The organism is Streptomyces luteogriseus (assembly GCF_014205055.1).
GTDB lineage: Bacteria > Actinomycetota > Actinomycetes > Streptomycetales > Streptomycetaceae > Streptomyces > Streptomyces luteogriseus.
In genome coordinates this window covers 229,022-284,853 of sequence record NZ_JACHMS010000001.1, presented here as the reverse complement: position 1 = coordinate 284,853, position 55,832 = coordinate 229,022, and the positions used below count along the sequence as shown (strand labels likewise).

Here is a 55,832-nt window from a genome sequence, read left to right as displayed (position 1 = left end):
TCCAGGTCGGTCTCGAGGTGGCTGGTGACCGTGCCGCTGCTCGTGGTGCGGTTGGTGATGTCGACGGTGACGGAATTCAGCATCCGCATCCTGGAGTTGGCCTCGTCGAGGATGTCGCCGGCGGATCTGTCCTCGCCGGTGCCGCCGCCCCCGCACCCGGCCAGGGCCGCGCTCGCCAGCAGACAGAGCGCGGTCGTCGTCACGGTGGCCATGGTCCGCACGGAGCCCCCTGTTGATCGTGTCGGCCGATGATCAGCAGGGGAGCTTACCCGTCCGCCTCGGTACCAGTGGTTCGTCACGCAACCTTGGCCGGGTAATCGCCCCGCGGCTCGGCGGCCATCAGACTGTCTCCAGACGGGCTGCGGTTCACCGCGCCGGTGACCTTTTCTGGTCGGTGAGAACGGCTCAGGGAAGTCGACCCTGGTGGAGGCGCTGACGGAAGACTTCGGCCTGGACTCCTGTGGCGGCTCCCACGACTGGCGCTACGCCTCCCCGCGTGGCAAGTCGGAGCTCGGCGAGCGTATGAGGTTCGACGCGGCCTCGCGCGGGCGCCATACGGCCACCAGATGGTCGACCCGCAAGGGCTTCTTCCTGCGGCGCTCTCCTTTGATGCTCGGATCCGCCAGTGAAGCGCTCACCCGCCCCCTGCGCTGCTCAGCTTCTTCTTCATGGTCTTGTGCTTATAGACGTTGACGGTGTTGTTGAAGTCGCTGACAGAGAAGTTGATCAGCCCGTTGCAGAGAAGGAGACATCCGCCGGGGGTGGGGCCTGGCGGCGGGGCAGACGTGATCTGGACGGTCGTGGTGTTGCTGGAGGCATCGCACTCTGTGTTGCCGTTGTAGGCGGCGGTGATGCCGTGGGAACCGGTGGTGGTGAACGTGACGGTGTAGCTGGCCTGGCCGTTCGCATTGACCGGCACGGTGTCGAGCAGGGTGCTGCCGTCGAAGAACGTCACGCCGAGCCCGCCGGTGGGATCGGCGGGACAGTCGACCGTGGCTGTCAGTTGCACCGGAGCACCTACCTCAGCGGACTGTGGAACGGCAGTCACTGTGGTGCTGGACGCTACGGCCCAGGCGGGCGAGGCAAGGCCCAGTACGGCTGCCAAGGCTGTGGCGACGACCAATCGCCCTCTGCGTGGTGTGATCCTCACTGGTTCGGCTCCTTGTGTGCGCCGGCCCGCGGACTGCGGATGCCGTGGCAGCTTCACGCTAGGGGGATCTCTGTTGCCGTCCTGGAAGGAGCGCCCACTAGTAACCTGGTTGGATCAGTCGCATGAGCCGCTCGTCGGACCGGCGAGTGTGGGAGCGGTACAAAGGGCCGTGCGTACGCGGTGTGTGCGGCGGCTCCTTCGGCCCGGGGCAACTTGGTGTCAGATGCCGGGCGGGGCGTTGCGGGTGTAGGTCAGCCCTGGGCTGGTGCCGCCCGCTGTGGTGACGGTCACGGTGACCGAACCTGCCGCTCCTGCGGGTGCGACCGCCGTGATCTGCGTGTCCGACACGACGGTGAACGGGGCGGCCGTAACTCCGAAGACGACTGCCGAGGCTGTGGACAGGTTCGTGCCGATGAGGGTGACTACGGTGCCCGCGGATGTCGGACCGTTGGTGGGCGCCAGTGCTGTCAGGGTGGGGGCGGCGGCATAGGAGAAGGCGACGGGGTTGCTTGTGCCGCCCGGAGTGATCACCGTGATCGGTGAACTGCCCGAGCCGGGCGGGGCGACGGCTGCGATCTGGGTCGCTGATACCACGGTGAATGAGACGGCGTTGATGTTGCCGAATCGCACGTTACTGGCGTTGAGCAGGTTGCTCCCGGTCAGCGTGACCGTCGTGCCCCCGGCCGCCGGCCCCTGGGCGGGTTCAGCACTGCTGAGGACGGGAGGCGCCGCGTAGAAGAAGAAGGCGTCCGGGGCGCTGGTGCCTCCCGGTGTCGTGACGGTCACGACGGCGGCCCCGGCATTTCCGGCGGGTGTCACGGCGGTGATCTGGGTGGCCGAGTTCACGGTGAATGACATCGCCGGGGCTCCGGCGAAGCTGACCGTGGTGGCTCCGGTGAACCCGGTTCCAGTGAGGGTGACACTGGTGCCGCCCGACGTCGGGCCGTTGCCGGGCGTCACACCCGTGACCACCGGTACCTGCGCCATCACGTAGGTGAACGTCACCGGGTTGCTGTTGCCGGTTGGATTGACGACGGTCACCGCCGTCGCTCCTGCTGCGCGGGGCGGGCTCACTGCCGTGATCTGCGTGGCCGAGTTGATGGTGAAGGAGGTGGCGTTGGTGCTGCCGAACCGTACGGCTGTGGACCCGGTCATGCCGGTGCCGGTGAGGGTGACGGTAGTACCCCCAGTGGTAGGCCCCTGCGAGGGATTGATGGTATTGATCGTGGGCGGCATGAGGATGCTCCTATGGCAGCCGGGGCGAAGCCTGGTACGACGGGCATGCCGGTCGGGGCCCGCGGGGCGCCGTGTCTGGGACTTTGGCACATCAGAGCCGTCTGTCCGCTTGGGCTCATGCGGTCGGACGGCGTAGAGGGCGGGGAACCGCCGTTCGTGAAGTGATGGCCGAGGGAAGCTGCCGCCCGGTGAGGACCGGACGGCAGCGTGATCGAGGGTCAGATACCGGGACCGGCGACGTACGTGTACGCGCCGCCCGCTGTGTCGGAGCCGGCCGGGTTGGCCACCACCACGTCAACCGCGCCGACGGTGCCAGGCGGGGTCACCGCGGAGACCGTGGTGGAGTTCACCACGGAAAACGGTGCCGGGTTGCCGTCGAAGGTGACCGACTCGGTGGAGTCCAGGTTGGTGCCGGTGATGGTCACGCCGGTACCGCCGGACGCCGGCCCGGAGGCCGGCACGACGGCCGTCACGGTGGGGGCGTCCACGTAGGTGTAGGACAGACCGTTGTTCGTCCCGCCTGCGGTGGTCACGCTGACGCCGACCGGGCCGGCCGCCGCGCCCGCCGGCACAGTGACGGTCAGCTGGGTGTCGGAGACGACCGTCGGGGTGGCGGTGTTGGCGCCGAAGGACACACCCGTGGCCGTCGCCAGCCCAACACCGTTGATCGTGACCGTGTTGCCGCCCGCCAGAGTGCCGGACGTCGGCCCGAGTGAGGACTTGAACGGAGCACTGACGTAGAAGAACGGGATCGGGTTGCTCGTGCCGCCCGGAGTGGTCACGGTCACCCCGACGCTGCCGGCGCCTGACGGCGATAAGGCCGTGACCTGGGTCGGCGAGACGTTGGTGACGTTGGTGGCCGGCTTGCTGCCGAAGCGGACGGCGGTGGTGCCGGAGAGGTTGGTTCCAGTGATGGTCACCGGCGTGCCACCGCCGGTGGATCCCTGGTTCGGAGAGATGGGCATGGACGACTCCTCGCTCACATGACAAGGACAGAGACTCAACGAAGCCGGGGGATCACAGGGGCATCGTCCGCGGAAGACCCTCGCGGAGGACCGACATCTGAACTGCGGCACCGGGCCGAGGGAGTTCAGTCGTCGGTGCACAGAGAAAGAACCGGCAGACGCCGCCCCTTGATGTGATCCCCGGTTATGGGATGGGCGGCCCACCGGTTCGCTACTTCAAGTAGCCCACAAGAAGGAGACTCTGACAAGGGGTCAGTCACGGCAAAAATGGCTGGCTGAGCTTGGCCGTAGCGAGCGCTTGTGTACCACCGGCTTGCGCGCCCGTCGGCACCCAAAACACACCAGTCGGCGCCGAGCAAGCGGCGCCGACTGGCTATCCAACCCCTCCCGGGATGCCCATCGTGCCCCGGATGAGCTGCTCTCTCCCCACGTGTGAAGGGAACAGTCATGGCCGGCGTCACGCTTCCCGAGGGGTACGGGCTGCCCATTGGTTGGAATACGCCCAGTAACGCAGGACCCCGGCATATGCGACAAGGCCCAGAGCTCCCCATCACTCGATCGGAGCAGTCGGTCGAGTCGCCGATCGAATGACGCCGTCGCGATCGACACAGCAGTCGCCGCCGGCTCGAGAGCGGCGGCCCTGCCGGCAGCACCTCGTGTGGGTCGGTGAAGTCCAGGGCGCCGAAGACGCTGTAGAGCACGTCGTACGCGCCGGGCGTCGCCTGCTGGTGGGGCACCGCGCCGGACTGCACGATGCGCGGACGTGGCGCGAGGTGGGCGTAGAGGTCGGTTGTCATGGCGTGCCGGGCGGGCGAGACGTCGACGGCGACGACTTGGCGGTCTGGTGATGACAGCCGGGCATGTCTGCGGCGCTGATGGCGGCCCGGAGGTGATCCGGCGGCCAGAGGCGGCAACCGCCCGGCGATCGCTGTCCGGGAGTCAGGTCTAGGTTTTCCGGGCCAGTCCGGCGGCGATGAGGTGTTCCCAGACCGTGAGCTCTCGTCTTTCGCCGCCGTTCCACGGATTGTCGGTCTCATCGGGACGCCACAGGGACGCGGGGACGATCCCGGGTTCGAGGATCTGCAGGCCGTCCAGCAGGGAGGCGATCTCCGCGTCCGTGCGCCACCGGCCGCGGCCGAACGTCTGCTGGAGGACCTTCTCGGCCTCCATGGTCTCCGGGTTGTTGCCGGAGCGGAAATGGCTGATGAAGAAGCAGCTTCCGGACGGGACTTGGTCGCGCCAGTAGCGGACGATGCCCGCCGGGTTCTCGTCATCGTTGACGTGGTGAAGGATCGCGCTGAGGATGACGGCGACGGGGAGGGCGAAGTCGATGACTTCGAGCGTGGCGGGGTGAGAGCGGATGGCTTCAGGGTTGCGCACATCGACCGCGACGACGCGGGTCCGGTCGTTGTTCTCCAGCAGGGCGCGGCCGTGGACCAACACCTGGACGTCGATGTCGACGTAGACGACCCGGGACTCGGGAGCGTGCCGTTGCGCGACCTGGTGGACGTTGTCCGCGGTCGGCAGGCCACTGCCCAGGTCGATGAACTGCCGAATACCGGTGGTCTTCGCGATCTCCCTGACCGCCCGGGTCAGGACCGCGCGGTTGGCGAAGGCGATGGCCACCGAACCGGGCAGGTCGCGCTTGAACACGTCGCCGATCTCACGGTCCACGGCGTAGTTGTCCTTGCCGCCGAGCAGGTAGTCGTAGACGCGGGCGATGCTGGGCTTGGCCGGGTCGATGGAGGAGCCTTCGTACGTCATGGCGGTCATTCTTTCCGCAACGTCGCCTGAGTGCCCTCGTTTTGGTCCGCATGCTCTTGTCGCCGAAGCATGAGCGGGGTTCGAGAAGGAGAGGGGCGGAGTGCTGGTGGCGACCCCGGCAGCTGTATCGCCTGTTCGCCGCCGTGGGTGAGGACTATGATCACCAGCAAGGCGGGGTCGTAGCACAGAGGTAGTGCGCCGCGACAACATCTCGGAGGACGTCGGTTCGAATCCGACCGCCCCGCCCCTTCCAGTGGCTCGTCACACAGCCTTGGCCGGGTAATCGGTCCATGAACGGATCGGTGAGTTGGGCGCGTGGGTCGTCTTCGGCTCGGCACGGGCATTGCGCCAGCGGACGTAGGCGGCGATGGCCGCGTTCTGCTCGTCGTGGCTGCGATGGTCGGTGCCGTTGCGTGCGAAGTAGCGCAGGGCCGCGAACTCGGCTTCGATCCAGTTCAGCCAGGAGCCGTAGGTCGGCAGGAAGACCAGCTCGACGTCGTTGCCGGCCGCCCGGGCGCGGACTTTGGCGTGCTTGTGCGGGGAGAAGTTGTCCAAGGTCCCGGAGACAGTCTGATGGCCGCCGAGCAGCGGGGCGATTGCCGGCCAAGGTTGCGTGACGAGCCACTGGATTCGTGGACCGGCTCGATCGCCCTGCCCAGCGTGTCGAGCCGGTCGTCGGGGGGTCCTCCGGCCGGGTGGAGGCGGACCGTGTTCACCCCGGCGTCGCGCCAGACACGCAGGCGCCGCCGGACCATCTCCTCCGTGCCGATGAGCGTGGTGGCCAGCACCATCTCGTCGGTGACCAGACCTGCCGCACTGTCCCGTCGCCCGCCTGCCGGCGCCGCCGGACCTCCGCCGCGACCTCGGCCCAGCCCTGCCGGATGTGGGCCCGGTTGTAGAAGTTGGTCGACGCGGAACCCATGCTGCCCAGGCTGAAGGCGAGTTCCCTCTTCCGCCCGGCGACCATGGCGGCCAGTGCCTCCTCGTCCCGGGCGAAGGCGACCTCCGCGCCCTGGCAGACCTCGAACCCGGCAGGCGCACGGCCGGCGGCGGCCAGACCCCCGTCCAGGGGAGTGAAGCAGGCCTCCGCCGCGCCCTCGGGGACGAAGCTGGTGCCGAGCCAGCCGTCCGCGACCTGGCCGGTCAGCCGCAGCATGGCGGGGGACAACGCGGCCAGGTGGACGGGCACCGGGTGCTCGGCACGCATGGACAAGCGCATCGGCACGGCCTCCCCGCCGGGAAGCGGAATGTCGAACTCCGAGCCGCTGCAGGAGATCTTGCCGCCGTCGACGACCTGCCGCACGATCTCCACCGTCTCCCGCATCCGTGCCAGAGGACGGGCGAACGGCACCCCGTGCAGGCCGTCGATCACCTGCGGCCCGGACGGGCCGAGCCCCAGCAGGAACCGGTTGCCGGACAGATTGGACAGGGTGATCGCCGTCTGCGCCAGGGCGACCGGTGGGCGCGTGCCGACCTGCATGACTCCCGAGCCGAGCAGCATCCGCTCCGTGCGGGCGGCGTAGAAGCCCAGGGCGGACGCGGCGCCGGAACCCCAGGCCTCCGAACTCCCCCTCCGGATCGCACGCGACGACGATCGATGTCGTCTCCCACTCCCCGAACCGTTCGTGCCTGCTCCGGCCGACGAACCGGGCTCCCACGGTCGGCCCGGACGCACCCTCCGACCAGCGAGCCGACTGCAGCTCCTCGCTCATCTCCGGCATCCGCGTCACATCCGACATCAGCACCCACACCCTCCCCGGTGGGGCGGCGACCCACGTCGTCCCCTCGACCGTCGGTTGGTCCGCGTACCGCGCACCCGTCCACTCCATCGGCGCCGGCCTCCTCGTCGAAAGGAACGGTGATGCAAGAGTTGCGTCATGAGACTCAAGTGTTCAAGGACGCTTGGGGACGAGGGAGGTGAGAGGGTGCGCGGATGTACTCCGGTGCCCGGAACGGCGCCGGCCGGGCCGCGTACGCTACCGATGGCTCCGCCCCCAGGGATCTTCACCCTGTCGGGCCCGGCGGCGGGGGAGCCATCCAGGACGGCGGTGGCGGAGCCGACGCGTCGGCGGGCACCATGGGCACGGCGGGGCGCGGTCCCGGGAGTCCGCCCGCGCCGGCCTTCGAGCGGAGGACGAGATGGGAACGGCGATGGACGAGCGGTTTCACCGCCGGCAGAGATGGGCGGCCAGGGGCGCCCTGGCCGCGGCCGCGCTGGCGGCGCTGCTGCCGCTCGTCTCCGGCGGTCTGCGGGGGCTGCTCCTGCTCGTGGCGGGCCTCGCGGGACTCGCCCTGACCGCGGCCGCGCTCTGGTGGGTGCTGTCCCGGCGGGGAGCGGTCCGCATCGCATCGGCCGCGCTGGCCGTCGTCGCGCCCGTCGGCCTTGTCACCCTCTTCGCCGCCGCGAATCTGCTCTGGGTGGTCTTCCTCTCCCTGCTCCTGTGGTGCGGGGCGGTCTGGAGCGGCCGCTACGCCCTGCGCAGCACGGGCCTGCGGACGGTGCGGGTCAAGGAGTACCGCACACCGCCTCCGCTGCGTCCCTTCCTGCTGCTCAACCCGCGCTCCGGCGGTGGCAAGGTCGAGAAGTTCAACCTGCGGGAGAAGGCCGAGTCGCTGGGCGCCCGGGTCGTCCTGCTCGACGCGGACCAGCACCAGGACGTCACCGCCCTGGCCAAGGCAGCCGTTGCCGACGGAGCCGACCTCCTGGGCGTCGCGGGCGGCGACGGCACCCAGGCCCTGGTCGCCGCCGTGGCGGCGGAACACGGCCTGCCGTTCCTCGTCATCGCCGCCGGCACGCGCAACCACTTCGCCATGGATCTGGGCCTGGACCGGGACGACCCCGCCACCTGCCTCGACGCCCTCACCGACGGCGTCGAACTCCGTGTCGACCTCGGGTTCGCCGACGATCGCCCGTTCGTCAACAACGCCTCGTTCGGCGTCTACGGGGCCGTCGTCCAGAGCCCCGGCTATCGCGAGGACAAGGTGGGCGCGGCCCTGGAGCGCCTGCCCGACCTGCTCACCCGGCAGAGCGGCCCGCGTCTGACGGCCACCGCCGACGGCATCACCGTCACCGACCCGCAGGCGATCCTGGTCAGCAACAACGCCTACCGCATGGACGACCCCTTCGGTTTCGGCCGGCGCGAGCGGCTCAACTCCGGGCGGCTGGGTGTGCTCGCCGTCCGCGTGGACAGCGCCGTGGAAGCGGCTGAACTCCTGCTGTCTCCTCGCCCGGAGGGGCTCACCGTGCTCACCGCGCAGCACGTCGTCGTCGATGCCGACGAACCGCAGCTGGAAGTCGGCCTCGACGGGGAGGGGCTCACCATGCCGGCTCCCGTCCACTGCCGCGTCGCGCGCCGCGCCCTGCGGGTCCGGGTGCCCCGCAACCGCCCGGGAGTCCCGGAGGCGCCCCCGCGTCTCGACTGGCGCCGGCTGCGAAAGCTGGCCGCAGCGGTCGGCCGCACCGCCGTGCCCAGGCGTTCCCGGCACACCTGAGCGCCGGCAGGGCCGTCACACGCGAGGCCCCCCACGCCGCACGGCGTGGAGGACCTCGCGCCTCGCGCCGGTCAGGCCTCCTTCGGCCCGGCCTGCTGCACCACCTCGAAGGACCACAGTGTGGAGCCGCTGGCCGCGGGCTTCGGGCGCTCGCCGCCCTCGCCGTCGCCTTGGTGCGCGCTCTTCATCGGCCCCTCCATCCAGGCCTGGAACGACGCCTCGTCACGCCAGCGCGTGTAGACGAGGTAGGTGTCGGTGCCCTCCACCGGGCGGAGCAGCTCGAACCACTCGAACCCGTCGGAGTTCTCCACGGCGTGCGCACGGGAGGCGAACCGCTTCTCCAGCGTCTCCCGCTGCTCGGCGGGCACGGTCAGCACGTTGATCTTGACTACGCTCATGCGCCCCATCTTGCCCGATGGCGCATCTGCACAGGTCGAGTCCCCGCCTGCGTCATGTTTTGAACGTGTTCAAAAGTGAGTTAGAGTCGCTGTCACACGTCGAGGGGGAGACTTTCATGAAGTTCGTGATGCCCGGCGGCACCGGGCAGGTCGGTACGGTCCTGAAGCGCGCGCTGAGTGCGGCGGGACATGACGTCGTGGTGCTCAGCAGGCGCCCTGCAGGGCCCGGTGAAGTGCACTGGGACGGGGAGACCGTGGGGCCCTGGACGGCCGAGATCGAGGGCTGCGACGTCGTGGTCAACCTGGCCGGCCGGAGCGTCAACTGCCGCTACACGCCCGCCAACCTCCGGCAGATGATGGACTCGCGGGTCCACTCCGCGCGGGTCGTGGGCGAGGCGATCGCCGCGGCCGGCCGCCCGCCCCGGGTCTGGCTGCAGATGAGCACCGCGACCGTCTACGCCCACCGACTCGACGCGCCCAACGACGAATCCACCGGCGTGATCGGCGGCACCGAACCCGGCGTCCCCGGCTACTGGGGATACAGCGTCGACATCGCCAAGGCCTGGGAACGCGAACAGGAGAGCGCCGACACCCCCCGCACGCGGAAGGTGGCCCTGCGCGCCGCCATGGTGATGAGCCCGGACCGCGGCGGCGTCTTCGACGTCCTGCTGCGGCTGGCCCGGCTCGGCCTCGGGGGCCCGGTCGGCGGCGGCGCCCAGTACGTGTCCTGGATCCACGACCGGGACTTCGCCCGGGCCGTCGAGTTCCTCGTCGCCCGGGACGACATCGAGGGCCCGGTCAATCTCGCCGCACCGGAGCCCCTGCCACACCGCGCCTTCATGCGCGCGCTGCGCGCCGCGGCGGGTGTCCCGGTGGGCCTGCCCGCGACACGCTGGATGGCGGAGATCGGCGCGTTCGTCGTGCGCTCGGACACCGAACTGCTGCTGAAGAGCCGCCGCGTCGTCCCCGGCCGCCTGCTCGAAGCGGGCTTCGCCTTCGAGTGCCCCGAGTGGCCGCAGGCCGCGGACGACCTGGTGCGACGCCTCCGCGGCCGTGCGGTGCGGTGACCTCGGGTCAGCTCCGCCCCTTGTCCTGCTCCAGTGCCTTGCCGGTCATGTCGGTGACCTGCCCGGCCGGCGGCGCGTCCGCCTCCACCTCGGTACCGAAGTCGGTGAAGTCCATGACCGTGCGCACCGTGACCTTCTCGGGCGCGGACGAGGCGTCGGAGGAGGATCGCTGCGTCGCCTGGGGGGCCTTCACGGTCATGTCGATCTGCTGACGGCGCATCCGGCCCTCGTCGTCCAGCCATACGTCCATCGGCAGGGTCGGGCCGACCTGCTCGCGCAGGGTGTCGCCGTCGGGAAGCCCGGCGACGTCGACGGAGACGCGGTAGTGCGTGGTCTTCACCCCATTGACCGTCGCCGAACCCTTCTCGGTCACGTCCTTGTCGGTGATCGCCTTGGCGTACGCCGCGGACTGAGCCGGATCGCTCATGGACTGGTTGTCCGTGCCCTGTCGCGCGGCGACCTTCCCCAGGTCGATCTTGATCCAGGGCTTGCCGCCCGGCGCCTGCCCCTTGGGCATCTTCTGGTAGAGGACCCGGTCGATGACGCGCTGCTCGATCTGCTGCCCCTGCGCCGTGACGGTCATGACGCTGTCGCCGTCGTCCAGGTCCACCGCACCCTGCCCGTTCGCGGTCTGTGAGGCACCCCGGCCCGAGGTCTGCACCCGCAGCTTCACCTTGGCGGTGTCCTCCTCGGCCGTCCTGTCGTAGGCGGAGCGCACCGCCCGCGTGCCCTCCTCCCGGGTGCCGGCGCTCGCCTTCGCCGAGGTGCCCCGCGTACCGTCGTCCGAGCCGCCGTCGTCGCCGCAGCCGACCAGCACCGTCCCCGCCAGCACCCCGGCGACGCCTAAGGCACAGACCCGCCTGCCGTTGCCCGCCCTGTTCATCGAACCAGCTCCTCTCAGGTGTGTGGTGCGACCCAAGTGCCCAAACCGGACACGAACACACCTGTGCGGCGGAGGAGTTGGATACCGGGAGAAACGGGTGTCCCGGTCAGTGGCGGCCCCTGAGCTTGCCGAGCAGACGCTGGGCCTGGGCCCGCTTGCGGGGGTCGGCCGCGGCCCGCCGCGCCTGGTCCACGGCCCGCCGTCCCTGCGGGCTCCGGGCGAACTGCTTGATGCGATCCAGCATTCCGGCCATGACGCACCTTCCTTCCTGTCGTGATGTCGACTGTCTGTCATGCGCCTACCCCTTCGACGAGCCGCTCAGGCACGCCCTGGCCCGGTCGGCGCGCGACCGAATGTGTTTGCGGCCGGAGTCAGAGGCAAGTCGGTGTCCATGACTGAAGAGAACAAGCGCACGAATCAGAAGGCGACCACCGTAGGGACCGCGGAGTCCAAGGCCCGTCGCACGGCGGACAAGGCCACCGCGCCCGCCTCCCAGGCGGCGAAGGGCGCCGCGGGCAAGGCCGGTGAGGCCGCGTCAGCCGCCAAGTCCGGCGCGGAGCGCTCCGCCGAGACGGCGAAGACGGCCGCACAGACCGCGGCCAAGGGCGTCGAGGCCGGCCGCCAGGCGGTCGTCACGGCCTCGGGGCACGTGGCGACCACGGCGAAGACGGCCTGGACGGTCATCGCCCACCGCAAGTTCGTGGCCGCGGGCGTCGGAGCCGGTCTGACCGCCCTGAGCGCCGCGTCCTACGCCGTCGGACGCCGTGCCGAACGCGGCGCCCACGGTCCCCTCACCCGCCTGACCGGCGGTCGGATCTGACCACCGGCGGCGCGATGGACGTGCCGGCGCGAGGGGAGCAGGCGGCGCGGCGCGCCACCGGGCGTTCCGGTGGTCCGTAGCGCCGCCTTCCTCGTGCTCCGCGCCGCTCCCTGCCGCAGGGCCCGGCGCAGATCCGTCCCTCACCGGGGTGCCCCCCTCGCGCGTCACCGCCGTGACGAGGAAGGATGTGACCGCAACCGAAGGATCAACCCATGCGGAGGAGCGGGCCCATGCAGCACGAGCGAGCGGGAAGTCCGGCCGGACCCGAGGATCTCGTCGACGTCGCTCGGCTGGTCACCGCGTACTACGCGCGCCGGCCCGACCTGGACGACCCGGGGCAGCGCGTCACGTTCGGGACCTCCGGACACCGCGGATCGTCACTGGCATCCGCGTTCAACGACGACCACATCGCCGCGACCAGCCAGGCCATCTGCGAGTACCGTGCCGGCCAGGGCATCGACGGCCCCCTCTTCCTGGGCGCCGACACCCACGCCCTGTCGGAGCCCGCGCGCGTGACCGCCCTCGAGGTGTTCGCCGCGAACGAGGTGACCGTGCTGATCGACGACGCGGACGGCTACACGCCCACCCCGGCCGTCTCGCACGCCATCCTCGCCCACAACCGTGGCCGCGCCGCCGGCCTCGCGGACGGCGTCGTCGTCACGCCCTCCCACAACCCGCCCGCCGACGGCGGGTTCAAGTACAACCCGCCCAGCGGAGGCCCCGCCGCCTCCGACGCGACCTCCTGGATCCAGGACCGGGCGAACGAGATCATCCGGGGCGGCCTGAAGGACGTACGACGCGTCCCCCACGCCCGCGCCCTGGCCGCACCCACCACCGGCCGCTACGACTTCCTCGGCACCTACGTCGCCGACCTGCCCGACGTGCTCGACCTGGACGCGATCCGCTCGGCCGGCATCCGGATCGGCGCCGACCCGCTCGGCGGGGCGTCGGTGGCCTACTGGGGCCGCATCGCCGAACAGCACAACCTCGACCTGACCGTGGTCAACCCGCACACCGACCCCACCTGGCGCTTCATGACGCTGGACTGGGACGGCAAGATCCGCATGGACTGCTCGTCGCCGTACGCGATGGCCTCGCTCATCGAGCAGCGCGACCGCTTCCAGATCTCCACCGGCAACGACGCCGACGCCGACCGGCACGGCATCGTCACCCCGGACGCGGGCCTGATGAACCCCAACCACTATCTGGCCGTCGCCATCTCCTACCTGTACGCCCACCGCGACCGCTGGCCGGCCACCACCGGCATCGGCAAGACCCTGGTCTCCTCCGCCATGATCGACCGGGTCGCCGCCGACCTGGGCCGCGAACTGGTCGAGGTGCCCGTCGGCTTCAAGTGGTTCGTGGACGGACTGGCCGGCGGCACCATCGGCTTCGGCGGGGAGGAGTCCGCCGGGGCGTCCTTCCTGCGCCGGGACGGTTCCGTGTGGACCACCGACAAGGACGGCATCCTCCTGGCGCTGCTCGCCTCCGAGATCACGGCGGTCACCGGGAAGACCCCCTCCGAGCACTACGCGGCGCTGACCGCCCGCTTCGGCGAACCGGCCTATGCGCGCATCGACGCCCCCGCGACCCGCGAGGAGAAGGCGCTGCTCGCCAAGCTCTCCCCGGCCCAGGTCAGCGCGGACACCCTGGCCGGGGACGCGGTCACCGCGGTGCTCACCGAGGCCCCCGGGAACGGCGCGGCCATCGGCGGCATCAAGGTGACCACGGACAACGCCTGGTTCGCGGCCCGCCCCTCGGGCACCGAGGACGTCTACAAGATCTACGCCGAGTCGTTCCTCGGCCCCGACCACCTCGGCCGGGTCCAGGAGGAGGCCAAGTCCGTCGTGCTGGCGGCCCTGACCGGCTGACCACGAGCACACCACAGCCCGGGCCACCGCACGCGGCCCGGGCTGTCCTTGTCGCGCGTCAGCCGCGCAGGCTGCGGGCGGGCAGGACGACGTGCGCCGCCGAGGCCATCGCGGCCTCGTCCGAGGTGAAGGCGGCGAGCGCCTCGGCGTCACCGGGCTCGGCGCCCTCCGGCCACGGACGCGTGGCGAAGATGAGGTAGGCGAAGCCGAGCTCGCCCACCGTCTCCAGCCAGGTCTCCGGCGGGACGAACTGGGACTTCAGGTGCTGCACGGTGAGGACGGCCGACCCGGGCACGACGAGCAGGCTCACCGGCAGGCTGGGCCGCTGGGCCGCGTCGACGAGCCCCTCGCCCAAGGGGAGACCGGCGCTCAGCAGCAACTGCTCGACGGCCTTCGCAGTGCCCTCCGGACCGTTCGCACCGTCTCCGAGGGAGCAGGCCAGCAGATAGGGGACGTCGTTCCCGTCGGGGGTCGTGCCCCGCCAGGACTGGACGACGAGGGAACCCAGGTCGTCGGTGGGCACGGACTGCGTTTCGGGTGAGATCGAGGTCACCGCGGAACCGTATCGGCGCACCTGGCGGCACCCGGTCCGCCGTCACCCGAGTGGACCAGTCCCCGCCGGGCTCTCCACACGAACGAGGGGCCCGCGCGTCCGACATGGCCGCGATACAGGACACTGGGGGAAGATCCGACCGGAAGGACCGACACGTGATCATCTTCGGCACCAAGGGATACCTGTACCAGCTGGCGATACTGACGCTGGTGTGCGGTCAGTGCGGAAACCCCGCCGCGCACACGCTCAGGAAGCGCGTCACGAAGTTCACCCTGTTCTTCGTCCCGCTGTTCCCGATCTCGACGAAGTACCTGACGCAGTGCACCTTCTGCGGCGCGGAACAGAAGGTGACCAAGGAGCAGGCCGATCACCTGCAGACCCAGAGCACGAACGGCCCGAGCGGTCAGGCGGCCGGGCAGCCGCAGCAGCACGACCGGTTCTGACCGGGAAGCCCGGGCGCGGCCGGACCGCTTCCGGCCGGGCTCGACGCCGGTCCCCGGCCCACCTTCGCCGGTCCACGCTTCGGCGGGCGTCGAAGCGTCCCGCCCATAGCGTTCCGAGCCATGACACCCCGTACCCACCTCGTGATCCGGCCGAGCATCCTCTACTTCGGCACGCCCGTGGTCCTGCTGACCAGCGAGAACGCCGACGGCAGCTGCAACCTCGCCCCGATCTCCTCCGCGTGGGCCCTGGGGCAGCACCTCGTCCTGGGGCTCGGCAGCGAGAGCCACACCGTGCGCAACCTGGCGGAACGCCCGGAACTCGTGATCAACGTCGCCTCGCCCGAGCTGTGGGAACACGTGGAACGCCTCGCTCCGCTGACGGGGGCGGACCCCGTGCCGGAGGCCAAGCGGCCGGTCTACCGGCACGAGCGGGACAAGTTCGCCGCGGCCGGGCTCACTCCGGCCGCCGCCGACCTGGTGAGGCCTCCGCGGGTCGCCGAGTGCGCTCTGCAGCTGGAGGCCCGGGCCCGCGCGCTGACCCCGGGCGGCGCGGGCCTCTTCGTCACCGTCGAGTGCGAGGTCCTGCGCGTCCACGCCGCCGAGCGCATCGTCGTGCCCGGCACTCAGCACATCGACCCCGTCGGCTGGAGCCCGCTCATCTACAACTTCCGCCACTACCACGCACTGGCCCCCGGGCTCGGCCACGGCTTCCGCTCCGAGACGGCGACGACCACCGTCTGATCACATTCGATGTGGCAACCGGAGCTTCCCGGGTACTCGGCCACCGCGGGCCCGGACCTGTGTGGGCCGATGGGCCTCCTGCAGTCGATCAGTGAATACGGAGGCATTCAGATGAGCACCATCAAGGAAACCGTGGAAGTCGCCGTTCCCGTCCACACCGCCTACAACCAGTGGACGCAGTTCGAGGAGTTCCCGAACTTCATGGAGGGCGTCGAGGAGGTCAGGCAACTGGACGACCGCCACAACCACTGGACCACCAAGATCGCCGGGGTACGGCGCGAGTTCGACACCGAGATCGTCGACCAGCTGGCCGACGAGCGGGTCACGTGGCGCACGACCAGCGGAGACACCCACCAGCGGGGTTCCGTCCGCTTCGAGCGCCTGGACGACACCCACACCAGGGTGGAGCTCGTGCTGGATGTCGAGCCCAGCGGAGTCGTGGAGAAGGCCGGCGAGATGATGGGCACGATCGACCGCCGGGTCAAGGGCGACATGAAGCGCTTCAAGCAGTACATCGAGGAGCGCGGGATCGAGTCCGGCGCATGGCGCGGCCGCGTCCAGCCGGGCGACGGCCCCAGCGGCGCCGGCCCCATCCTCTGACAGCAGCCGCACGCCGAACCCGGCCTCCCCGTGAGGCCGGGTTCTTCTGTGTCCGCATGTCCCGCCCCGTCGCGGAGGAGGCGTGGACTTTCGGCCAACGTAATGACATGCACCTGTCCATCTTGGTCCTCCGGTGGCACGCTGCCCCCTGACTGTCCGCAGTGACACCCCTGCCTGACCGGGTGGCTGGGCTTCCCGCCATCCGGCCCCCACAGCAGAAGGAGACCGCGTGATGGGCCAACCCCGCAGCGCTCGCTCCACCGGCGGCACCACCCGCGTCCGCCGGTCCGTCCTCGGCGCGCTCGCCGGCGTGGCCGCGCTCCTGGCCACCGGCGTCACCGCCGCACCCGCGAGTGCAGCACCGGACCCCGGCGTGATGACCCCCTCGGCACAGGAACGCGCCCTGGCCTTCTGGACCCCGCAACGGATGCGCGAGGCCACCCCGCTCGACCTCCTGACCGTCGACCGCTCCGACGTACGCACACCGGCGCCCCGCAAGGGCAAGGCGTCGGTCGTGGCCCCCAGCGCGCCGACCTCCGCCACGGGCCCCCTGGCCTTTCCGCACGGCGGCGGGCCCTGGTCCGGCGGGGGAGCGGTCACCAAGACCGCGGGGCGGGTCTTCTTCAGCTACCAGGGCCGCACCGCGTCCTGCTCCGGCAACGCCGTCACCAGCGCCAACAAGAGCACCGTGATCACCGCGGGCCACTGCGTGAAGCTGGAGGGCGCCTGGCACACCAACTGGGTCTTCGTGCCCGGCTACCACGACGGGCAGCGCCCGTACGGCACCTGGACCGCGGCCAAGACCCTGTCCACGCCGCAGTGGACGGCCAGTGAGGACATCAACTACGACATCGGCGCGGCCGTCGTCGCCCCGCTGGACGGGCAGAAGCTGACCGACGTCGTCGGAGGCCAGGGCCTGGCCTTCAACACCGGCTACAACAAGGCGATGTACTCCTTCGGCTTCCCGGCCGCCGCCCCCTACGACGGCGAGAAGTTCATCTACTGCAGCGGCACCACCACCCGCGACTTCCTGCTGTCCAAGGACCACGGTCTGACCTGCAACATGACCGGCGGCTCCAGCGGAGGCCCCTGGTTCACCCAGTTCAGCGAGGCCACGGGGACCGGCTTGCAGTCCTCGGTGAACAGCTTCAAGTACAACTTCCTGCCGAACGCCATGTACGGCCCGTACTTCGGCGCGGACGCGCAGAACCTGTACCAGTCCGCCCAGTCGTCCTGATCCACCGCGCCACCCGGAGCCGGGTTCTCCACCACCACACCGTGGTGGAGAACCCGGCTCCGGGTCGTTGCAGGGCGGGTCGACCGGCGCGGAGGCCACCGGTTCACTGCCACCGGACAGCTGCGGAGGACTCGCGACCGGCTGACCGCCCTCACCGAGGTCGCCTCGCCCCGGCTGCGTCATGCCGCCACCCACCTGCTCGGCGTACCGGACTCCGGCCCGCGGTGGGCGGATCCGGCCGGAAGACACCCGCACCGGCGATTTTCGTCCACGTGCGGCCGTGCACCGTGTGTCCGCCGCCCGGCCGGTCCACACTGGGACCCATGCGCGTGGTGATCATGACGGCGGGTTCGCGCGGCGACGTCGCGCCGTACACCGGGCTGGGCGCCGGGCTGGCACGCAGCGGGCACGAGGTCACGCTGGCGACCCACGCCCTGTTCGAACCCCTGACCGCAGGCTCGGGGGTGCGTTTCCATCCGACCCCGGTCGACCCGCACGCCGTGTCGCACTCCGACCGGGGCCGTGACCTGCACGCCAGCACCACGGGCCTGGGCAAACTGCTGCGCGCGGCGTCGATGGCCCGCTCCGCGGCCGAGGAGATGACCGATGCCCTGGTACAGGCGGCCCGCGGCGCGGACATCGTCCTAGCCGCCGGAGCCGTGGCGCCACTGGGCCGCGCCATCGCGGAGGGGCTGAGCCTGCCCAGCCTGGGCCTTTTCCTCCAACCCCAGCATCCGACACGCGAGTTCGGCGCGCCCATGCTCGGCGGACGCTCGCTCGGTGCGGTGGGCAACCACCTGGGCGGACGGGCCGTCATCTCCGCCGTCGACCGGGTCTTCACGCAGGCCGTGCACCGACTGCGCACCCGGCACGGCATGACGCTGCGCGGCCCCTCCGCCAGCCGCCGGGCCCATGAGCGAGCGAACTGGCCCGTGCTGCACGGATTCAGCGAACAGGTGGTGTCCCGCCCCAAGGACTGGCGCCCCGGACTGGAGATCGCCGGGTACTGGTGGCCGCACGACACCCGGACACTGCCCGGCGAACTGGAGGAGTTCCTGGCCGCCGGGCCACCGCCGGTGTTCGTCGGACTGGGCAGTGCGACGGTGCCGGACCCCGGACACGTCAGCGCCGAGATCGTGCGTGCGCTGCGGACGGCGGGACTGCGCGGCGTCATCCAGCAGGGCTGGGCGGGCCTCGCCACCCGCGACGACGACGATGACGTGATCACCGTGGGCGACGTGCCGCACGCGTTGCTGTTCCCCCGCACGGCCGCCGTGGTCCACCACGCCGGAGCCGGTACCACCGCCGCCGTCCTGCGCGCGGGGATCCCCACGATTCCGGTGCCGGTGCAGTTCGACGGCTTCTTCTGGGCGGCGCGCCTGGTCGCCCTGGGGACGGCCCCGGAGGCCGTCCCCCTGCGGCGCCTCACCGCCGGCACCCTGGCCCCCGCCCTGCGCCGCGCCACGGGCGACCCTCACCACCGCAGCCGCGCCCGGGAGGTGGCTCGCGACCTGGCCGGGGAGGACGGTGTGGCCCCGGTCCTGGCCGCGCTGGACCGTCTCACTCCATGACCGCTCCGCCCTCCCGGGACGGCTTCCCGGGGCGGAAGCGCCGGTGCAGCAGGATCGCGACGGGAGACGCGGTGAACACCGAGGAGTAGGTCCCGACGGCGAGGCCGATGAGCAGGGCCAGGGCGAAGTCCGTGAGCGAGGAGCCGCCCAGCACGGCGAGCGCGGTGAGCATGAACGCCGCGCCCATGCCGGTGTTCACGGTGCGGGGCAGGGTCTGCAGGATCGCCTGGTTCACGGTGCCGGCGAACGGCGACCTGGGGCCCCGCCCGGTCAGTTCCCTGACGCGGTCGAAGAGGACGACGGAGTCGTTGACGGAGTAGCCGATGACGGTGAGCAGGGCTGCGAGGAAGACGCCGTCGACCGGCTTGCCGAGCCAGGCGAAGACCCCGAGCAGGACGACCACGTCGTGGAGGAGCGCGACGACCGCGGCGGAGCCCAGCATCCAGCGGAAACGGGCCGCGAGGTAGACGAACTGCGCGCCGAGGGCCACCGCCAGCGCGATCAGTGCACCTTGGCGCAGTTCCTCGCCGAGGCTGGGACCGATCAGTTCGTCGCGGACCTTGTCCGCCCGGCCGTCGAGGCCGCGCAGGGCGCCGGTGACCTCGGCCTCCTCGGCGTCGGTCAGCGGATCCGTACGCACCGTCAGGCCCGTGTCGCCGGAGGACTGCACGACCGCCCGGGGGAACCCGGCGTCGGCGAGCGCGGTACGGACCCGGCCCGGGTCGACGGGGGCGCTGGTGGTGTATTCGATGAGACGGCCCCCGGTGAACTCCACGCCGAGGTCGACGCCGCGCACCACGATGCCCGAGCCGGCCAGCGCGAGCACTGCCGCGGAGGTGACCAGCCAGCGGCGCGGGCGGCGCATCAGAAGCGGGTTGCGACGGGTGAGGCGCTCACGGACCGCACCGATGGTGGCGATGCCGGTGAGACGGGGGCGGCGGCGCACGGCCGGACGGCTCGCGGCGAACTCGGCGAGCACCCGGCTGATGACCAGGGCGCTGAACATGGAGGCCAGCACCCCGATGCCGAGGGTGATGCCGAAGCCCCGCACGGGCCCGGAGGCGAGGAAGAACAGCAGGGCGGCCGCGATCAGCGTGGTGATGTTGGAATCGGCGATCGCGCTGAAGGCGTTGCGGAAGCCCGCCGCGAGGGAGGAGCGGATGCTGGGCCGGCGGCGGCCGGCATACTCCTCGCGCGCCCGCTCGAAGACCAGCACGTTGGCATCGACGGCCATGCCGATGGCCAGGACGAACCCGGCCAGGCCCGGCAGCGTCAGGGTGGCGCCGAGGGCGGCCAGGGCGGCGTAGGAGAGCAGGCCGTAGCAGGCCAGGGCCAGGGCGGCCAAGCCGCCCATCAGCCGGTAGACGACGATGATGAACAGCGAGGTCAGCGCGGTGCCGATGGCCGCCGCCCAGGCACTTGCGGTGATGGCCTGCGCGCCGAGGGTGGGGCCGACGGTGCGCTGCTCGACGGTCTCGACGGGCACGGGCAGCGCACCGCCGTTGATGAGCAGCGAGAGTTCGCGGGCCTCCTCGGGGCTGAAGGAGCCGGTGATCCGGGTGGCGCCGTCGCGGATTCCGGTTCCGCAGGTGACGGACGGGTCGACCTGTGGGGAGGAGATGACCTTGTCGTCGAGGACGATGGCGACCCGCCGGGCCGGGTCGCCCGGCGCCCGGCAGGCTGCCTCACCGGTCAGGTCGGCCCAGCCGGCGCGGCCGGTGCCCTCGAAACCGACCGTGACGTGCCATCCGGCGCCGCCCTGCTGGTCGAACCGGGCGGCGGCCTCCTTGACGTCCTCGCCGGTCAGGGAGGTCGGCCCGAGGCGCAGCGGCGTGCCGGACTCGTCGGGCAGGACGCGTTCCCGGGGCCGCTTCGGCAGGGGCCGCGAGGTGTCGTCGGCCTCGTCCGCGGCGCCGAGAACGGGATGGAAGGTGAGCTGCGCGGTACGGCCCAGGACGTCGGCGGCCTTCTTCGGGTCCTGCACACCGGGCAGTTCGACGATGATCCGGTGGTCGCCGGAGCGCACCAGGGTGGGTTCGGCGACACCGAGCGCGTCGATACGGCCGCGCAGGACCTCCAGGGTGCGGTCGGTCGCCGCGCGGTCCGCGTCGGCGGTGGGGGTGGAGCGGGTTTCGAGCACGATCTGTGTCCCGCCGCGCAGGTCCAGTCCGAGCCGGATCGGCACGGTGACGGCGACGTACAGGGACAGGGCGAGCACGGCGAGGGCGAGCAGCGCCCTCACGCGCAGGGAACGGTTCAACGGGAGCCTCCGGAAGGCACACCACGGCGGCGGCCGTCGTGGGCCGCTGCGGGGCGGGTCGGGTGAAGGGAAGGGGCGTCAGGTGCCGGAGAACACCGGGGGCGCCCGCCCCTGGTCCTGCGCCGTACCCGGCTGCGAGGGGGCCACACGATCGGCCGGAGTCCCGTACGCGCCCGGAAGCCGGCACGGGGTGGTGTCCGCGCTCCGGCCGCAGGTGCCGAGGTGTCCGCGCGGGGCCGGGTGCTCGCCGTGCGGCTGCTCGTGGCGGGTGGCCGCCCGGACGGTGCAGGCGGCATCGCACCCGTCGTCCGCGCGCGTCCCGTCGTACCGGTGGTGGTCCGCTGCGACGGGGGCACCCGCCACCGCCGTGCCCGCTGTGCCGGGCGGCGGGGCGGCGATGCCCAGGGTGGCGAGCACCGCCAGGACGACGGCCGCCATGAGCGCGCCGACGGGGGAGCGGGGGCGGGTGCTGCCGATGACGAGCCCTGTACGCGCGCTGCGGAGCACCGTCCCCCCTCTCGTCGTGGCGTGCGGGCCGGGCCAGCCTCCCGGACGGGACGCGGGCAGCCGGTTCGTCAGGGCTCGATCAGTCCGGCGCGGATGGCGTAGCGGGTCAGGTCGAGGCGATCGCGCAGGCCGAGTTTCTGCAGCAGGTTGGCGCGGTGGCGCTGGACGGTCTTGATGCTGATGAACAGCAGGTCCGCGATCTCCTTGGAGGAGTGGCCCTCGGCGACCAGCTTGAGAACCTCTTCCTCACGGGGAGTGAGGATCTGATCGGGAGTCTCGTCCCCGTGGCGGGACCGGTCGAGGTAGTTGCGGATCAGGGCGGTCACCGCGCCGGGATACAGGAAGGGCTCGTCCCGCATCGCTGCCCGGCAGGCGGCGACCAGGTCCCGGTCGGCCACGGACTTCAGCACATACCCGCTCGCACCGGCCTTGAGAGCCTGGAAGAAGTACTGCTCGTTGTCGTGCATGGTCAGCATCAGGATCCGCAGCTCCGGCTTGAGGGCGGACAGTTCGCGCGCTGCCTGCAGCCCGGTCAGGCGTGGCATGGCGATGTCGAGCACGGCCAGGTCGACCTCGCTGGTGCGGGCCAGCTCGATGGCCTCGGCCCCGTCACCGGCCTCGGCGACCACTTCGAGGTCCGGTTGCTGGTCGAGGATGAGCCGCACACCGCGCCGGACCAGCGCGTGGTCGTCGGCGAGCAGGATGCGGATCGTGCTCGAGGGCGTCGGGGCGGGCGTGGACGAGTCGGACATGGTCAGGGCTGCTTCCTTGCAACGGGCGCGGTGAGCTGGACGCGGGTGCCGGCGTGGGGTGCCGGGGTGATCTCCAGCCTGCCCCCGACGAGCAGGGCCCGCTCGCGCATACCGCGGATGCCGGCGCCTTCGCGGGGTGCCCCGATACCGCTGCCGTCGTCGGTCACCGTCAGCACCACGCTGTCGTCGGCGCGGCGCAGGGCGACGGTGACCCGCCCGGCGTCCGCGTGGCGGGCGACGTTGGTCAGCGACTCCTGGGCGACCCGGTAGAGGACCAGTTCCGTCTCCGGCGCCAGAGCGGGCAGGTCGGTGCCGAAGCTGCGCGTCACCAACAGCCTCGTGTGCGTGGCGAAGTCCTCGCTGAGCGAGGTCAGCGCGCTCACCAGGCCCAGGTCGTCCAGCACACCCGGCCGCAGCCGGCGCACCAGCCGGCGGACCTCGTCGAGGCTCTCCCGGGTGATCTCCTGCAACTCCTGCAACTCCCCGCGCAGCGCCTCCGGCGCGTCGTCCGCGGACCGTTTGAGCCCGAGCAGGATCGCGGTCATGCTCTGGCCGACCTCGTCATGCAGTTCCTGGGCGATGCGCCGGCGTTCCGCCTCCTGGGCGAGCAGGGCCCGGGCGCTGCTCGCGACCCGCTCCTGCTCCAGCCGCTCCAGCATCGCGTTGAACGTGCGGATCACCTCGGCGACACCACCGCCGCCGGAAGCGGGCAGGCGCTGGCCGGGCCGCAGCAGGTCCACGGTGGTCATCAGCCTGGTGAGCCGGTCCAGCGGGGCCAGCCCGAACCGCAGCAGCGCGGCGTTCGCGACGAGCATGACGGCCAGACCGCCGACCAGGATGACCGCCTCGGTCAGCAGCACCGGCACGGAGACGGTCACCGGAGCCCACAGCAGCAGGGCCGTGGCCATGCCCAGCACCACGGCGTTGAGGGCGAAGATCCGCCAGAACAAGGACACCGTCCCCGCGCCTCCCCTTCTACAAGCTCGGTCTCACCTCCACTGTCGGGCATCGCGGAGCCCACCGCGTTCGCGGACCGGGCATCTGAGCAAGCCTGCGTTCAGGCTGCCCCTTCGCCGCACGCCCGTCCATGGGACCTGACCCCCATTTCCCCGGGCACGCACCACCCATGGCGCGTCCGCATGGGTCCCTCGACCCGGTGCAAATGGGGCCCGCGCCCGATGGGTATCCGCCGCGCGCCCGGCCAGGCTTGAGAACGACACACGACCACCCGACAGCGGACGGGCGGCCCGGCAACACCGCCGGGCCGCCCGCCGCGCATGACCGACCCGCACCACCGCGCACCCGCCGTACGCAGCCGAGAAAGGGACCGACCATGTCGCTCGATGTCACCCGGGCCGAACCCCACCCGCACGAGGCCCGCCGGCGCCTGGAACACGCCCGCACCTCCCGGCTGGCCCAACTGCGGGCCCTCGACGAGACCGAGCGCGGCGCGGACGACCACCTGCTGTCCGCGCAGAAGACCGCGATGGAGCGGGTCCTCAAGGAGATCGAGGACGCCTTCACCCGCATCGACGACGGCACCTACGGAATCTGCGTGGGCTGCGCGAAGCCCGTTCCCGCGGAGCGGCTCGAGATCCTGCCCTACACCCGCCACTGCGTCGCCTGCCAGCGCCGCACGGCCTGACCCCGCCCGTACCGGACCTCCAACGCCCTTCCGCAAAGGGGTGACGTGGTGAACCACCAGACCATCGACGAGAGCACGACGCACCTGTCGTCCGAGGACCTCGCGGCGCTGCGCGAGAACCTCCACGAGCAGCGCCTGTTCCGCCAGGAGCAACTGCGCCTGCTCGCCGGACCGGTCACCTCCCGGGCCGAGGACCGTATCCGGCAGCGGGCCGCCGCGCAGATCGAGGTCCGCGTCAAACTCGCCGCCTCGGCCCGCATGGTCCTCACCGACGTCGAAGCGGCCCTCACCCGCATGAACGAGGGCTCGTACGGCTCCTGCCACTTGTGCCGGCGCCCGGTCGAACGGGAACGGCTCATGATCGTGCCGCAGGCCCGCTACTGCGCCCGCTGCCAGCAGGTCAAGGAGGCACAGCCATGACCGACGCCCACGACCTGTCCGGTGACGCCGCCCGTCACCGGCCGTGGCCCCTGTGCCGGCGCTGCTGCGGCATCGCGCTGGACCTGGGCAGCGCCCGCACCCGCGTCTGGCTCGCCGGCAAGGGCACGGTCGTCGACGTGCCCACCGTCACCTTCCCCGGCACCGGAGCGGTCTACCCCGTGCAGCGCGGGACCATCATCGACACCCCGGGGTGTTCCCGGATGCTGAAGCGCCTGCTCGACCACCGGTTGCCCCGGTTCACCCGGCCCATGGTCATCGTCACCACCCCCGTCCTGGACGGCGTCGCCTACCGCAGCCGGGCCCGCGCCGCCGTCGAGGTGCTTCGGCCGCGCAGCGTCCTGACCGTGCCCAGTGCCCGGAGCATCGCCCTGGCCGCCGACGCGGACCTGTCCCGGCCGCTGTTGGTGGCGGACATCGGCGCCCACCTCACCGAGGTGGTCCTGCTGTGCGACGGCGCCGTCACCGACGCACACCGCACGGCGATCGGCACCAGCGACCTCGACGAGACGACTCCGCCCGGACAACTCGTCGAAGCGGTGGTGGCGATGCTGACGGCGATGCGCCGCCACGACCGCACCTCGCTCACCTCCGAAGCCCTGCGGCGCGGTCTCCTCCTGGCCGGCGGGGGAGCCCTGCGCCCCGACATCACCCACCCCCTCACCGCTCGGCTGAAGGCGCCGCTGCGTATCGTCCCGGCCCCGCACACGGCGGCCGTGCGCGGGGCCGCCAAGTTCCTGCAGGCCGCTCACACCCACCCCTCGGCCTCCGCGACCCTCCCGCCCGTCGCCCGCCCTCACTAGGGCCGTCGCGGACGTGGCGACGGCCGAGCGCCGGCGCCCGCCTCGCGACGAACCCCCGGGCCCACCCCCACCCGCGTGCGTCGTCGGCACCCGCACGCGCCGCGTCCACCGCCGGAAGGAGGAGCCATGCTCGGCCGCACACCCCCACCCTCACCGCTGCCGCCACGGGAACTGCCCCGGGTCATGTTCTGGCGGCTGCGGCGCAACCCCCTGCGCCGCCGCAGCGACCTGGCCCAGGCATGGATCGGCCTCGGCCTGACCCTGGCCGTGCTGGCGGCAACTCCCCTCGCCCTGTTCCTCGTCGGCGACGCCGCCCACCGCCATTACGCCCGCGCGGCCCAGCAACAGGCCGCCACCCGGCACCACACGACCGCGGTACTGATCGAGGACGCCCGCAGTCACCCCGAACCCGGGTCCGCCGAGGCGAGACAGACCCTCTACCCGACCAAGGTCCGCTTCACCGACCCCCACGGACGCACCCACACGGCCCACGCCGGTGCCCAGCCGGCCCTGCCCAGGGGCTCCACCCTCCGCGTCTGGGCCGACATGGACGGAGATCTCACCGACCCGCCCCTGAGCCCCGATCAGATCCGCAGCCGTGCGATGGGCTCCGCCCTGATCGCCGTCATGGGCGTCCACGTCGCGGCAGCCATCGTCTACGGGACGGCCGGCCGCGTCATCCAGCATCACAACCTCGTGGCCTGGGAGACCGCCTGGGCCGCGACAGCCCCTCGCTGGACGACATCCCCCTGACGGCCCAGCGCCGACTGCCAGTGGACGGCCAGAACAAGGCGCTGCCCTCCGGTCCGTCCACGGGGACCGACCTGACCCTCGGTGTGGGGGAAGTCTCGCCAGCCGGAAGATCCCCAGGTCAGCATCGGTGCCGTCGGCCCCGCCCCACCCTCGTACGGATGCTCCAAGTGGCGTTCCGAAGCGCCCAAATCTAGCGTCGTACTAAGATTTCCGGCTTGTTACCGAGCTGGAGCCGGACAACCCCAGGCATACCTGCGGGCCCGCCAGCGCCCCGGAGGCATCCGGGATCGAGACGCGAGGACCGGATGGCAGCCATACAGGGGAGCGACGCTCTCGGCCTGCTCGGGGATGAGCTCGGCGCGGAGATCCAGCAGGAGTTCGGTGACGCGGCCCGCTTCTCGGGACGCCCGGCGGCCTCGCCCCGCACCCTGGTCGACATCTTCGAGGCGTCCGTGCGGTCGTATCCGGAGGAACCCGCCCTGGACGACGGCACGACCAGCCTCACCTACCGGGAACTGGCCGTCGAGGTGGAGCTGCTGCGGCGACGGCTCGGCTCCGCCGGGGTGGGGCTCGGGGACCGGGTGGGGGTCCGGGTGCCGTCCGGCACCAACGAGCTCTACACCGCGATCCTCGCCGTGCTCGCGGCCGGCGCGGCCTACGTCCCCGTCGACGCCGAGGACCCCGACGAGCGGGCCGGGTTGGTGTTCGGCGAGGCGGACGTACGGGCCGTCATCGGCGCCGGGCACGAGATCACCCTGCACGGTTCCGGCCGGACCCCCGTCGCACGTCCCGGCGTCGGGAACGACGCGTGGATCATCTTCACGTCCGGCTCCACCGGGAAGCCCAAGGGCGTCGCCGTCTCGCACCGCAGCGCCGCCGCGTTCGTGGACGCCGAGGCCGCGCTGTTCCTCACCGAGGAGCCGATCGGCCCCGGCGACCGGGTCATGGCGGGACTGTCCGTGGCGTTCGACGCCTCCTGCGAGGAGATGTGGCTGGCCTGGCGGTACGGCGCCTGCCTGGTACCGGTGCCGCGTGCCCAGGTCAGGAGCGGCGCCGATCTCGGGCCCTGGCTGGTCGAGCAGGAGATCACCGTCGTGTCGACCGTGCCCACGCTGGCCGCCCTGTGGGAACCGGAGACCCTCAACGACGTACGGCTGCTGATCTTCGGCGGTGAGGCCTGCCCGCCCGAGCTGACCCAGCGGCTGGTGACCGAGGGGCGCGAGGTCTGGAACACGTACGGTCCGACCGAGGCGACCGTGGTGGCCTGCGCCTCCCTGATGAGCGGTCAGGAGCCGATCCGGATCGGGCTGCCCCTGGACGGCTGGGAGCTGGCCGTCGTCGACGAGGCCGGCGAGCCCGTGCCCATGGGCGGCAGCGGACAGCTGGTGATCGGCGGCGTCGGTCTCGCCCGGTACCTCGACGCCGAGAAGGACGCCGAGAAGTACGCGCCCCTGGAATCCCTGGGCTGGGAACGGGCCTACCGCAGCGGCGACCTCGTCAGGGCCGACCCCGAGGGGCTGGTCTTCCTCGGCCGGGCCGACGAGCAGATCAAGCTCGGCGGACGGCGGATCGAGCTCGGCGAGGTCGACGCCGCGCTCCAGGGCCTGCCCGGGGTCGCCGGAGCCGCGGCCGCCGTGCGCACCGCCCGTGGCGGCAACCAGCTCCTCGTCGGTTACGTCGTCACCCAGGACGGCTGGGACCACGCCGCCTCCGTCGGGAAACTGCGGGCCGAACTGCCCGCCGCGCTCGTGCCGTTGCTCGCCCCGGTCGAGGAGCTGCCCACCCGCACGTCGGGCAAGGTCGACCGCAACGCGCTGCCCTGGCCGCTGCAGGACCTGGAGACGGGCGGCCCCGCCGAGCAGCTCTACGGCACCGAGGCCTGGCTCGCCGAGCAGTGGACCGCAGTGCTCGGCATCCCGGTCACCAGCGCCGCCGACGATTTCTTCGCGATCGGCGGCGGCAGTCTGTCCGCCGCCCAGCTCACGACCCGGCTGCGCACCCGCTACCCGAGCGCCGCCGTCCTGGACATCTATCAGCAGCCCGTGCTGCGCAAGCTCGCCCGCCGGCTCGAGAAGTCGGCGCAGGACGAAGAGACCCGGCGCACGATCACCCCGGTCCCCAGGCGCGCCCAGCTCGTCCAACTGCTCCTCCTCGTGCCGCTCTTCACCCTCCTCGGCCTGCGCTGGACCGTGGCACTGGCCGCACTCGGCAACCTGCTGCCCGCCTACACGTGGCTGCCCACGGCCCCCTGGTGGCTCCTCGTGGTGGCGGCCGTCGTCCTGTTCAGCCCGCCGGGGCGGCTCGCCCTGGCAGCCGGCGGCGCGCGACTGCTGCTGCGCGGCGTGCAGCCCGGCCGGTACGCGCGCGGAGGCGGTGTCCACCTGCGGCTGTGGACCGCCGAACGGCTGGCCGAGTTCAGCGGCGCGACCTCGCTGACCGGCTCCTGGCTGGAGCGGTACGCGCGGGCACTGGGCGCCAAGGTCGGGCCGGACGCCGATCTGCACTCGCTGCCCCCGGTCACCGGCATGCTCAAGCTGGGGCGGGGTGCGGCCGTGGAGTCCGAAGTGGATCTGTCCGGCTACTGGCTGGACGGCGACCGGCTGGAGATCGGCACGGTCAAGGTGGGCGCACACGCCGTCGTCGGCACCCGCAGCGTCCTCTTCCCCGGCGCCCGGGTGGGCAAGCGCGCCGAGGTGGCCCCCGGTTCCGCGGTCACGGGGCAGATTCCCACCGGTCAGCGGTGGGCGGGCGCGCCCGCGGTCAAGCTGGGCAAGGCCAAGCGCAACTGGCCGAAGGAACGGCCGCGCAGGGGCGCGCACTGGAGCGTCATGTACGGCCTCACCGGCCTCGCACTCACCGCGCTCCCGGTGCTCGCCGGGCTCGCCGCGCTCCTCGTGGCCAGGGCCTTCGTCACTCCGGGCTCGGTCCTCACCGGCGCCGCCCTGGCCGTCGTACCGGCGACGCTCGCCTACGGACTGACGTACGCGGTGCTGCTGCTGATCGCGGTACGGCTGCTGAGTCTCCGCCTGTGCGAGGGGGCCCACCCCACGCACAGCCGGATCGGGTGGCAGGCCTGGACGGTCACGCAGCTGATGGACCGCTCGCGCGAGACGCTGTTCCCGCTGTACGCCGGGCTGGTCACGCCGGTGTGGCTGCGGCTGCTCGGCATGCGGATCGGACGCGGCGCCGAGGTGTCGACCGTACTGGCACTGCCCAGTCTGACGACCGTCGGTGAGGGCGCCTTCCTGGCCGACGACACCCTGACCGCGCCGTACGAACTCGGCGGCGGCTGGATGCGGATCGGGCGGGCCGAGATCGGGCGGCGGGCCTTCCTCGGGAACTCGGGGATGACGGCGCCCGGGCGGAGCGTGCCGGACGGCGGGCTGGTCGGCGTGCTGTCGGCGACCCCGAAGAAGGCCAAGAAGGGCACCTCCTACCTGGGGCTGCCGCCGGTCAAGCTGCCGCGCGCCGCCGCCGGCGGAGACCAGAGCCGCACCTACGAGCCGCCGGCCCGGCTGCTGTGGGCGCGCGGTCTGGTGGAGCTGTGCCGGATCGTGCCGGTGTTCTGCTCGGCGGGTCTGGCGGTGCTGACGATCGCCGCGCTGTGCGCCCTGGAGGCCTGGGCGCCACTGCTGTCGGGTCTTGTGCTGCTCGCGGCGGGCGGGGTCGCGGCCCTCGTCTCGATCGTCGCCAAGTGGGCGCTCGTGGGACGGCACCGCAGCGGGGAGCACCCGCTGTGGTCGTCGTTCGTGTGGCGCAACGAGCTGGCCGACACCTTCGTCGAGGTGCTCGCCGTACCGTGGCTGGCGGGCGCGGTGCCGGGCACACCGGTGATGACGGCCTGGCTGCGGGGCCTGGGCGCCCGCATCGGCAGGGGCGTGTGGGTGGAGAGCTACTGGCTGCCCGAGACGGATCTGGTGACGCTCCGCGACGCGGCCACCGTGAACCGGGGCTGTGTCCTTCAGACGCACCTCTTCCACGACCGGATCTTGCGGACGGATACTGTGGTCCTCCGTGAGGGCGCGACGCTGGGCCCTGGCGGGATCGTCCTGCCCGGCAGCACGATCGGGGCCCGCACCACGCTGGGTCCCGCGTCGCTCGTCATGGCCGCGGAGTCCGTCCCCGACGACACCCGCTGGCTCGGCAACCCGATCGAGGCATGGCGCCCCTGAGCGCGGGTCACTCGGAGCCGGAAGGCGTCGCACCGGCAGGCAGTGGCAGCAGCGCAGCGCAGGGAGACCAGACGGCAGTGGCAGTCCAGCAGGCGGCGGGCGCGGACCCGTACTTCCCGGAGCACGGCGACCCCCGCTACCGGGTGCACCGGTACGAGCTCGCGCTGGACTACCGCCCGGGCCCGAACCGGCTGTCCGGGACGGCCCGCATCAACGCCATAGCGGGACGGGCGCCCCTCTCCGAGTTCGTGCTGAACCTGGCCGACTACAAGATCGGCCGGGTGCGGGTCGACGGACGCCAGCCGCACTACACGCACCGCGGCGGCAGACTGCGCGTCCGTCCGGCCAAGCCGGTCCGTGCCGGGGCGCCCTTCACGGTCGAGGTGCACTGGTCGGGCAATCCCGAGCCGGTGAACAGCCCCTGGGGCGGGCTCGGCTGGGAGGAGTTGGAGGACGGGGCGCTGGTGGCCAGCCAGCCGATCGGGGCGCCGTCGTGGTACCCGTGCAACGACCGGCCCGCCGACAAGGCCTCCTACCAGCTGTCGATCACCACGCCGTCGGCGTACGCGGTGGTGGCGGGCGGCCGTCTGCTGACCCGGACCACGAAGGCGAGCACCACCACCTGGGTGTACGAGCAGTCGGCGCCGACCTCCAGCTATCTCGTCGGCCTCGTGATCGGCAAGTACCAGACGGTGCTGCTGGGTGACCCGGGCCCGGGCGGGGTCCCGCAGCACGGGCACATCCCGGCGCATCTGCTGGGCGACTTCTCGCGGGACTTCGCGCGCCAGCCGCAGATGATGGAGATGTTCCAGGAGCTCTTCGGGCCCTACCCGTTCGACGAGTACGCCGTCGTGGTGACGGAGGAGGAGCTCGATGTGCCCGTCGAGGCACAGGGGCTGTCGCTGTTCGGCGCCAACCACGTGGACGGTGCGCGGGGCTCGGAGCGGCTGGTGGCGCACGAGCTGGCGCACCAGTGGTTCGGCAACAGCGTGTCCATCGCCGACTGGCGGCACATCTGGCTCAACGAGGGGTTCGCGAAGTACGCGGAGTGGCTGTGGTCGGAGCGCTCGGGCGGGCGTACGGCGGAGCAACTGGCCGCCGCCGCACACCGGTTGCTGTCGTCGCTGCCGCAGGACCTGCGACTGTCGGATCCCGGCCGCAAGTCGATGTTCGACGACCGGCTCTACGAACGCGGCGGGCTCGTCCTGCACGCCGTGCGCTGCGCGCTGGGCGACATCGCCTTCTTCCGCATGCTGCGCGGCTGGGGGCACCTGCACCGGGGCGGCACGGTCACGACCGCGGCCTTCACCGCGCACGTGGCGCGCTTCTCGGCCGAGCCGGTGGACGAACTGCTGCAAGCGTGGATCCACGGGACGGCGCTGCCGCCGCTGCCCGGCGCCGAGAGGCGCGCGGCGGGCTAGGACGCACCCGCCGCGCCTCGTGCCACGGGGTGGGGCGACCAGGGCCGTCCCGCCGTCGGCGTCAGCGCGGGATGCCCAGGGCGTCGAGGTGCCGGTGCATGACCTCTGCCGGAAGGCCGGGGTTGCCCAGGGCCCGTGCGGCGAGCTCCGGGTCCTTGCAGCTCTCCAGGATCAGGCCGGCCGGCAGGGCGGGATGCGCGGCCGCCATGCCCCGCACACGTTTGTCGGGGTCGGCGAGCAGCCGGACCACCACGTCGGCCGGTGCGTGTGCGTCGAGTCCCACCAGCAGCCTCTTCCCCGGGTCCGGGTCGTCGGCGAAGCGCCGCCCGGCCCCGGCGCGCGGGAAGTTGGCGTGGCCGAGCAGACCGCCCTTGGTGATGACCTTGCAGTCGAGATAGGTCTGCAGCACGACCTCGCCGTCCACGGTCGGCTGGTTCTCGCACAGCAGGAGTCTCACCGGGTAGTCGTCGTCCTCGGCGAGCAGTGCGACGGCGTCGGCGGGCAGGTGCGGGGCACAGGCGGCGCTGCGGCGCAGGAGGATGTTGGCCGACCGGGCGCACCGGCGCAACAGGTCGGGATCGGCACACGTACGCACCCATTCGACCGGATACAGCCGGTCGGACGAGTCGATGGTGATGTCGACGGCGGCACGTTCGCTCTCCGTCAGCTCGGGGCGTACCGACACGGTCAGCCGGACGCTGTGCTCGTCGTCGTCGGCCATGGTACGGATGATGTCGATGGGCACGTTGAGGTTCGCGGCGAGTTCGCGTCGGTCCGCCTCCTCGCCGCCGGCCGCGAGCCGTTCGGCGGTCGCCGTGCTCAGGGCGCCGTGGCGGATCACCTCGTGCCGGTGGAAGGTGCCGAGGTCCGCGTCGAGCAGGAGATCGGTGTACCTCGCGTCGTCCCGGCAGGCCTTCATCATGGCTTCCTGGCGTACGCTCTCGTCGGCGTCGGCGAGCAGGCGGTTCCGGGTGTCGTCGGAGAGCAGGGACCACGCGCGGCAGGCCGCCCGGCGGAGGTTCGGATCCTGGTGGCCGGCCAGGCCCGCGATCAGATCCGGAGCAGTGAGCCGGCAGCCGGCCGCACTGCGGCGGACCCGCGCTTCCGGGTCGGCGAGCAGACGTTTCTGGACGGACAGGGGCAGGGGCTCCACGGGGATGCGGAACCAGTCGGGCCCATAGGCCAGAGCCTCGCGCACCCGTGCGTCGGGGTCGTCGATGAGCCGGGCGCGTTGCTCCGGCGTCACCCAGGGGTTCGCGGCGAACGCCGAACGCAGCCTGTGGTCGGGGTGCGCGACGATCGCGTCGACCACCTCGTCCGGCAGCGCCCGCCAAGCCAGCGTGTCCCAGGCCGCGACGGCCTCCTCGGACAGCAGCCTGATCAGTACGTCAGCCGGTGCCGCGGGGTTCCTCGCGAGGGCACCGATCGTCTCGCGGTCAGGACACTCGTCGCACATGCTTCCCCCTGTTCGCCGGCGACGGACGCAGGCCCGCAGATTGTGCTCGGACCGTGTGTTCGAGGTCAACGTCGGTGATCACGTCCGTCCCGGAGGGCCCGGGTGGTCCGGGCGGCCCTTGCCGGGGTACTCGGCGCCGGTGCACGCAGTCGCACCAACGGGCCCTGGCCACAGGGAGCTTGACAGGGCAGGAGTGGAGGGCGGATGACGGTGGACCTGATCGGTTTCCTCGGCGTTGTGCTGGTGGCGTACGTGGTACCGGGCCCGGACTTCCTCGTGGTGGTCAGATCGGCCGGGAGGATGCCTCGAAAGGGAGAGCCGCCGCACTGGGCGCGCAGACCGGGCTGTGCGTCCACATGCTGGCCGCCGCGGCCGGGCTCTCGATGATCGCCAGCCGCTCACCGATGGTGTACGACGGCATCAGACTGATGGGCGCGGCCTACCTCGTGTACCTCGGTGTGCGGGCCGTGCTCGCCGCCCGCCGGGCCGCCCGGGAAAGGCGGAACGTGAAGGAGGCCGCACCTCACGCCCCACCGGAGTGCGGGCCCGTTGGCGGGCGTTTCCGGTCCGGCTTCACTCAGGGGTTCCTCACCAATCTTCTGAATCCCAAGGCCGCCCTGTTCTTCCTCAGCGTCCTTCCGCAGTTCGTCGACGGTGACGGGCCGTTGGCGCAGCAGATCATCTTCCTGGGCACCCTGGACATCCTCATCGGCGTCGCCTACTGGTTCGCCCTCGTCCTCGTCGCCGCGCGACTGCGAGCCCTGCTCTCGAGGCCGACGATCCGTCACCGCTGGGAGCTGACCACGGGCTGGTTGTTCATCGCCATCGGCGTCTCGGTCGCGGCCGCAGCCTGACGGCCCATGAGGGTCGAGAGAGGGGAGATGCCGGGCGCCGGTGTACTCCGGTTGACGGATTCAAGGGTCATCCGGCCGGGCAATGGGCTAAAGAATGTCATGAGCACGACTCCCCTTCCCCCACAAGGAGGTCGATCATGCACGTCCGAACGCTGACCGGCGGGCTCGTCGCAGCCTGCCTGGTGACTCTGTCCCTGACGGGTGGCCAGGCCGTGGCCGCCGCTCCCCAGACGGCGGACGCCCCCCTCGCCGCGCGGGTCCTGACCTATGACGCCGCCGGCTCCGCGGAGTTCAGGAGCGCCGTCGACCGCGGTGCGGCGATCTGGAACGAGAGCGTCGACGCCGTGGAACTACGGCCGGCCGCAGCCGGGCAGCGGGCGAACATCCGGGTCCTCGCGGACAACGGCTGGCCGCGCGCCCTGCCCACCACCCTCGGCAACGGCACCGTGTACATCGGGCGCCAGGCCGTCGACCAGGGTTACAACACGATCCGCATCTCCGCGCACGAAATCGGGCACATCCTCGGCCTGCCGGACCGCAAGCCCGGGCCGTGCTCGAGTCTGATGTCCGGTTCCACCGCGGGCATCGCGTGCACGAACCCCTATCCGAACACGGCGGAGAAGGCGGAGGTCGAGGGGAACTTCGGCGGCGCACTCGCCGGGCCCGCCCCGGCCGTGCGGGCCGGGGTGATCGTGGACTGACGCGTGCGGCGCCACGCGTGAAGAGCCCCGGCGCCCACCCCGGACCGCCGGCTGTCGATCGGTAGCGGCAGCGAGTCGCCACGGTCCCCTGTCTCCACGCCGAACGGCAGGGGAACCCGTGGCGGCCCGTCACGCCGGAGGACCCGCTGTCCCGCGGACCTGGCTGCCTCAGCCCTTCAGTGCGGCGAGGGTGGCGTCCAGGTCGGTGGCGTCGGGCTGGTTGTAGGGGAGCCGGGCGAGGATCCTGGCCATGCCGCAGGTGTTGGTGACGGCGGAGAAGACCAGGCCGCCGGCGACGCTCGCGGACAGTACGCGCGCCGCGCTCCAGCGCTGTCCGGCGACCAGCCCGGCGAGGACGAGGGAGCCGGCTGCGAGGCGCACCTGGCGTTCCATGACCCAAGGGGAGCGCGTGCCGGCGGGGCGGTGGGTGTCATGGCCGAGCTGCGTCCAGGCGGTGGTGCCCCCGGACAGGGTGGCGGCGTCGATCCCCTCGTCGGCCAGACGCTCGCAGGCGGTGGCTGAGCGGGCGCCCGAGGCGCACACGACGAGAAGCTCGCCGCGCTCGGCTGCGGCGCTCAGCGACGGCAGGGCCGCGTCCAGGTGGTCGAGGGGGATGTTGTGGGCGCCGGGCACGTGGCCGAGGGCGTATTCGCCGGGAGTGCGGACGTCGATGACGATCAGTTCGTGGAGGCGGGCGTGGGCCTGCTCGGCGGTGAGGGCGATGATGGGTGCCACGGGGGGAATTTCCTTTGCTCGTGCGGGTTCACACCTTCGATAGGATACCCGTGGGGGTATCTTGACAAGGGAGTGTGGGCTGTGGAACTGGCGATGGCGGCTGAGGAACTGAAAACGGTGGTCAACCGGCTGCGCCGGGCGCAGGGGCAGATCGCCGGTGTGATCAAGATGATCGAGGAAGGGCGGGACTGCGAGGACGTGGTCACGCAGCTCGCGGCGGCGTCCCGGGCTCTGGACAAGGCGGGCTTCGCGATCATCGCCACCGGTCTGCAGCACTGCCTGACCGATGCGGACATGGCCGCCTCCGGCGACCGGGAGCAGATGCGTGCGCGTCTGGAGAAGCTGTTCCTTTCTCTGGCGTGAGCCGTACCGCTCTCTGGTGTGAGCCGTACCGCCGAGGTCTCAGTCGACGGCCTCTCAGGTGAGGGCATCGGCGAGCATGAAGACGGCGACGGCCAGCAGGATGACGCCGAAGGTGCGTTGCAGCAGGATGCCGGTGACCTTGGCGGCCAGGCGTTTGCCGTCCCAGGCGCCGAGGATCGCGGCGCCGGCGAAAGGGCCGACGACCGCCCAGTCGACCCCCGCGGTGGTAGCGCCACGGGTGGTCAGAGAGGCGAGCGAGTTCGCCGAGATGACCAGCAGGCTGGTGCCGACGGCGGCCTGCATCTCGAACGCCAGCACGGTGACCAGTGCGGGGACGGCGAGGAAGCCCCCGCCGACGCCGAGCAGCCCGGTCAGCGCTCCCAGTCCGGCGCCGGTGCCGGCCGCCTTGGCGGGCCGCGCACCGTCGGCTGCCGGACCGGGGGCAGAGCGGGTGGGCCGCAGCATGGCGACGGCGGCGAGTGCGGCGACGCCGGCGAACGCGGCGGTCAGGACCGGCTGGGGCAGCCGGGCCGCAGCGGCTCCGGCCGCGGCGGCGGGCAGGAGTCCCGCCGCGGCGAACAGCGCGCCGGCTTTCCAGCGGACGTCGCCGGTGCGGGCATGGGCGTACAGGGCCGTGAGCGAGGTGGCGGTGACGATGATCAGCGCGGCGGTGGTGGCGGCGGCGGGGGTGAAACCGAGCAGGTAGATCAGCGCGGGCACTGCCAGGACGCTGCCGCCCCCGCCGAGCGCACCGAGCGCGAGCCCGACCACCGCCCCGGCGAACAGGGCCAGGACCAGTGCACTCACGGTATGACTCCGCCGGGGTCGCCCTCACCGGTGACCGTCGGGGTGTGGTGCCCCGAGCGGCAGACCGTGACCACCGGCCCGCCCCGTGCGACTGGCAGGAGCGGCACCCCTTCCGGGAGATGGGACGGCGGCAGCGGGTGCGGGGCGCCGGGAGCGTGCCCGGCTCTCCGCTCCGGTGTCCCGCGGACGCCCGGAAGTGCGGCTGTGAAGCCGCTGGTCCGCTGCAGGGGTTCGCCGGGACAGAGACGGCCGGGGTCGTGGCGAGGGGACGAGAACATCGTGGATCACTCCGTGAAGGTGCGGTTGGTACGGCCGGGCCGGTCAGCGGCCGTTGTCGGGCCGGGTGAGGGGCAGTCCCGCCTCGACGGCGGCGTCGAAGCCGTCGTCGACGGCGACCACGTCACGGCCCGCGGCATCCAGCAGGGACGCGGCGATCGCCGCACGCATTCCGCCCGCGCAGTGCACCCACACCGTCCCGCCCGGCACCTCGCCGACACGGCCGTGCAGCTCGTGGACCGGGATGTGCACCGAGCCCTCGATGAAGCCGCCCGCGCGTTCGGCATCGCGCCGCACGTCCAGCACCACCACCTGTTCCCCGCGCCCGCGCAGCTCCGCGAGGTCGACGAAACGGACGCGGGGGAAGGAGACGAGCTGCTCACCGGCGCGCACCCAGCCGGCCGGGTCGCCGGTCGCGGCCGCGGCCGGGCGGTCGATGCCGACCCGGGCCAGCTCCCGCTGCGCGTCGGCGAGCTGCTCGGGTGTCCCGGCCAGCAGAGTGACGGGCTTGCCCCACGGGATCAGCCAGGCCAGGTAGGTGGCGAGGTGGCCGTCGCCCTCGAAGTTGAAGGAGCCCGCCACGTGCCCCTCGGCGAAGGCCACCCGGCTGCGCAGGTCCACCACCCACTCGCCGGCGGCCAGCCGGGAGGCGATCTCCTCGCCGTCCGCGCGCCGGGGCGCGGTGAGGTCGACGGGTGCGGGGCCGGCGGCGTTGGCCGGGCCCATGTGCGCGTAGTAGGCGGGCACGTCGTCGAGTCGGGCGAGCATCTCGGTGACGAAGGTGTCCACGTCCTTGGTCAGCGCGTCGTTGGTCCTGCGCTCCCGGCCGACGGTGGTCGCGTCCCCGGTGGCCTGCGAGGAGGAGCAGAAGCTGCCGAATCCGTGGGTGGGAAGCACCGCGACGTCGTCCTCCAGCTCGTCGGCCAGGCGCTGGGCCGAGGCGTGCTGGGCGCGGGCGAGCCGCTCGGGCAGCCGCGGCTCGACCAGGTCGGGGCGGCCCACGGAGCCGATCAGCAGTGACCCGCCGGTGAACACCGCCACACCGCGCTCGTCCTCTTCCAGGACGTAGGAGGTGTGGTGCGGAGTGTGCCCAGGGGTGGCGAGCGCCCGCAGCGTCAGACCCTCGTCGACCGTGACGGTGTCGCCGTCGGCCACGGGGGTGCGGTCGAAGCGGACGTGCGCCCCGGCCGGCACCAGGTAGGCGGCGCCGGTGACACGGGCCAGCTCCAGGCCGCCGCTGACGTAGTCGTTGTGCACATGGGTCTCGACGACGTACGCGATGCGCACTCCGCGCCGGGCGGCGGTGGCGATGACCTGATCGATGTCGCGCGGCGGGTCGACGACCACCGCGGCACCGGGCCCGCCGGCCACATAACCGCGGTTGCCCAGGCCCTCGAACTCCAGGGTGTCGACGAAGAACACGACTGCGACTCCTTCCGAACGGTGAGTACCCCCGGGGGTATTTGACCCTCACCATAACAGGGATACCCCCCGGGGTATTCCGGAGGTGGGAGTGCCCATGCGGAGACGGGCTGCGCAGCCTCAGCTCCGGCGGGAGCGGAGGGCGGCCGCCTCACGGTGCCCGGTAGTACGGCCGGCTGGCAGCAGCGACCGCGGCGGCCGGCTCACCGTGAAGGGCGCGCCCCCCTGAGGGCGGTGGCCCGAGACCGGTGACATTGCCGGTCCGCGCGCGGCGGTCGGCCCCCGACAGTGGCACGGCCAGCCCAACGGCGGTGCCCGACCGCGGGCACGCGGCAGACGCCCCAGGTCCCGCGTGCCCGTGGAACGGCCGACCGCCACGACAGAGAGGACGACTCGTCGTGCACCTCAACCCCCACAACGGCTCACCCACTCGCGCCCGCGGGCGCCGGGCCGGACGACTGGCCGCAACCACCGCGGCACTCGCCCTCGCCGTCGGCCTGGGACCCCTGACCGGCCCGGGGGCCCACGCCGCGGACAACCCCTACGAGCGCGGCCCGGCCCCCACCACCTCCAGCATCGAGGCGCTGCGCGGCCCGTACGCCGTGTCGCAGACGTCCGTCTCCTCGCTGTCCGTCACCGGATTCGGCGGCGGCACCATCTACTACCCGACGTCCACCAGCGACGGCACCTTCGGCGCCGTGGCCATCTCGCCCGGCTACACCGCCTACGAGTCGTCCATCGCCTGGCTGGGGCCGCGCCTGGCCTCGCAGGGCTTCGTGGTGTTCACCATCGACACCCTCACCACGCTCGACCAGCCCGACTCCCGAGGCCGCCAGTTGCTGGCCGCCCTGGACCACCTCACCGAGCGCAGTTCGGTGCGTGGCCGCGTCGACGCCTCCCGCCTCGGCGTGATGGGCCACTCGATGGGCGGCGGCGGCAGCCTGGAGGCGGCCAAGTCGCGTCCGGCCCTGCAGGCGGCGATCCCGCTGACCCCGTGGAACCTCGACAAGACCTGGCCCGAGGTCACCACACCGACCCTGATCTTCGGTGCCGACGGCGACACCATCGCCCCGGTCGCCTCGCACGCCGAACCGTTCTACTCGAGCCTGTCCTCCTCGCTGGACCGGGGCTACCTGGAGCTGAACTCGGCGACCCACTTCACGCCCAACTCGTCGAACACGACGATCGCGAAGTACAGCATTTCCTGGCTCAAGCGGTTCATCGACAACGACACCCGCTACGAGCAGTTCCTGTGCCCGCTGCCCCGGCCGAGCCTGACCATCGAGGAGTACCGGGGCAACTGCCCGCACCGTTCCTGACACGTCCCGCGCCGCGGGTTACGGGGGTCGCGACAGCGGGGGGACCGGCGGCGGACGCGTGCGAGGCGTCCGCCGCCGGTGGCGTGCCCGGGCACGGCCGGGGCGGCCTTCCGTTGGGCCGGTGCACAATCCGTCCACCGGCCGGGCCCGGTCAACGCGCAGGTAGAGCCGAGGGTTTGCGTGCCGGGCCGCGCGGACGTCAGCCTTCCGGTCTTCCTTACGCGCAAGTAACCTCCGTGGGATGACGGGAGACAGCAGCAGAGCTCGAACGACTCCCCCCGCAGGGAGCCGGAACGGCCGTGACGCCGCCCGGTCGTCCGCCGCGGAACGCGGCCATGCCGAACTCGCTCGCGGCAGGCGCCAGCTGTTCGACGGGCCCGTGGGCGACGCGCGCGAGACCCTGCTGCTGGCCGCGACCCTGCTCGCCCCCCGCCGCCCCGGAGACCGCCGAGGCCGCCCATCTCGGCGCGACGGACGCCGCCTGGGCATCCGGGGACGTCGTGGCCTGTCTGGCCACCCTCGACGCCACGGACACGTCAGGGCCGGCGGACGGCCGCGCCGCGGCCAGGTCCCTCGCGGGCGAGGCCGACGCCCCGACGGCCGTCGAGGGCAGTGCTTCGACGACCGGCGAGGGCGGTGTCCCGGCGACCCCGCACACCATCGACGGTCCCCCGCCCTCCGGGGTCGTACGAGGCCTCGACGGCCCGCCGCCTTCCGATGTCGTGCGACGGCCGGTGGGCTCGCCCCCGTCCGGTGCCGTGTCACCGTCGCCCCACGTCGCGCGAGGCGCCGCCAACCCGTCCCCGCCCGGCGTCGCACATCTCGCCCTTCCGTCCGCAGACGGCGGGCAACCAGAAGAGTCCGCCCCCGATCCCGGCCCGGGCCGGTGGGGCCGCGACCCGTTCTTCCGGGACTACCGCGACGGTATGCGTGCCCTGCTGGCCCGGCGGCCGGAGCTCGCCGCCGGGCCGCTGCGGCGCGTGCTGGCCCGAGCCCGCCGCGACGACCGGCCGGAGCGGCTGCTGCGCGCCGCGGCGGCGGCCCTGCTGCTCGGGGACGTCCACGCGGCCCGCACCGCCGGGTCCCGCGCCCTCGCGGCCGCCCGGGCCACGGAGTGCGCGGCGTTCGAAGCGCGCGCCCTGGAGTACCTGGCCTACGGCGAACTGCGCGCCGGCCGCCATGCGCAGGCGCGTGCCCACGCCGAGGAGGGCGTGCGCGCGGCGCTCATGGCCGGTCACCGCAACACCGCGGCGAGCCACCACGCGATGCTCGCCCTGGCCGCTTCGATCGAGGGGGACACCGCCGCGGTGGCCGGGTACGCCTCGGCCGCCCTGGCCACCGCCCGTCGCCACGGGCTGGCCCAGGCCGCGACCCTGGCCGAGTGGGCCACCGCCCGCGCCGACCTGGCCCGCGGCCGCCCCCTGGACGCCGCCGACCGGCTCGGACCCCTCGTCCGTCCCGGCCCCCGGCGCGGTCACTTCGCCGTCTGGATGCTCGCCGTGCCCTGCTTCGTGGAGGCCGCGGTGCTGGCCGGGCAGCCGGAGGACGCGCGGGACATCGTCGCCGACCTCGCCCGGTGGGCCGCCTTCGGTGCCGATCCGCACGCCCCGGCCCAGCACGCGCGCTGCCGGGCCCTGCTCGCGTCGGACGACCGTGAAGCCGACGACCTCTACCTGAGGGCGCTCGCCCTGCACGACGGGTCCGGCGGTGACTTCGAGCGGGCCCGCACCGAGCTCCTGTACGGCCGGTGGCTACGGCGTCGCCGCAGGCTGCGGGAGGCGCGCGGCATGCTCGGAGCCGCCCTGGTCGGCTTCGACCGTTGCGGCGCCGGAGCCTGGGCCGACCAGGCCCGGGGCGAACTGCGCGCCAACGGAGCGGTGTCCGGGAAGGAACCGGCCGCGGGACTGTCGGGGCTGACACCGCAGCAACTGCGCATCGCACGCCACGTGGCCGAGGGCGCCACCAACCGGGAAGTGGCCCAGCGGCTGGCCGTCAGCACCCGCACGGTCGACTACCACCTGCGCAACGTCTTCGCCGCCCTCGGCGTTCGCTCCCGCATGGAACTGGCCCGCATGGTCGACCAGGAGCAGCGCTGAGCCCCCGGAAAATCTCGGCGGACCCAGCGAGAAGAAGCCGCACAACCCTGGGGACCGACCGGACGGTATGTCATCCTTCGAAGCAGCACTACGCGGGTGACGACGGCCGTACGGGCAGCGCACCCGCCGGACGCCGCTGCGCCCGGACGGCGCCGGGGGCCGCCGGAAGGCCGAAGTCGGGGGAGGACCGCCATGCATCCTGCCGCACGCACACGTACGACGTTCCGCGCCGGGCCCACACCCGTTCCGCAGCCGCGGCCACGAAGGCTCCGATCGCTGATCGACGCCGACGCGCTGCGCGTCCTGCACCGGGCCGCCCGCGTCCTGCTGGACGACCTGCCGGACCTGACCGACCGGCTGCTGGCAGTCCTGCGCGAGCAGGAACCGGCGTACCGGACCGCGCTGGAGAACGATCACGCCGGCACCTGGCAGGAGGTGTACCGCTCGCTGCGGCACAGCGTGACCTCGCTGCTCGACCCGCGCGGCACCCGTGAGGCCGCCCACCGCTGCACCTGGCGGATCGGCGTCGCCCGGGCCGAGCAAGGGCTGCCGCTGGACGCCGTGCTGCACGCGTTCCGGCTGGGCGGCTCCCTGGTGTGGCAGCGGCTGGTCGAGGAGACCACCCGCTCGGAGCCCGAGGACGTCCGGCTCCTCGTGCACGTGGCCACCGACGTGTGGAACTTCGTCGACGAGCACTGCACCCTCGTGGCCGACGCCTACCGGCAGGCCGAGCGGCAGCTCGCCTGGCGGCGCGAGAACAGGGTGCGCCTGCTGGCCGCGGCCCTCCTGGACGGCACGAGCCGGATCGCGGACCTGCCCGAGACCGCCGAGAGGCTGTGCCTGCCGGAGCACGGCCGGTACGTCGTCGTCGCGATCGCCGGCGGCCCGCCGCACGATCTCCCGGCCGGCGGATGCGCCTACCGGCACTCGGGAGCGGACGTGGACCACGGCATCGTCCTGGTCGGCGACGAGGGGAACGGGAAGGCCGACCGGGACCCCCTTGCGGCGCTGGCCCTGACCGCCGACACCCCGGCGGGCTGCCGCATCGGCGTCGGCAGCGCCGTGACGGGACTCGCCGCCGTCGGCGACGCCCGGCGCCTGGCCGACCTGGCTCTGAGCATCTGCCCACCCGAGGGCGGCACGGTCCGGCTCACCGAACACCTCCCCGAGGCGCTGGTCGTCTCCTGCCCGGACCTCGGCGCGACCCTCACCGAGCGGGTACTCGGCCCCCTGCTCCGCCTGGAACCGGCCGACCGCGACGTACTGCTGGACACCCTGGTCGCCTGGTTCGCCTGCGAGGGCTCCGCCCAGCGCGCCGGTGAACGGCTGTACTGCCACCGCAACACCGTCCTGAACCGGCTGCGCCGCTGCGAGCAGCTCATCGGCCGGTCCCTGGCCCGCCCGCACGACGTGGTGGAGATCGGCCTCGCACTGACGGCGCGCCGGGTGCCGCGCGGCTGACCGGACACTCCTCGGGCAGCCGCACCGTCCCCGTCGGGCCGGGTCGCGCATCCCCACCTCTGGGCAGCCGCACAATCCCCGCCGACCCGCGTTGGGAGCGTGCAGCCACCCGGCCCGCACACCTGTACCGCCCCTCCGCGCCCGTGCTGTCGTGAGCTGCCCTTCCCCCGAAGCACCCGTGCCCGACGGCACGGACCCGAGGAGCCGTGATGCCCGAAGCACCACCGGACGAGGAGCCCGCCCTGCGCGTCGAGGGCCTCGACGTGACCTACGGCCGCGCCCTGTCCGCCCTTCGCTCCGTCTCGCTGACCGTCCCGCACGGCACGGTCGTCGCCCTGCTCGGCGCCAACGGCGCGGGCAAGACGACCCTGCTGCGGGCGGTGTCGGGCACCCTGCGCCTGCACCGCGGCGCGATCACGGCCGGCCGGATCCGCTACGGCGCCACGGAACTCGACGGGCGGGACCCGGTCGCCGCGGTGCGCGCCGGGGTGGTCCAGGTCCCCGAGGGGCGCCGGGTCTTCGCCGGGCTCACCGTCGACGAGAACCTGCGCTCCGGCGGCCTCGGTCTCGGGCGGCGCCGCCCGGACCAGGTCGCCGAGGCCCGGGAACGGGTCTTCACGCTCTTCCCGCGCCTCGCCGAACGCACCCGGCAGGCGGCGGGACTGCTCTCCGGCGGCGAGCAGCAGATGCTCGCCATCGGCCGGGCCCTCATGGCCGCGCCCCGTCTGCTCCTGCTCGACGAGCCCTCCCTGGGCCTGGCCCCGCAGATGGTGTACCGGATCGCCGAGGTCGTCCGCGAGATCAACGCGCAAGGCACCGCCGTGCTGCTCGTCGAGCAGAACGCGGGCATGGCGCTGTCCCTGGCCGACACCGCCCACGTCCTGGAGGTCGGCGAGGTCCGCCTCTCCGGGCCCGCCGAGGAACTGGCCCGCACGGACGCCGTGAAGCGGCTGTACCTGGGCGAGACCACCGAAGAAGGCGCCACGGCCGCCGAAGAACGCACCCAGACAGCGCAGAGAGCCGGAACCACCGAGGGGCAGGGAGCCGCGTGACCGTCCGCACCACCGCACCGCCCGAACTCGCCGTCACGGACGTGACCGTCCGCTTCGCCGGGCTCACCGCCCTCGACGCGGTGTCCTTCACCGTCGCCCCGGGCTCCGTCCACGCGCTCATCGGACCCAACGGAGCGGGCAAGTCCACCTGCTTCAACGTGCTGTCGGGCCTGTGCCGCCCCGCCGCCGGCACCGTACGGCTCGGCGATGCCGACCTGACCCGGCTGGCGCCCCACCGCATCGCCGCGCTCGGCGTGGCCCGCACCTTCCAGAACATCGTCACCACCCAGGGCACGGTCGCCGACAACCTGATGCTCGGCCGCCACGCCCTGTCCCGGGCCGGATTCGCCGCCAGCGCGCTGCGCCTGCCGCACGTGCGGCGCGAACAGCGCGTCCACCTCGCCCGGGCCCGCGCGATCGCCGAACTCACCGGCCTAGGACACCACTTCGACAACCCCGTCGCCCTGCTCTCCTACGGCGACCGCAAACGCGTGGAGTTCGCCCGCGCCCTCTGCCTGGAGCCCAGCGTCCTGTTGCTGGACGAGCCGGTCGCCGGGATGAACGCGGCCGAACGGGCCCGCACGGTCGAGGTCGTGCACGCCGTGCGCGCCGAACTCGGCCTGTCCGTCGTACTGGTGGAGCACGACATGGGTCTGGTGATGCGGCTCGCCGACGAGGTCACCGTCCTCGACTTCGGCCGTGCCATCGCGCACGGCACCCCGGACGAGGTCCGCGGCGACCCCGAGGTGCTGCGCGCCTACCTCGGCACCGGCGCCGACCAGGAGGACGCGGCATGACCACACTCCTGAGCACCCTCTTCGACGGCCTCGCCCTGGGCGCGGTCTACGCCCTGGTCGCGCTCGGCTTCGTCATCATCTTCAAGGCCTCCGGCGTCATGAACTTCGCCCACGGCTCCCTGCTCCTGCTCGGCGGCTATCTCACCGCCGTACTCCACGACGACCTCGGCTTCGCCGGGGCCCTAGCGGTGTCCGTCCTGGTGACGGCAGCGGTGGCCGGCGCCCTGGACCGCTTCCTGCTCCAGGCCGGCGGGACGGACCCGCACGGCGCCCATGTACAGACCATCGTCACCATCGGCGTCGACATCCTCATCCTCACCGACCTGTCCCGGCGCATCGGCGGGGACCTGCTCTCGCTCGGCGACCCGTGGGGCGACTCGGTCAGCGAATGGGGGCCGGTGACCGTCGCGGACAGCCGGATCGGCGCGATCGTGGTCTCCGGCGTGGTCATCGCCGGTGTCTTCGCGCTGTTCCGGTACACCTCCTGGGGCCTGTCGCTGCGCGCCGCGGCCGAGGACGTCGAGGCGGCCTCCCTGATGGGCGTACGGCTGGTGCGGATCCGCATGCTCGCCTGGTGCCTGGCCGGAGCGCTGGCCGCCCTGGCGGCGGTGTTCCTCGCCGCGTTCCCCGCACCCGGGCTGGAGCGCACGACGGGGCAGATCGCCCTGAAGGCGTTCCCGGCGGCGATCCTCGGCGGGATGGCCTCGCCACCGGGAGCCCTCGCGGGCAGCCTGCTGATCGGCATGACCGAGGCGCTCGTCGCGGGCTACCAGTCCGACCTGCACGTCCTGGGCGAGGGGTTCGGCGACGTCGCCCCCTACGCGGTGATGGTCCTGGTGCTGCTGGTGCGGCCGACCGGGCTGTTCGGGGGAAAGGCGGCGGTCCGTGTCTGAGCGACTCTCCCGCGCCGGCGCCGTCCGCGTCGGCTGGACCTCGGCGGCCGTCGTCGTCCTGTGCGCGCTGCCCTTCTACCTCGACGCGTTCTGGCTGCGCATCGGCCTGTTCTCGATGGCGGCGGCCATCGGCGCGGTGGGCCTCGGCCTGCTGTCCGGCACCGCCGGCCAACTCTCCCTCGGCCACGCCTTCTTCCTCGCCGTCGGCGCCTACGGTTACGTGTGGCTGGCCGGTGAACCCGGGCCCGGGCTGCCAACCGCCCTGGCCGCCGTACTCGCGGTCCTGCTCGCCGGGGCGGCCGGCGGGCTCTTCAGCCCGGTCGCCGGTCGGGTGCGCGGCGTCTACCTGGGCGTCGCGACCCTCGCCCTGGTCTTCCTCGGCCACCACGTCCTGCTCACCGCGGACTCCGTCACCGGCGGATTCAACGGCCGCTCGGTGCCGCCGCTGGAACTGGGCGGCTTCTCCTTCTCCGCCGACTCCGAACTGACCGTACTGGGCGTGCCGTTCGGCGCCGAGGAGCGACTCTGGTACCTGGGCGTCGCCCTGTTCGCGGTCACCTGGTTCACCGCCCGCGGACTCCTGCGCGGCCGTCCCGGGCGCGCCCTGGTGGCGCTGCGCGACAGCGAGACCGCGGCGGCCGTGATGGGCGTGAACGTCTCCCGGCACCGCTCGGCGGCCTTCGTCGTCTCGTCGATGTACGCGGGCCTGGCCGGCGTGATGCTCGCCCTCTCCTTCCGCCGCGTGGTGCCCGACTATTTCGGCCTGGTGCTGTCGGTCGACTACCTCGCCATGATCGTCATCGGCGGACTCGGATCGGTGGCCGGAGCCACCGCGGGCGCCGTCTTCGTCACCGCGCTGCCGCTGCTGATGACCCGCTACGCCGACCAACTCCCGCTGGTGGCCGCCCCCGGCACCACCGACGGCACGGTCGGCCCCACCGAGGCCGCCCGCTACCTCTACGGAGCGGCGATCGTCCTGATCCTCCTCTTCGCCCCCGACGGCCTGCACGGCCTGGTCCGCCGCCTGCGCGCACGTCTGCGCAGTCGCCGAGCCGCCCCACCGACCGCCACCGGCACCACCTCCGCTTCCCTGCCGCACACGTCAGCCGCACGAGCCAAGGAGCCCACCCCGTGAACCCCACCGCACCACGCACCAGAACGCTTCTGGCCACCGCCCTCGCGGCCCTGCTGCTCGCGGGCACCGGATGCAGCTCCAAGGCCGGCTCCGCCGGGAGTGCCGACGACGGCGCCGACGGCATCAAGACCGGCCCCGGAGTCACCGGCAAGACCATCAGGCTCGGCGCCCTGACGGACCTCACCGGCCCCTATGCCACCCTCGGCAAGAGCATCGTGCAGGCGCAGCAGATGTGGGCGGACGAGGTCAACGCCCGCGGCGGCATCTGCGACCGTCGCATCGAGATCGTCGTCAAGGACCACGGCTACGACGTCCAGAAGGCCGTCACCGCCTACGCCGACATCTCCGCGGACGTCGTGGCGCTGCCCCAGGTCATCGGTTCGCCCGTGATGGCCGCACTGCTCGACGACATCGAACGGGACAAGGTGCTCACCTTCCCGCAGGCCTGGGCCGCCTCCCTGCTCGACCGGGACTCGGTCCAGGTCCTGGGCACCACCTACGACGTCGACATGATCGCCGCGGTCGACTTCCTCACCCGCACCAAGGGCCTGGCGAAGGGCGACACGATCGGCCACGTCTACTTCGAGGGCGACTACGGCGCCAACGCGCTGGAGGGCTCGCGGTGGGCCGCGAAGAAGGCGGGCCTGAAGATCGCCGGTCAGAAGATCAAGGCGACGGACACCGACCTGTCCGCGCAGGTCTCCGCGCTGCGCAAGGAGGGCGTCAAGGCGATCCTGATCAGCGCCGGACCGGCCCAGACGGCCTCACTGGTCGGGGTCGCGGCCTCCCGTGGCCTGAAGGTGCCCGTCGTCAGCAGCGCCCCCGGCTACGCCCCGCAGCTGATGAAGACACCGGCCGCCCCGGCCCTGGCGGCCATGCTGAACGTGGTCAGCGCCGTCCCCGCGGTCAGCTCCGACGTGGCCGGGGTCCGCACGATGGTCGCCTCCTACAAGAAGAAGTACCCGGACTCCCTGGTCGACTCCGGTGTGCTCTCCGGCTACAACGCCGCTCAGCTGATGGGCACGGACCTCAAGAAGGCCTGCGAGAACGGCAGTCTGACCCGCGAGGACGTGGTCAAGGCCCACCGCTCCCAGTCCAGCGTCGACGTCGGCCTGGGCTCGCCGCAGAACTTCTCCGACAAGGCACGGCCCGCGAGCACCTCGACCTACGTGCACAAGCCGGACGCCAAGGCCGTGGGAGCCGCCGTGAACGTCGAGAACGCACACATCGCACCGGGCGTCAAGGAGTACCTCACGTCGCGGAACTGACGGCGGGTCCTAGGATCGTCCCGTGATCGCCGACCTGCAGTGTGTGGTGCTCGACTGTCCCGAACCGGCGGAACTGGCCGCGTTCTACGGGTTGATCCTCGGTGGCACCGTCAACCAGCCGGACCGGCGGTGGGCGGTGAGCGACGACTGGGCGACGCTGCACACGCCGTCCGGAGTCGTCCTGGCGTTCCAGCGGGCAGCCGACCACCACCCGCCGCTGTGGCCGGACCCGTCCCGGCCGCAGCAGTTCCACCTCGACTTCGGCGTCGCGGACCTGGACCGGGCCGAGGAAGAGGTACTGGCCCACGGGGCAACGGTGTTGGACGCCGGTGCCGACGGGCGGGGCTGGCGGATCTATGCCGACCCGGCGGGGCACCCGTTCTGCCTGGTCCGCCATTGAGGAACGGGCACGCGCCCGGGTCGGTCGGCTCAGCCGAACCGCAGGATGCGCGGCGCGAAGGTGCCTCCGGGGCCGTCGGCGCGGCCGGTCGACCAGACCGTCGCCGTGCCCGGCACCGGTGTCAGCCGGAGCACCGAGGAGTCGCCTTCCCCGGCCACCGCCGGTTCGCCGTACTCGGTGAACGACTGCCCGTTCCAGGCGAGGAAGTCGGGCCCGGGGACAAGCGGGGGAGTGCCGCCCGGCGGTCCCCACTTCTGTGAGCGGGACACCGAGACCCAGGCCAGTGAGCCGGACGCGGTGGGTGTCAGTGAGGTGACCGAACCGAAGTCGGTCGGCACGGTCACCCGGTTCCACGCCTGCCCGTCCCAGCGGACCAGCAGGGGCGGAATCGGCCGGCCCACCGGACCGCCGACGAACCCGGCCGTGCCGCCCGCCCACACCTCCGTCGGCGACACCGCCAGCACGCTCCCCACGGCCGACCGCGGAAACCCTTCCACGACCGTCTGCTGCCAGGCCTTCCCGTCCCAGTGCGCCACGGCCGCACCCGAGTCGGTGGCGCCCGCCGCCCAGACGTCGTCGGCAGCCAGGATGTGCAGGCCGTACACGGCCCCCGGCGGCGCCGGCACGTCCCGCCAACCGCCGCCGTCCCAGCGCAGCAACACCTGGGCGCCGTCCCGCGATCCGATCAGCCAGGTCTCACGGCCGCCGGCGACGACCTTGGTGAGCACCACCCCGCGCGGCGGCCGGCTCTCGCCCCAGGTGGTGCCGTCGTAGCGGAGCAGACGGGCACCGCCCTCCGAGTCGCGCCCCACCGCCCAGACCGCGGTCGGCGAGGTCGCGGCGACGGACAGCAGTTCCCCCTGCCAGCGGACCCCGGGCAGACTCGGGCGCTGCCACGCCGTTCCGTCCCAGCGCAGTACCAGCGGGAACCCCGGCGCCTCGCGGCCGACGGCGTCGGCGCCCACCGCCCACGCCTGGTCCGACCCGAACGCCACGGCTTCGTTCAACCCGGCCTGGGGGCGTACCTGCGCCGGGACCGGAACGTGGTGCCAGGACGGTGTTTCCGCCGCTGCCGAGCTCATGTGGGCCGTGACGGTCATGGCGACGGCGAGGGCCGCGAGGAGAAGTCGGCGTGCCATGGTCAGCCTCCCAGCCGCTCGCTCATCAGGTTCGGCTTCGAGCCGTAGATCTCGACGCTCCCGAAGGACAGCAGCCAGACCCCGGCCCGCGTCAGCGCACGGGGTTTGACGTCGATCGCGTTCGTGCGCGCGGGGCCGTAGGAGAAGACGGTGCGCGTGCCGTCCACCCGCGCGTACTTCGACTGGAACGCGTGGTCGCTGCGCACCGGCAGCCACAGCGCCCCGTCCGGGCCGCGCACCAAGGCCTCGATGGAGGTGTCGCCCAGCGGCGGGTACGTGGTGCGCCAGGTGTGCCCGTTCCAGGTCGTCAGATAGGTGCGGGGCGCGCCGTCCACGTACCGGCTGCCGCCGATCGTGACCCTTCCGGACGGTTCGGGCAGGATCGTGTGCACGTTGCTGTCCGGCGGCAGCGGCACCTTCGCGTCCCGCCACAGCGTGCCGTCCCAGCGCAGGATGCCGCTCGTCCCGGTGCCGGCGTCCGCCCAGGCCCAGGCGTCGGTGGCGGTGCGTGCGGTGATCCCCATGACGTAGTGGACCCCGTCCGGCACGGACTGCGCGGTCCAGCGCGATCCGTCGTAGCGCAGCACCTTCAGCCCGGTGTCGTCCTCGCCCACCACCCAGGCGGCACCCGCTACGGCGGTGAAGTCCTGGTAGGTCCACAGGGCCTGCGGCAGCGGCACGGCCCTCCACCCCGCTGCCGACCGGCGCAGAATCTCTCCTGCGCCCCGGCGTTCGTGGAAGATCCACACCTCCTTGCCGACGAACCGGACCTTGCCGAGGCGGCCCGGTTCACCGGCGCCGGGGAAACCGGTGTCCCGGCTCCACGCCGTGCCGTCCCACCGATACAACATCGGCCGCAGCCCGTCCGCGGCCTGCTCGTACCCGGTCGCCCAGGCCTCGCCCGGCCCGCGCGCGGCGAGATGGGACACGGTCACCGGCGGGGCCGCCGCCGGTACCGCCAGCGCCGACCAACCCGGCGTCACGGCCGTGGCAGCGCCCGGCGACATCACCGCGGCACACGTGATCACGAGACAGACGACGACCGCGCGAAGCCCGTTCACGAGACCTCCCCAGAACGCGAAGGCCGCTCACGCTATTGCGGCCCACCCACCCTGAACAGACGTCACACGGCCAATCACGGTGCTGCTCCCGTACGCAGTGTCCGAGGCTCAGGAAGACGTCGCAGCCCGATCGGACTCGCTCCGCAGGACACAGAATTCATTGCCCTCGGGGTCGGCGAGGACGGCCCAGCCCGACCCGTCGGGCTTCCTCCGATCCGTGACCAGGGTGGCTCCGAGCTTCAGCAGCCGCTCGACCTCTTCCTCGCGCGAGGTCGTCGGACGCAGGCACAGATGGATCCGGTTCTTGATCGTCTTCGGCTCCGGCACCTGGTTGAAGTACAGCAGCGGGCCCTCCGGAAGCATGACCTGAACCTCCCGGTCACCCGGTTCGTCCTGCGGATGCAGCGGACAACCGGTCACCTCACTCCAGAACCGGGCCAATTCATAGGCGTTCATACAGTCGATCGCCACGTTCTGCACCACCGAGACCATGCGGGCCAGCCTGCCCGAGGACGGCTCGGTCCGCCACCGACGCCGACCACTGATCCCGGCCTCCGGCCACCTCAGGTGCCGATCACGCTCGCGCGGGTACACGGCGCTGCATGTCCGAGGTGATGCAAGCGGGTGGCTGGGGGTTGCTGGCAGGCAGCGCTCTCCTGCTGGGAGCGGTGTTCGGCTACGGGATGCGCGTGTCGCAGAAGGTCATCGCGCTGGTGATGGCCTTCGGTGCCGGCGTGCTCCTCTCGGCCGTCTCCTTCGAACTGGTCGGCGAGGCCTACGAGAAGGGTGGACTGGGCCCGGCTGCGATCGGGACGCTGGCCGGCGCGGTCGCCTACACCGCAGGGAACCTGTGGCTGGCGCGCCGAGGCGCTCGCCATCGCAAGCGCTCGGGCCATCACACGGAACAGACGCAGCCGTCAGAGGATGAACAGGGCGGCTCGGGCACGGCGCTGGCACTCGGCGCGCTCCTGGACGGAGTGCCCGAGTCGGCGGTGATCGGAGTCAGCCTGCTCGACGGCGGGGCGGTCAGCCTCGTGACGGTCGCGGCGGTGTTCATCAGCAACATCCCGGAGGGCCTGTCCAGTTCGGCAGGAATGAAGAAGGCCGGGCGCGGCAAGGCCTACGTCTTCGGGGTGTGGGGCGTCATCGCGGCCGCGAGCACTCTCTCCGCGATCCTCGGCTACGCCGTCCTCGGCGGCTTTTCGCCCACCGTGATCGCGGGGGTGACGGCGGTGGCCGCCGGAGCGATCCTGGCCATGATCGCCGACACGATGATCCCCGAGGCGTTCCAGGAAGCCCATCTGGCCATCGGGCTGGTCACGGTCTGTGGCTTCCTGGTCTCCTTCGCGCTGTCCCACGCCTGACCCTCGCGCTGCCCGGTCCTCGACGCCCTTCGCCGCACCCTTGTGCCACGGCAGCATGCGACAGCGCCTAGGCGGAGGCGTCGGTGTTTCGGTCCTCCGATACAGGAGCGCCTGCGGTCCGGGCCTCCAGGGCGTGCAGGACGGCCACCATGTCCTCGCCGCCGTGGCCCCGCCGGACGGTCTCGTCGTAGAGGGCGTGGCACACGTCGAGCAGCGGGGACGCCAGGTCGGCCTTGCGGGCGGCCTCGGCGATCAGGCGGTTGTTCTTCAGGACGTCCGCGGCGGCCGCCTGGACCGAGAAGTCGCGCTCCAGCAGCTTGGGCGCCTTGACCCGGGAGACGGCGCTGGCCATGGGGCCGGCGTCCAGGACGTCCCGGAAGAGACGCTGATCGAGTCCGTGCCGCTCGGCAAAATGGAACGCCTCGGCGAGCCCCGTGACCACCGCGATCAGGAACAGGTTCACGGAGAACTTCAGCAGCAGGGCGCCCGGGACGGCCCCGCACCCGAACGTCTCCCGGCACAGGGGAGCGAGCAGGGGCCGGACGGTCGCCAGGGCGTCGTCGTCACCCGCCAGCATTCCGACCAGTTCGCCCCGCTCGGCGGGGACGCGGCTGCCGGAGACCGGGGCCTCGACGTAACGCCCGCCCGCCGCCCGGATGTCCTCCTGGAGGCCGCAGGAGTACTCGGCCGAGGTCGTGCCCATGTGGACGACGGTGCGGCCGGCCACGAGCCGGGCGAAGTCCGGGGTGTCGCGCCCCAGGACCGCGTCCACGGCCGACTCGTCGGCCAGCATGAGGAACACGGTGGCGGCCCGGTGGAACACCTCGGCGGCACTGGCCACCACCTCGGCGCCCGCGGCGCGCAGCGGTTCGCACCGCTCCAGGGTGCGGTTCCAGACCACGAGCCGGGTCCCGGCACGAGCGAGGTTCAGTGCCATGGGCTGCCCCATGACCCCGAGACCGATGAAACCGACGTTCATGACGCACCGCCTCCCGCGGCTCGCGCGGAAGCCGAGCCGTCACCGCCGCCCTCGACTATGACAGCGGTCATAGTAGCCCCGGTTATGACGACGGTCATAGGGTGAGACTCGAGACGGACGTACGACGGAGCTGAGGGAGACCGGGCGATGGCGAAGGCTGAACGGGGACCTCGCGAGCGGATGGTCTTCAGCGCGGCCCAGCTCATCCGCCGCGACGGAGTCGCCGCCACCGGCATGCGCGAGGTCGCCGCCGACGCCGGGGCCCCTCGCGGCTCGCTCCAGCACTACTTTCCCGGCGGCAAGACGCAGTTGGTCGACGAGGCGGTGGGCTGGGCGGGCGGATACGCGGCGGACCGCGTCGCCCGTTTCCTTGCCTCGCTGCCCGAGCCGACGCCGAGCGGGCTCTTCGCCGCCATGGCGCGTCAGTGGACCGACGAGTACGAGACCGCCGGCTTCGCGGGCGGCTGCCCGGTCGCGGCGGCCACGGTGGACTGCGCGGAGTCGGTCCCCTCCACGCGGAAGGCCGCATCCGCCGCCTTCGCCACCTGGACCGGTGCCGTCGCCCGAGCCCTGGCCGGGATGGGTGTGCCCGAGGAACGGACCGGCGCACTCGCCACGCTCATGATCAGCAGCCTGGAGGGGGCGATCCTCCTCGCCCGTGCCGAGCAGGACGTCCGGGCCCTGACGACCGTGGCCCGGGAACTGGGTCCCGTCCTCGACGCGGCGGTGCGCAAGCCGGACGGCGAACCGGCCGGCCGCGCCACCGGCGCTATTCCTGGTACTGCGTGAGGTCGATGCCGTACACCGCGAGGTCGTGCCCGAGAGCCGGGTCCTGCGCGGTGCCTTCCGCCTGCATGCCGAGTTTGTCGAGCACGTTCGCCGAGGCCGTGTCGGTGATGCGGCGCACGGCCACCACCCGGTCGAGACCGCGGTCCTGCACGGCGAATTCCAGGGTGGCGTGGGCCGCTTCGGACGCGTACCCCTGACCCCAGAACACCCGTCCGAGCCGCCAGCTGATCGCCACCTGGCCGGCGATCTCCGCCGGAGCGTCGGCCACGGACAGACCGACGGCGCCCGCCAGCTCACCCGAGCCCAGGAGTTCGACGGCGAACATCCCGAACCCTTCCTCGTCCCACTCCTCCTCCCACGCCTCGATGTCCTGCGCGGTCCGGTCCCCGGAGCGCGTCGCGCCGTCGCCGATCCGGCGCATCACCGCCGGGTCGGCATGGATCTCGGACAGGGGGACGAGGTCGTCCTCCAGCCATCGGCGCAGGAGGAGACGGGGCGTGCGGATCTCGGTCATGGTCCCATCCTGCCGATGCGGCGGTGAGAGTGCGAACCGCGGACGAGGTCGTGGCCGCCGGGCCGGGCCGGTCCGCCCCTCGGGCGGGGCGGGGGCCGTGGCGCCCGTGTCTACGCTGCGCCTGTCAGCCCGCCGCTCGCGGCGGTCCCGGCCGGTGACAGGCCGCGGTCGGCTCCCCGGGCCATCCTCCGGCCCTGGACCCGGTGTTCTTCTCGAACGGGTCGTTCGGGTGGGAGCCCCATTCACCCCCGCCGCCGCCGGACCGGCACGGCCCCGTCGCCTTCGCGGCCTCCGGCCCCACCCCGTTCTCCTTCCCGTTCGAGATGGTGCTCGTCCCGTGCCCGCTGGATCGAACGGGCCACCGCAGCGTTGCCCGCCGCCCGTTGCAGCGCGAGAGCGGGGGAGGGGCCGTGGCGGCGACCGGCCGCGGCGCAGGCCGTTCGCCGGTGCGGTCGGCGGCGTTGGCGCGGCGCCTGGGCACGGATGCGCGTTTCCCCTTCGTTCGGCGAGGGCCCTCCCCCTCGCAGGGGCCGCCGGCTCGGGTTCCACCACCGACCTGGCCTCGGGCACCGCACCGACGCCGGTCCTGCACGGTACGGAGGACCCGATGTTCCCGCCCGCACACGCCGAGGCGACCGCCGCCGTCCCGGGCGCCCGCCTCGTGATGATCGAGGGCATGGGCCACACGCTGCCCAGGGCACCGGACGAACGCCTGGCCGCCGAGATCCTGCATCACACGTCATGAGCCCGGGTCCCGTGACAGTCGGGAGGTGCCACCTTCCGTGCCGGTCCACCGGCGCCTAGAGTTCGGGCACAGCGAGTCACCCACGAGGAGCGATCACATGGTCGGTGTCCCGAGCGCGCGTTGACGTTGTCGGCCGTGACCGGCCTGTCATCGCGTGCTGCCCTTGATGTAGCGGCACAGCGAGCCCTCTTCTGCCCGGACCGCCGACGCACCTCCCGTGCGTGCGGTGGCGGGCCTCGTTGCCGGCGAGACAAGGGATGCCCGTGCCGGCCGCTTCCTCCGCCGAACCGCATTCCCGTCGGCCCGCTCCGCCCGGCCTGCGGCGGGACGCCGACTTCCGCAGACTCTGGGTGGGGCAGACGGCCTCCCAACTCGGGGAACACACAAGCCTGGTGATCCTGCCGCTCCTGGCCGTCCTGACACTCGACGCCGGTGCCGGCCAGCTGGGCGTCCTCCGTGCCGTGGGGCAGGCACCCATCCTGTTGCTGTCGCTCTTCGCCGGCGCGTGGGTGGACAGGTGGCGCACCCGCACGACGATGGTGCTCACGGACGGCGGCCGCGCCCTGGCCCTGGGCGCTGTGGCCGCGGCCGGCCTCTCCGGCCTGCTGGGCATGCCCGGCCTGCTCGCGCTCGCCTTCGCCGTCGGCTCCCTGTCCGTGTTCTT

At 72.5% G+C, this 55,832-nt stretch carries 53 protein-coding genes, 1 tRNA gene and 3 pseudogenes (2 of these 57 running past the window's edge); 33 read left to right on the top strand and 24 right to left on the bottom strand.

Features of this window, described 5'->3' with window-relative positions; all coding sequences use genetic code 11:
• Positions 1 to 203 carry the 5' portion of a hypothetical protein gene (locus BJ965_RS38960; RefSeq protein ID WP_246545811.1) on the bottom strand. 28 nt of this gene lie to the left of the window's left edge, so the window shows 203 of its 231 coding nt (coding positions 1-203); the start codon lies at positions 201 to 203; the stop codon falls past the left edge of the window.
• A 135-nt stretch (positions 204 to 338) separates the two neighbouring features.
• Between BJ965_RS38960 and BJ965_RS38955 the strand changes: the two are divergent.
• Positions 339 to 597: pseudogene (locus tag BJ965_RS38955) on the top strand (AAA family ATPase); the annotation flags it as partial.
• A 37-nt stretch (positions 598 to 634) separates the two neighbouring features.
• On the opposite strand, the gene BJ965_RS01315 reads toward BJ965_RS38955, so the two are convergent.
• From BJ965_RS01315 to BJ965_RS01300, 4 genes are all read right to left on the bottom strand, one after another.
• Positions 635 to 1,048: an Ig-like domain-containing protein gene (locus tag BJ965_RS01315; RefSeq protein ID WP_313667703.1), complete on the bottom strand. Its 414-nt coding sequence runs from the start codon at positions 1,046 to 1,048 to the stop codon at positions 635 to 637.
• Positions 1,049 to 1,369: 321 nt separating this feature from the next.
• The gene (locus BJ965_RS01310; protein WP_184906941.1) at positions 1,370 to 2,386 is read right to left on the bottom strand and encodes an IPT/TIG domain-containing protein; all 1,017 of its coding nucleotides are present in this window, start codon (positions 2,384 to 2,386) and stop codon (positions 1,370 to 1,372) included.
• A gap of 218 nt (positions 2,387 to 2,604) precedes the next feature.
• Positions 2,605 to 3,351 carry an IPT/TIG domain-containing protein gene (locus BJ965_RS01305; protein ID WP_184906940.1) on the bottom strand — a complete coding sequence of 249 codons (747 nt, stop codon included), beginning with the start codon at positions 3,349 to 3,351 and terminating at the stop codon, positions 2,605 to 2,607.
• Between the two features lie 945 nt (positions 3,352 to 4,296).
• Positions 4,297 to 5,115 carry an SAM-dependent methyltransferase gene (locus BJ965_RS01300; RefSeq protein WP_184906939.1) on the bottom strand — a complete coding sequence of 273 codons (819 nt, stop codon included), beginning with the start codon at positions 5,113 to 5,115 and terminating at the stop codon, positions 4,297 to 4,299.
• A 171-nt stretch (positions 5,116 to 5,286) separates the two neighbouring features.
• Here BJ965_RS01300 and BJ965_RS01295 point away from each other — a divergent pair.
• A tRNA-Leu gene (locus tag BJ965_RS01295) sits at positions 5,287 to 5,361 on the top strand.
• A 15-nt stretch (positions 5,362 to 5,376) separates the two neighbouring features.
• Here the strand turns inward: BJ965_RS01295 and BJ965_RS01290 are convergent.
• Positions 5,377 to 5,670 (bottom strand): transposase, encoded by a 294-nt coding sequence (locus BJ965_RS01290; RefSeq protein WP_221513031.1) that lies wholly within the window; start codon positions 5,668 to 5,670, stop codon positions 5,377 to 5,379.
• Between the two features lie 74 nt (positions 5,671 to 5,744).
• A pseudogene (locus BJ965_RS01285) lies at positions 5,745 to 6,679 on the bottom strand (LLM class flavin-dependent oxidoreductase); the annotation flags it as partial.
• Positions 6,680 to 7,254: 575 nt separating this feature from the next.
• Here BJ965_RS01285 and BJ965_RS01280 point away from each other — a divergent pair.
• Positions 7,255 to 8,607, top strand: a complete 1,353-nt coding sequence (locus tag BJ965_RS01280; RefSeq protein ID WP_184906938.1) for a diacylglycerol/lipid kinase family protein — start codon at positions 7,255 to 7,257, stop codon at positions 8,605 to 8,607.
• 71 nt (positions 8,608 to 8,678) lie between these two features.
• Here the strand turns inward: BJ965_RS01280 and BJ965_RS01275 are convergent, their stop codons facing one another.
• Positions 8,679 to 9,005, bottom strand: coding sequence for an antibiotic biosynthesis monooxygenase family protein (locus tag BJ965_RS01275; RefSeq protein WP_184906937.1), 327 nt, complete (start codon positions 9,003 to 9,005; stop codon positions 8,679 to 8,681).
• A 116-nt stretch (positions 9,006 to 9,121) separates the two neighbouring features.
• On the opposite strand from BJ965_RS01275, the gene BJ965_RS01270 reads away from it, so the two are divergent.
• Entirely contained in the window at positions 9,122 to 10,072 is a 951-nt protein-coding gene (locus BJ965_RS01270; protein ID WP_184906936.1) for a TIGR01777 family oxidoreductase, read from the top strand.
• Between the two features lie 7 nt (positions 10,073 to 10,079).
• On the opposite strand, the gene BJ965_RS01265 is transcribed toward BJ965_RS01270, so the two are convergent.
• Positions 10,080 to 10,955 carry a hypothetical protein gene (locus BJ965_RS01265; RefSeq protein WP_184906935.1) on the bottom strand — a complete coding sequence of 292 codons (876 nt, stop codon included), beginning with the start codon at positions 10,953 to 10,955 and terminating at the stop codon, positions 10,080 to 10,082.
• A 106-nt stretch (positions 10,956 to 11,061) separates the two neighbouring features.
• A complete protein-coding gene (locus tag BJ965_RS01260) occupies positions 11,062 to 11,208 on the bottom strand; it encodes a hypothetical protein (protein ID WP_179878731.1) in 147 nt (48 codons plus the stop codon).
• Between the two features lie 138 nt (positions 11,209 to 11,346).
• On the opposite strand from BJ965_RS01260, the gene BJ965_RS01255 reads away from it, so the two are divergent.
• Positions 11,347 to 11,775: a hypothetical protein gene (locus BJ965_RS01255; RefSeq protein ID WP_184906934.1), complete on the top strand. Its 429-nt coding sequence runs from the start codon at positions 11,347 to 11,349 to the stop codon at positions 11,773 to 11,775.
• A gap of 230 nt (positions 11,776 to 12,005) precedes the next feature.
• Positions 12,006 to 13,646, top strand: a complete 1,641-nt coding sequence (gene pgm / locus BJ965_RS01250; protein ID WP_184906933.1) for a phosphoglucomutase (alpha-D-glucose-1,6-bisphosphate-dependent) — start codon at positions 12,006 to 12,008, stop codon at positions 13,644 to 13,646.
• A gap of 58 nt (positions 13,647 to 13,704) precedes the next feature.
• Here pgm and BJ965_RS01245 read toward each other — a convergent pair whose 3' ends face one another.
• Positions 13,705 to 14,199, bottom strand: a complete 495-nt coding sequence (locus BJ965_RS01245) for a DUF5949 family protein (RefSeq protein WP_184906932.1) — start codon at positions 14,197 to 14,199, stop codon at positions 13,705 to 13,707.
• 155 nt (positions 14,200 to 14,354) lie between these two features.
• Between BJ965_RS01245 and BJ965_RS01240 the strand changes: the two genes are divergently transcribed.
• The 5 genes from BJ965_RS01240 (at position 14,355) to BJ965_RS01220 (ending at position 18,791) form a co-directional block, all read left to right on the top strand.
• Positions 14,355 to 14,642, top strand: a complete 288-nt coding sequence (locus tag BJ965_RS01240) for a zinc-ribbon domain-containing protein (protein WP_184906931.1) — start codon at positions 14,355 to 14,357, stop codon at positions 14,640 to 14,642.
• Positions 14,643 to 14,762: 120 nt separating this feature from the next.
• Entirely contained in the window at positions 14,763 to 15,383 is a 621-nt protein-coding gene (locus tag BJ965_RS01235) for a flavin reductase family protein (RefSeq protein WP_184906930.1), read from the top strand.
• A gap of 111 nt (positions 15,384 to 15,494) precedes the next feature.
• On the top strand, positions 15,495 to 15,983 hold the full coding sequence (locus BJ965_RS01230) for an SRPBCC family protein (protein WP_184906929.1): 489 nt from the start codon (positions 15,495 to 15,497) through the stop codon (positions 15,981 to 15,983).
• Between the two features lie 232 nt (positions 15,984 to 16,215).
• Positions 16,216 to 17,220, top strand: coding sequence for a trypsin-like serine peptidase (locus BJ965_RS01225; RefSeq protein ID WP_184906928.1), 1,005 nt, complete (start codon positions 16,216 to 16,218; stop codon positions 17,218 to 17,220).
• 323 nt (positions 17,221 to 17,543) lie between these two features.
• Complete coding sequence (locus BJ965_RS01220) at positions 17,544 to 18,791, top strand: glycosyltransferase (protein ID WP_184906927.1); 1,248 nt, start codon at positions 17,544 to 17,546, stop codon at positions 18,789 to 18,791.
• Here BJ965_RS01220 and secD read toward each other — a convergent pair.
• From secD to BJ965_RS01200, 4 genes are all read right to left on the bottom strand, one after another.
• Positions 18,781 to 21,051 carry a protein translocase subunit SecD gene (gene secD / locus BJ965_RS01215; protein ID WP_184906926.1) on the bottom strand — a complete coding sequence of 757 codons (2,271 nt, stop codon included), beginning with the start codon at positions 21,049 to 21,051 and terminating at the stop codon, positions 18,781 to 18,783. The two genes, BJ965_RS01220 and secD, sit on opposite strands and share 11 nt — an antisense overlap.
• A gap of 78 nt (positions 21,052 to 21,129) precedes the next feature.
• Positions 21,130 to 21,558 carry a hypothetical protein gene (locus BJ965_RS01210; RefSeq protein ID WP_184906925.1) on the bottom strand — a complete coding sequence of 143 codons (429 nt, stop codon included), beginning with the start codon at positions 21,556 to 21,558 and terminating at the stop codon, positions 21,130 to 21,132.
• A 68-nt stretch (positions 21,559 to 21,626) separates the two neighbouring features.
• The gene (locus BJ965_RS01205) at positions 21,627 to 22,310 is read right to left on the bottom strand and encodes a response regulator (protein ID WP_184906924.1); all 684 of its coding nucleotides are present in this window, start codon (positions 22,308 to 22,310) and stop codon (positions 21,627 to 21,629) included.
• A 2-nt stretch (positions 22,311 to 22,312) separates the two neighbouring features.
• Entirely contained in the window at positions 22,313 to 23,266 is a 954-nt protein-coding gene (locus BJ965_RS01200) for a sensor histidine kinase (RefSeq protein ID WP_184906923.1), read from the bottom strand.
• Between the two features lie 377 nt (positions 23,267 to 23,643).
• Here BJ965_RS01200 and BJ965_RS01195 point away from each other — a divergent pair, with 377 nt between their 5' ends.
• The 6 genes from BJ965_RS01195 (at position 23,644) to BJ965_RS01170 (ending at position 31,542) form a co-directional block, all read left to right on the top strand.
• Positions 23,644 to 23,955 (top strand): TraR/DksA C4-type zinc finger protein, encoded by a 312-nt coding sequence (locus tag BJ965_RS01195; protein ID WP_184906922.1) that lies wholly within the window; start codon positions 23,644 to 23,646, stop codon positions 23,953 to 23,955.
• Between the two features lie 45 nt (positions 23,956 to 24,000).
• Positions 24,001 to 24,375: a TraR/DksA family transcriptional regulator gene (locus tag BJ965_RS01190; RefSeq protein WP_184906921.1), complete on the top strand. Its 375-nt coding sequence runs from the start codon at positions 24,001 to 24,003 to the stop codon at positions 24,373 to 24,375.
• Positions 24,372 to 25,196, top strand: coding sequence for a rod shape-determining protein (locus tag BJ965_RS01185; protein ID WP_184906920.1), 825 nt, complete (start codon positions 24,372 to 24,374; stop codon positions 25,194 to 25,196). Before BJ965_RS01190 ends, BJ965_RS01185 begins: the two co-directional genes overlap by 4 nt.
• A 126-nt stretch (positions 25,197 to 25,322) precedes the next feature.
• Positions 25,323 to 25,949, top strand: coding sequence for an Rv1733c family protein (locus BJ965_RS01180; protein ID WP_184906919.1), 627 nt, complete (start codon positions 25,323 to 25,325; stop codon positions 25,947 to 25,949).
• Between the two features lie 305 nt (positions 25,950 to 26,254).
• Positions 26,255 to 30,121, top strand: a complete 3,867-nt coding sequence (locus BJ965_RS01175) for a Pls/PosA family non-ribosomal peptide synthetase (RefSeq protein WP_184906918.1) — start codon at positions 26,255 to 26,257, stop codon at positions 30,119 to 30,121.
• 77 nt (positions 30,122 to 30,198) lie between these two features.
• Entirely contained in the window at positions 30,199 to 31,542 is a 1,344-nt protein-coding gene (locus BJ965_RS01170; RefSeq protein ID WP_184906917.1) for a M1 family metallopeptidase, read from the top strand.
• 61 nt (positions 31,543 to 31,603) lie between these two features.
• Here the strand turns inward: BJ965_RS01170 and BJ965_RS01165 are convergent, their stop codons facing one another.
• Positions 31,604 to 32,998 carry a hypothetical protein gene (locus tag BJ965_RS01165; RefSeq protein ID WP_246545810.1) on the bottom strand — a complete coding sequence of 465 codons (1,395 nt, stop codon included), beginning with the start codon at positions 32,996 to 32,998 and terminating at the stop codon, positions 31,604 to 31,606.
• Between the two features lie 356 nt (positions 32,999 to 33,354).
• On the opposite strand from BJ965_RS01165, the gene BJ965_RS01160 reads away from it, so the two are divergent.
• A complete protein-coding gene (locus tag BJ965_RS01160; RefSeq protein ID WP_246545809.1) occupies positions 33,355 to 33,852 on the top strand; it encodes a LysE family translocator in 498 nt (165 codons plus the stop codon).
• A 137-nt stretch (positions 33,853 to 33,989) separates the two neighbouring features.
• Positions 33,990 to 34,553, top strand: a complete 564-nt coding sequence (locus BJ965_RS01155; RefSeq protein WP_184906916.1) for a snapalysin family zinc-dependent metalloprotease — start codon at positions 33,990 to 33,992, stop codon at positions 34,551 to 34,553.
• 168 nt (positions 34,554 to 34,721) lie between these two features.
• On the opposite strand, the gene BJ965_RS01150 is transcribed toward BJ965_RS01155, so the two are convergent.
• The gene (locus BJ965_RS01150; RefSeq protein WP_184906915.1) at positions 34,722 to 35,288 is read right to left on the bottom strand and encodes a rhodanese-like domain-containing protein; all 567 of its coding nucleotides are present in this window, start codon (positions 35,286 to 35,288) and stop codon (positions 34,722 to 34,724) included.
• Positions 35,289 to 35,369: 81 nt separating this feature from the next.
• On the opposite strand from BJ965_RS01150, the gene BJ965_RS01145 reads away from it, so the two are divergent.
• The gene (locus tag BJ965_RS01145; protein WP_018845516.1) at positions 35,370 to 35,651 is read left to right on the top strand and encodes a metal-sensitive transcriptional regulator; all 282 of its coding nucleotides are present in this window, start codon (positions 35,370 to 35,372) and stop codon (positions 35,649 to 35,651) included.
• A 54-nt stretch (positions 35,652 to 35,705) separates the two neighbouring features.
• Here BJ965_RS01145 and BJ965_RS01140 read toward each other — a convergent pair whose 3' ends face one another.
• Both BJ965_RS01140 and BJ965_RS01135 read right to left on the bottom strand, forming a co-directional pair.
• A complete protein-coding gene (locus BJ965_RS01140) occupies positions 35,706 to 36,458 on the bottom strand; it encodes a sulfite exporter TauE/SafE family protein (protein ID WP_184906914.1) in 753 nt (250 codons plus the stop codon).
• A gap of 321 nt (positions 36,459 to 36,779) precedes the next feature.
• Positions 36,780 to 38,156: an MBL fold metallo-hydrolase gene (locus BJ965_RS01135; RefSeq protein WP_184906913.1), complete on the bottom strand. Its 1,377-nt coding sequence runs from the start codon at positions 38,154 to 38,156 to the stop codon at positions 36,780 to 36,782.
• A 398-nt stretch (positions 38,157 to 38,554) separates the two neighbouring features.
• Here BJ965_RS01135 and bdeA point away from each other — a divergent pair, with 398 nt between their 5' ends.
• From bdeA to BJ965_RS01090, 9 genes are all read left to right on the top strand, one after another.
• Positions 38,555 to 39,475: a bis(hydroxyethyl) terephthalate hydrolase gene (gene bdeA / locus BJ965_RS01130; RefSeq protein ID WP_184906912.1), complete on the top strand. Its 921-nt coding sequence runs from the start codon at positions 38,555 to 38,557 to the stop codon at positions 39,473 to 39,475.
• 335 nt (positions 39,476 to 39,810) lie between these two features.
• Entirely contained in the window at positions 39,811 to 41,571 is a 1,761-nt protein-coding gene (locus BJ965_RS40300; RefSeq protein ID WP_184906911.1) for a LuxR C-terminal-related transcriptional regulator, read from the top strand.
• Positions 41,572 to 41,763: 192 nt separating this feature from the next.
• A complete protein-coding gene (locus tag BJ965_RS01120) occupies positions 41,764 to 43,032 on the top strand; it encodes a PucR family transcriptional regulator (RefSeq protein ID WP_184906910.1) in 1,269 nt (422 codons plus the stop codon).
• 209 nt (positions 43,033 to 43,241) lie between these two features.
• Positions 43,242 to 44,084 (top strand): ABC transporter ATP-binding protein, encoded by an 843-nt coding sequence (locus tag BJ965_RS01115; protein WP_184906909.1) that lies wholly within the window; start codon positions 43,242 to 43,244, stop codon positions 44,082 to 44,084.
• The gene (locus tag BJ965_RS01110) at positions 44,081 to 44,881 is read left to right on the top strand and encodes an ABC transporter ATP-binding protein (protein WP_184906908.1); all 801 of its coding nucleotides are present in this window, start codon (positions 44,081 to 44,083) and stop codon (positions 44,879 to 44,881) included. Before BJ965_RS01115 ends, BJ965_RS01110 begins: the two co-directional genes overlap by 4 nt.
• Positions 44,878 to 45,774 carry a branched-chain amino acid ABC transporter permease gene (locus tag BJ965_RS01105; protein WP_184906907.1) on the top strand — a complete coding sequence of 299 codons (897 nt, stop codon included), beginning with the start codon at positions 44,878 to 44,880 and terminating at the stop codon, positions 45,772 to 45,774. The genes BJ965_RS01110 and BJ965_RS01105 overlap by 4 nt, the downstream gene beginning before the upstream one ends.
• The gene (locus tag BJ965_RS01100) at positions 45,767 to 46,909 is read left to right on the top strand and encodes a branched-chain amino acid ABC transporter permease (RefSeq protein ID WP_184906906.1); all 1,143 of its coding nucleotides are present in this window, start codon (positions 45,767 to 45,769) and stop codon (positions 46,907 to 46,909) included. The genes BJ965_RS01105 and BJ965_RS01100 overlap by 8 nt, the downstream gene beginning before the upstream one ends.
• A complete protein-coding gene (locus BJ965_RS01095; protein ID WP_184906905.1) occupies positions 46,906 to 48,177 on the top strand; it encodes an ABC transporter substrate-binding protein in 1,272 nt (423 codons plus the stop codon). The genes BJ965_RS01100 and BJ965_RS01095 overlap by 4 nt, the downstream gene beginning before the upstream one ends.
• A gap of 22 nt (positions 48,178 to 48,199) precedes the next feature.
• Positions 48,200 to 48,577: a VOC family protein gene (locus BJ965_RS01090; RefSeq protein ID WP_184906904.1), complete on the top strand. Its 378-nt coding sequence runs from the start codon at positions 48,200 to 48,202 to the stop codon at positions 48,575 to 48,577.
• A gap of 29 nt (positions 48,578 to 48,606) precedes the next feature.
• On the opposite strand, the gene BJ965_RS01085 is transcribed toward BJ965_RS01090, so the two are convergent.
• The 3 genes from BJ965_RS01085 to BJ965_RS01075 form a co-directional block, all read right to left on the bottom strand.
• Positions 48,607 to 49,716, bottom strand: a complete 1,110-nt coding sequence (locus BJ965_RS01085; protein WP_184906903.1) for a hypothetical protein — start codon at positions 49,714 to 49,716, stop codon at positions 48,607 to 48,609.
• Positions 49,717 to 49,718: 2 nt separating this feature from the next.
• On the bottom strand, positions 49,719 to 50,777 hold the full coding sequence (locus tag BJ965_RS01080) for a hypothetical protein (RefSeq protein WP_184906902.1): 1,059 nt from the start codon (positions 50,775 to 50,777) through the stop codon (positions 49,719 to 49,721).
• 108 nt (positions 50,778 to 50,885) lie between these two features.
• A complete protein-coding gene (locus tag BJ965_RS01075) occupies positions 50,886 to 51,269 on the bottom strand; it encodes a VOC family protein (protein WP_184906901.1) in 384 nt (127 codons plus the stop codon).
• A gap of 110 nt (positions 51,270 to 51,379) precedes the next feature.
• Here BJ965_RS01075 and BJ965_RS01070 point away from each other — a divergent pair, with 110 nt between their 5' ends.
• Complete coding sequence (locus BJ965_RS01070) at positions 51,380 to 52,141, top strand: ZIP family metal transporter (RefSeq protein WP_184906900.1); 762 nt, start codon at positions 51,380 to 51,382, stop codon at positions 52,139 to 52,141.
• 67 nt (positions 52,142 to 52,208) lie between these two features.
• On the opposite strand, the gene BJ965_RS01065 is transcribed toward BJ965_RS01070, so the two are convergent.
• Positions 52,209 to 53,120, bottom strand: coding sequence for an NAD(P)-dependent oxidoreductase (locus BJ965_RS01065; protein WP_184906899.1), 912 nt, complete (start codon positions 53,118 to 53,120; stop codon positions 52,209 to 52,211).
• A gap of 147 nt (positions 53,121 to 53,267) precedes the next feature.
• Between BJ965_RS01065 and BJ965_RS01060 the strand changes: the two genes are divergently transcribed.
• Positions 53,268 to 53,909, top strand: a complete 642-nt coding sequence (locus BJ965_RS01060; protein WP_184906898.1) for a TetR/AcrR family transcriptional regulator — start codon at positions 53,268 to 53,270, stop codon at positions 53,907 to 53,909.
• On the opposite strand, the gene BJ965_RS01055 is transcribed toward BJ965_RS01060, so the two are convergent.
• Positions 53,890 to 54,423, bottom strand: a complete 534-nt coding sequence (locus BJ965_RS01055) for a GNAT family N-acetyltransferase (protein ID WP_184906897.1) — start codon at positions 54,421 to 54,423, stop codon at positions 53,890 to 53,892. The two genes, BJ965_RS01060 and BJ965_RS01055, sit on opposite strands and share 20 nt — an antisense overlap.
• A gap of 607 nt (positions 54,424 to 55,030) precedes the next feature.
• Here BJ965_RS01055 and BJ965_RS40050 point away from each other — a divergent pair.
• Together BJ965_RS40050 and BJ965_RS01045 are read left to right on the top strand one after the other, a co-directional pair.
• Positions 55,031 to 55,168 carry a hypothetical protein gene (locus BJ965_RS40050; protein ID WP_313666677.1) on the top strand — a complete coding sequence of 46 codons (138 nt, stop codon included), beginning with the start codon at positions 55,031 to 55,033 and terminating at the stop codon, positions 55,166 to 55,168.
• Between the two features lie 257 nt (positions 55,169 to 55,425).
• Positions 55,426 to 55,832, top strand: a pseudogene (locus tag BJ965_RS01045) (hypothetical protein); it runs 447 nt beyond the window's last position.

Coding starts and splice junctions, on each gene's coding strand:
- BJ965_RS01310 (WP_184906941.1), bottom strand. CDS start 2,386: ATGCCGCCCACGATCAATACCATCAATCCCTCGCAGGGGCCTACCACT.
- BJ965_RS01305 (WP_184906940.1), bottom strand. CDS start 3,351: ATGCCCATCTCTCCGAACCAGGGATCCACCGGCGGTGGCACGCCGGTG.
- BJ965_RS01300 (WP_184906939.1), bottom strand. CDS start 5,115: ATGACGTACGAAGGCTCCTCCATCGACCCGGCCAAGCCCAGCATCGCC.
- BJ965_RS01280 (WP_184906938.1), top strand. CDS start 7,255: ATGGGAACGGCGATGGACGAGCGGTTTCACCGCCGGCAGAGATGGGCG.
- BJ965_RS01275 (WP_184906937.1), bottom strand. CDS start 9,005: ATGAGCGTAGTCAAGATCAACGTGCTGACCGTGCCCGCCGAGCAGCGG.
- BJ965_RS01270 (WP_184906936.1), top strand. CDS start 9,122: ATGAAGTTCGTGATGCCCGGCGGCACCGGGCAGGTCGGTACGGTCCTG.
- BJ965_RS01265 (WP_184906935.1), bottom strand. CDS start 10,955: ATGAACAGGGCGGGCAACGGCAGGCGGGTCTGTGCCTTAGGCGTCGCC.
- BJ965_RS01260 (WP_179878731.1), bottom strand. CDS start 11,208: ATGGCCGGAATGCTGGATCGCATCAAGCAGTTCGCCCGGAGCCCGCAG.
- BJ965_RS01255 (WP_184906934.1), top strand. CDS start 11,347: ATGACTGAAGAGAACAAGCGCACGAATCAGAAGGCGACCACCGTAGGG.
- pgm (WP_184906933.1), top strand. CDS start 12,006: ATGCAGCACGAGCGAGCGGGAAGTCCGGCCGGACCCGAGGATCTCGTC.
- BJ965_RS01235 (WP_184906930.1), top strand. CDS start 14,763: ATGACACCCCGTACCCACCTCGTGATCCGGCCGAGCATCCTCTACTTC.
- BJ965_RS01230 (WP_184906929.1), top strand. CDS start 15,495: ATGAGCACCATCAAGGAAACCGTGGAAGTCGCCGTTCCCGTCCACACC.
- BJ965_RS01225 (WP_184906928.1), top strand. CDS start 16,216: ATGGGCCAACCCCGCAGCGCTCGCTCCACCGGCGGCACCACCCGCGTC.
- BJ965_RS01220 (WP_184906927.1), top strand. CDS start 17,544: ATGCGCGTGGTGATCATGACGGCGGGTTCGCGCGGCGACGTCGCGCCG.
- BJ965_RS01205 (WP_184906924.1), bottom strand. CDS start 22,310: ATGTCCGACTCGTCCACGCCCGCCCCGACGCCCTCGAGCACGATCCGC.
- BJ965_RS01195 (WP_184906922.1), top strand. CDS start 23,644: ATGTCGCTCGATGTCACCCGGGCCGAACCCCACCCGCACGAGGCCCGC.
- BJ965_RS01185 (WP_184906920.1), top strand. CDS start 24,372: ATGACCGACGCCCACGACCTGTCCGGTGACGCCGCCCGTCACCGGCCG.
- BJ965_RS01180 (WP_184906919.1), top strand. CDS start 25,323: ATGCTCGGCCGCACACCCCCACCCTCACCGCTGCCGCCACGGGAACTG.
- BJ965_RS01175 (WP_184906918.1), top strand. CDS start 26,255: ATGGCAGCCATACAGGGGAGCGACGCTCTCGGCCTGCTCGGGGATGAG.
- BJ965_RS01165 (WP_246545810.1), bottom strand. CDS start 32,998: ATGTGCGACGAGTGTCCTGACCGCGAGACGATCGGTGCCCTCGCGAGG.
- BJ965_RS01160 (WP_246545809.1), top strand. CDS start 33,355: ATGCTGGCCGCCGCGGCCGGGCTCTCGATGATCGCCAGCCGCTCACCG.
- BJ965_RS01155 (WP_184906916.1), top strand. CDS start 33,990: ATGCACGTCCGAACGCTGACCGGCGGGCTCGTCGCAGCCTGCCTGGTG.
- BJ965_RS40300 (WP_184906911.1), top strand. CDS start 39,811: ATGCCGAACTCGCTCGCGGCAGGCGCCAGCTGTTCGACGGGCCCGTGG.
- BJ965_RS01120 (WP_184906910.1), top strand. CDS start 41,764: ATGCATCCTGCCGCACGCACACGTACGACGTTCCGCGCCGGGCCCACA.
- BJ965_RS01115 (WP_184906909.1), top strand. CDS start 43,242: ATGCCCGAAGCACCACCGGACGAGGAGCCCGCCCTGCGCGTCGAGGGC.
- BJ965_RS01105 (WP_184906907.1), top strand. CDS start 44,878: ATGACCACACTCCTGAGCACCCTCTTCGACGGCCTCGCCCTGGGCGCG.
- BJ965_RS01085 (WP_184906903.1), bottom strand. CDS start 49,716: ATGGCACGCCGACTTCTCCTCGCGGCCCTCGCCGTCGCCATGACCGTC.
- BJ965_RS01075 (WP_184906901.1), bottom strand. CDS start 51,269: ATGGTCTCGGTGGTGCAGAACGTGGCGATCGACTGTATGAACGCCTAT.
- BJ965_RS01070 (WP_184906900.1), top strand. CDS start 51,380: ATGTCCGAGGTGATGCAAGCGGGTGGCTGGGGGTTGCTGGCAGGCAGC.
- BJ965_RS01065 (WP_184906899.1), bottom strand. CDS start 53,120: ATGAACGTCGGTTTCATCGGTCTCGGGGTCATGGGGCAGCCCATGGCA.
- BJ965_RS01060 (WP_184906898.1), top strand. CDS start 53,268: ATGGCGAAGGCTGAACGGGGACCTCGCGAGCGGATGGTCTTCAGCGCG.
- BJ965_RS01055 (WP_184906897.1), bottom strand. CDS start 54,423: ATGACCGAGATCCGCACGCCCCGTCTCCTCCTGCGCCGATGGCTGGAG.
- BJ965_RS40050 (WP_313666677.1), top strand. CDS start 55,031: ATGTTCCCGCCCGCACACGCCGAGGCGACCGCCGCCGTCCCGGGCGCC.